The organism is Pseudothermotoga sp. (assembly GCA_025060105.1).
Lineage (GTDB): Bacteria > Thermotogota > Thermotogae > Thermotogales > DSM-5069 > Pseudothermotoga_A.
Window position 1 is genome coordinate 1 of sequence record JANXCS010000009.1, and the last position, 57,671, is coordinate 57,671.

The 57,671-nt window shown below is 45.5% G+C and carries 54 protein-coding genes and 1 CRISPR repeat array (1 of these 55 running past the window's edge); of the genes, 39 read left to right on the plus strand and 15 right to left on the minus strand.

Annotated features, from left to right (window positions below):
* Positions 1-17 precede the first annotated feature (17 nt).
* Positions 18-439: a CRISPR direct-repeat array (repeat unit 36 nt; unit sequence GTCCGAAAAGAGATACTCTCTGAAAGAGATGGCAAT).
* A 129-nt stretch (positions 440-568) separates the two neighbouring features.
* The 8 genes from NZ875_08360 to NZ875_08395 all read left to right on the plus strand — a co-directional run bounded on the left by NZ875_08360 (position 569) and on the right by NZ875_08395 (position 7,714).
* On the plus strand, positions 569-1,231 hold the full coding sequence (locus tag NZ875_08360; GenBank protein ID MCS7175745.1) for a hypothetical protein: 663 nt from the start codon (positions 569-571) through the stop codon (positions 1,229-1,231).
* Between the two features lie 643 nt (positions 1,232-1,874).
* On the plus strand, positions 1,875-2,111 hold the full coding sequence (locus tag NZ875_08365; protein ID MCS7175746.1) for a hypothetical protein: 237 nt from the start codon (positions 1,875-1,877) through the stop codon (positions 2,109-2,111).
* Positions 2,112-2,285: 174 nt separating this feature from the next.
* Positions 2,286-2,951: a putative N-acetylmannosamine-6-phosphate 2-epimerase gene (locus tag NZ875_08370; protein ID MCS7175747.1), complete on the plus strand. Its 666-nt coding sequence runs from the start codon at positions 2,286-2,288 to the stop codon at positions 2,949-2,951.
* A gap of 16 nt (positions 2,952-2,967) precedes the next feature.
* Positions 2,968-4,266: an extracellular solute-binding protein gene (locus NZ875_08375; GenBank protein MCS7175748.1), complete on the plus strand. Its 1,299-nt coding sequence runs from the start codon at positions 2,968-2,970 to the stop codon at positions 4,264-4,266.
* 121 nt (positions 4,267-4,387) lie between these two features.
* Positions 4,388-5,194, plus strand: coding sequence for a sugar ABC transporter permease (locus NZ875_08380; GenBank protein ID MCS7175749.1), 807 nt, complete (start codon positions 4,388-4,390; stop codon positions 5,192-5,194).
* Between the two features lie 209 nt (positions 5,195-5,403).
* Positions 5,404-6,015, plus strand: a complete 612-nt coding sequence (locus NZ875_08385; protein MCS7175750.1) for a carbohydrate ABC transporter permease — start codon at positions 5,404-5,406, stop codon at positions 6,013-6,015.
* Positions 6,012-6,881, plus strand: a complete 870-nt coding sequence (locus tag NZ875_08390; protein MCS7175751.1) for an ROK family protein — start codon at positions 6,012-6,014, stop codon at positions 6,879-6,881. The genes NZ875_08385 and NZ875_08390 overlap by 4 nt, the downstream gene beginning before the upstream one ends.
* Before the next feature lie 2 nt (positions 6,882-6,883).
* A complete protein-coding gene (locus tag NZ875_08395) occupies positions 6,884-7,714 on the plus strand; it encodes a MurR/RpiR family transcriptional regulator (protein MCS7175752.1) in 831 nt (276 codons plus the stop codon).
* Here the strand turns inward: NZ875_08395 and NZ875_08400 are convergent.
* Positions 7,708-8,556, minus strand: coding sequence for a creatininase family protein (locus NZ875_08400; protein ID MCS7175753.1), 849 nt, complete (start codon positions 8,554-8,556; stop codon positions 7,708-7,710). The two genes, NZ875_08395 and NZ875_08400, sit on opposite strands and share 7 nt — an antisense overlap.
* A gap of 11 nt (positions 8,557-8,567) precedes the next feature.
* Positions 8,568-10,265, minus strand: a complete 1,698-nt coding sequence (locus NZ875_08405) for a S8 family peptidase (protein MCS7175754.1) — start codon at positions 10,263-10,265, stop codon at positions 8,568-8,570.
* A gap of 133 nt (positions 10,266-10,398) precedes the next feature.
* On the opposite strand from NZ875_08405, the gene NZ875_08410 reads away from it, so the two are divergent.
* The 4 genes from NZ875_08410 (at position 10,399) to NZ875_08425 (ending at position 16,789) form a co-directional block, all read left to right on the plus strand.
* A complete protein-coding gene (locus NZ875_08410) occupies positions 10,399-12,225 on the plus strand; it encodes a family 20 glycosylhydrolase (protein MCS7175755.1) in 1,827 nt (608 codons plus the stop codon).
* Between the two features lie 67 nt (positions 12,226-12,292).
* Positions 12,293-14,821 (plus strand): type I pullulanase, encoded by a 2,529-nt coding sequence (gene pulA / locus NZ875_08415; GenBank protein MCS7175756.1) that lies wholly within the window; start codon positions 12,293-12,295, stop codon positions 14,819-14,821.
* Positions 14,822-14,831: 10 nt separating this feature from the next.
* On the plus strand, positions 14,832-15,572 hold the full coding sequence (locus NZ875_08420; GenBank protein MCS7175757.1) for an ABC transporter ATP-binding protein: 741 nt from the start codon (positions 14,832-14,834) through the stop codon (positions 15,570-15,572).
* Positions 15,554-16,789 carry an ABC transporter permease gene (locus NZ875_08425; GenBank protein ID MCS7175758.1) on the plus strand — a complete coding sequence of 412 codons (1,236 nt, stop codon included), beginning with the start codon at positions 15,554-15,556 and terminating at the stop codon, positions 16,787-16,789. Before NZ875_08420 ends, NZ875_08425 begins: the two co-directional genes overlap by 19 nt.
* Positions 16,790-16,797: 8 nt before the next feature.
* On the opposite strand, the gene NZ875_08430 is transcribed toward NZ875_08425, so the two are convergent.
* The 4 genes from NZ875_08430 to malE are packed head-to-tail and all read right to left on the minus strand — an operon-like array spanning position 16,798 to position 23,992.
* Positions 16,798-18,597 carry a glycosyl hydrolase 53 family protein gene (locus NZ875_08430; GenBank protein ID MCS7175759.1) on the minus strand — a complete coding sequence of 600 codons (1,800 nt, stop codon included), beginning with the start codon at positions 18,595-18,597 and terminating at the stop codon, positions 16,798-16,800.
* A complete protein-coding gene (locus NZ875_08435) occupies positions 18,594-21,059 on the minus strand; it encodes an ABC transporter permease subunit (protein ID MCS7175760.1) in 2,466 nt (821 codons plus the stop codon). The genes NZ875_08430 and NZ875_08435 overlap by 4 nt, the downstream gene beginning before the upstream one ends.
* Positions 21,056-22,771 (minus strand): ABC transporter permease subunit, encoded by a 1,716-nt coding sequence (locus NZ875_08440; protein MCS7175761.1) that lies wholly within the window; start codon positions 22,769-22,771, stop codon positions 21,056-21,058. The genes NZ875_08435 and NZ875_08440 overlap by 4 nt, the downstream gene beginning before the upstream one ends.
* A gap of 45 nt (positions 22,772-22,816) precedes the next feature.
* Positions 22,817-23,992: a maltose/maltodextrin ABC transporter substrate-binding protein MalE gene (gene malE, locus NZ875_08445; GenBank protein ID MCS7175762.1), complete on the minus strand. Its 1,176-nt coding sequence runs from the start codon at positions 23,990-23,992 to the stop codon at positions 22,817-22,819.
* A 278-nt stretch (positions 23,993-24,270) separates the two neighbouring features.
* On the opposite strand from malE, the gene NZ875_08450 reads away from it, so the two are divergent.
* Positions 24,271-25,521 carry a Glu/Leu/Phe/Val dehydrogenase gene (locus tag NZ875_08450; GenBank protein ID MCS7175763.1) on the plus strand — a complete coding sequence of 417 codons (1,251 nt, stop codon included), beginning with the start codon at positions 24,271-24,273 and terminating at the stop codon, positions 25,519-25,521.
* A gap of 26 nt (positions 25,522-25,547) precedes the next feature.
* Here the strand turns inward: NZ875_08450 and NZ875_08455 are convergent, their stop codons facing one another.
* From NZ875_08455 to NZ875_08475, 5 genes are read right to left on the minus strand one after another with little or no spacing between them, the layout of a single operon-like run.
* Complete coding sequence (locus tag NZ875_08455) at positions 25,548-25,862, minus strand: RNA-binding protein (protein MCS7175764.1); 315 nt, start codon at positions 25,860-25,862, stop codon at positions 25,548-25,550.
* Complete coding sequence (gene folK / locus NZ875_08460; protein ID MCS7175765.1) at positions 25,826-26,641, minus strand: 2-amino-4-hydroxy-6-hydroxymethyldihydropteridine diphosphokinase; 816 nt, start codon at positions 26,639-26,641, stop codon at positions 25,826-25,828. Before folK ends, NZ875_08455 begins: the two co-directional genes overlap by 37 nt.
* Positions 26,638-28,020 carry a pyruvate carboxylase subunit B gene (locus tag NZ875_08465; protein ID MCS7175766.1) on the minus strand — a complete coding sequence of 461 codons (1,383 nt, stop codon included), beginning with the start codon at positions 28,018-28,020 and terminating at the stop codon, positions 26,638-26,640. The genes folK and NZ875_08465 overlap by 4 nt, the downstream gene beginning before the upstream one ends.
* Positions 28,021-28,024: 4 nt before the next feature.
* Positions 28,025-29,104, minus strand: coding sequence for a M20 family metallopeptidase (locus NZ875_08470; GenBank protein ID MCS7175767.1), 1,080 nt, complete (start codon positions 29,102-29,104; stop codon positions 28,025-28,027).
* A 9-nt stretch (positions 29,105-29,113) separates the two neighbouring features.
* Positions 29,114-29,746, minus strand: a complete 633-nt coding sequence (locus NZ875_08475; protein MCS7175768.1) for a lactate utilization protein — start codon at positions 29,744-29,746, stop codon at positions 29,114-29,116.
* Positions 29,747-29,938: 192 nt separating this feature from the next.
* Between NZ875_08475 and NZ875_08480 the strand changes: the two genes are divergently transcribed.
* The 14 genes from NZ875_08480 (at position 29,939) to NZ875_08545 (ending at position 44,090) form a co-directional block, all read left to right on the plus strand.
* Positions 29,939-30,610, plus strand: coding sequence for a helix-turn-helix transcriptional regulator (locus tag NZ875_08480; protein MCS7175769.1), 672 nt, complete (start codon positions 29,939-29,941; stop codon positions 30,608-30,610).
* 13 nt (positions 30,611-30,623) lie between these two features.
* Entirely contained in the window at positions 30,624-31,010 is a 387-nt protein-coding gene (locus tag NZ875_08485; protein MCS7175770.1) for a RidA family protein, read from the plus strand.
* The gene (locus NZ875_08490) at positions 31,007-31,444 is read left to right on the plus strand and encodes a hypothetical protein (protein ID MCS7175771.1); all 438 of its coding nucleotides are present in this window, start codon (positions 31,007-31,009) and stop codon (positions 31,442-31,444) included. Before NZ875_08485 ends, NZ875_08490 begins: the two co-directional genes overlap by 4 nt.
* Positions 31,445-31,446: 2 nt before the next feature.
* Positions 31,447-32,901 carry a hypothetical protein gene (locus NZ875_08495; GenBank protein MCS7175772.1) on the plus strand — a complete coding sequence of 485 codons (1,455 nt, stop codon included), beginning with the start codon at positions 31,447-31,449 and terminating at the stop codon, positions 32,899-32,901.
* Positions 32,902-32,917: 16 nt separating this feature from the next.
* Positions 32,918-34,210 (plus strand): FAD-dependent oxidoreductase, encoded by a 1,293-nt coding sequence (locus NZ875_08500; GenBank protein MCS7175773.1) that lies wholly within the window; start codon positions 32,918-32,920, stop codon positions 34,208-34,210.
* Between the two features lie 15 nt (positions 34,211-34,225).
* Positions 34,226-35,599, plus strand: a complete 1,374-nt coding sequence (locus NZ875_08505; GenBank protein MCS7175774.1) for a hypothetical protein — start codon at positions 34,226-34,228, stop codon at positions 35,597-35,599.
* Positions 35,600-35,604: 5 nt separating this feature from the next.
* Complete coding sequence (dapF, locus tag NZ875_08510) at positions 35,605-36,492, plus strand: diaminopimelate epimerase (GenBank protein ID MCS7175775.1); 888 nt, start codon at positions 35,605-35,607, stop codon at positions 36,490-36,492.
* Positions 36,493-36,518: 26 nt separating this feature from the next.
* Positions 36,519-36,746: a hypothetical protein gene (locus tag NZ875_08515; protein ID MCS7175776.1), complete on the plus strand. Its 228-nt coding sequence runs from the start codon at positions 36,519-36,521 to the stop codon at positions 36,744-36,746.
* Positions 36,743-38,521, plus strand: coding sequence for a cobalamin-dependent protein (locus tag NZ875_08520; GenBank protein MCS7175777.1), 1,779 nt, complete (start codon positions 36,743-36,745; stop codon positions 38,519-38,521). The genes NZ875_08515 and NZ875_08520 overlap by 4 nt, the downstream gene beginning before the upstream one ends.
* Positions 38,518-39,429 (plus strand): hypothetical protein, encoded by a 912-nt coding sequence (locus NZ875_08525; protein ID MCS7175778.1) that lies wholly within the window; start codon positions 38,518-38,520, stop codon positions 39,427-39,429. Before NZ875_08520 ends, NZ875_08525 begins: the two co-directional genes overlap by 4 nt.
* On the plus strand, positions 39,426-40,844 hold the full coding sequence (gene aglA / locus NZ875_08530; GenBank protein ID MCS7175779.1) for an alpha-glucosidase AglA: 1,419 nt from the start codon (positions 39,426-39,428) through the stop codon (positions 40,842-40,844). Before NZ875_08525 ends, aglA begins: the two co-directional genes overlap by 4 nt.
* 221 nt (positions 40,845-41,065) lie before the next feature.
* Positions 41,066-42,505, plus strand: a complete 1,440-nt coding sequence (locus tag NZ875_08535) for an NAD(P)/FAD-dependent oxidoreductase (protein MCS7175780.1) — start codon at positions 41,066-41,068, stop codon at positions 42,503-42,505.
* On the plus strand, positions 42,502-43,719 hold the full coding sequence (locus NZ875_08540) for an FAD-dependent oxidoreductase (GenBank protein ID MCS7175781.1): 1,218 nt from the start codon (positions 42,502-42,504) through the stop codon (positions 43,717-43,719). The genes NZ875_08535 and NZ875_08540 overlap by 4 nt, the downstream gene beginning before the upstream one ends.
* A gap of 2 nt (positions 43,720-43,721) precedes the next feature.
* On the plus strand, positions 43,722-44,090 hold the full coding sequence (locus NZ875_08545; GenBank protein MCS7175782.1) for a DUF1667 domain-containing protein: 369 nt from the start codon (positions 43,722-43,724) through the stop codon (positions 44,088-44,090).
* Here the strand turns inward: NZ875_08545 and NZ875_08550 are convergent.
* The 4 genes from NZ875_08550 to NZ875_08565 all read right to left on the minus strand — a co-directional run bounded on the left by NZ875_08550 (position 44,082) and on the right by NZ875_08565 (position 47,549).
* Positions 44,082-44,654, minus strand: a complete 573-nt coding sequence (locus NZ875_08550) for a glycerol-3-phosphate responsive antiterminator (GenBank protein MCS7175783.1) — start codon at positions 44,652-44,654, stop codon at positions 44,082-44,084. The genes NZ875_08545 and NZ875_08550 overlap by 9 nt on opposite strands.
* Positions 44,651-46,144 carry a glycerol kinase GlpK gene (glpK, locus tag NZ875_08555; GenBank protein MCS7175784.1) on the minus strand — a complete coding sequence of 498 codons (1,494 nt, stop codon included), beginning with the start codon at positions 46,142-46,144 and terminating at the stop codon, positions 44,651-44,653. The genes NZ875_08550 and glpK overlap by 4 nt, the downstream gene beginning before the upstream one ends.
* Positions 46,145-46,251: 107 nt before the next feature.
* Positions 46,252-46,797 carry an isoprenylcysteine carboxylmethyltransferase family protein gene (locus NZ875_08560; GenBank protein MCS7175785.1) on the minus strand — a complete coding sequence of 182 codons (546 nt, stop codon included), beginning with the start codon at positions 46,795-46,797 and terminating at the stop codon, positions 46,252-46,254.
* Positions 46,798-46,808: 11 nt separating this feature from the next.
* Positions 46,809-47,549, minus strand: coding sequence for a hypothetical protein (locus NZ875_08565; protein MCS7175786.1), 741 nt, complete (start codon positions 47,547-47,549; stop codon positions 46,809-46,811).
* Positions 47,550-47,859: 310 nt separating this feature from the next.
* Here NZ875_08565 and NZ875_08570 point away from each other — a divergent pair, with 310 nt between their 5' ends.
* The 12 genes in view from NZ875_08570 to pheS are tightly spaced (at most 18 nt apart) and all read left to right on the plus strand, a layout consistent with a single transcriptional unit that may run on beyond the window.
* Positions 47,860-48,510 carry a TIGR00153 family protein gene (locus NZ875_08570; protein MCS7175787.1) on the plus strand — a complete coding sequence of 217 codons (651 nt, stop codon included), beginning with the start codon at positions 47,860-47,862 and terminating at the stop codon, positions 48,508-48,510.
* Between the two features lies 1 nt (position 48,511).
* The gene (gene mazG, locus NZ875_08575) at positions 48,512-49,282 is read left to right on the plus strand and encodes a nucleoside triphosphate pyrophosphohydrolase (GenBank protein MCS7175788.1); all 771 of its coding nucleotides are present in this window, start codon (positions 48,512-48,514) and stop codon (positions 49,280-49,282) included.
* A gap of 1 nt (position 49,283) precedes the next feature.
* Complete coding sequence (locus NZ875_08580) at positions 49,284-50,312, plus strand: peptidyl-prolyl cis-trans isomerase (GenBank protein MCS7175789.1); 1,029 nt, start codon at positions 49,284-49,286, stop codon at positions 50,310-50,312.
* The gene (gene mtnA, locus NZ875_08585) at positions 50,309-51,352 is read left to right on the plus strand and encodes an S-methyl-5-thioribose-1-phosphate isomerase (GenBank protein ID MCS7175790.1); all 1,044 of its coding nucleotides are present in this window, start codon (positions 50,309-50,311) and stop codon (positions 51,350-51,352) included. Before NZ875_08580 ends, mtnA begins: the two co-directional genes overlap by 4 nt.
* Complete coding sequence (locus NZ875_08590; GenBank protein MCS7175791.1) at positions 51,349-51,795, plus strand: YaaR family protein; 447 nt, start codon at positions 51,349-51,351, stop codon at positions 51,793-51,795. The genes mtnA and NZ875_08590 overlap by 4 nt, the downstream gene beginning before the upstream one ends.
* Positions 51,741-52,673, plus strand: a complete 933-nt coding sequence (locus NZ875_08595) for a hypothetical protein (protein MCS7175792.1) — start codon at positions 51,741-51,743, stop codon at positions 52,671-52,673. The genes NZ875_08590 and NZ875_08595 overlap by 55 nt, the downstream gene beginning before the upstream one ends.
* Before the next feature lie 12 nt (positions 52,674-52,685).
* Positions 52,686-53,510, plus strand: a complete 825-nt coding sequence (locus tag NZ875_08600) for a stage 0 sporulation family protein (GenBank protein ID MCS7175793.1) — start codon at positions 52,686-52,688, stop codon at positions 53,508-53,510.
* The gene (locus NZ875_08605) at positions 53,494-53,715 is read left to right on the plus strand and encodes a DUF2905 domain-containing protein (protein MCS7175794.1); all 222 of its coding nucleotides are present in this window, start codon (positions 53,494-53,496) and stop codon (positions 53,713-53,715) included. The genes NZ875_08600 and NZ875_08605 overlap by 17 nt, the downstream gene beginning before the upstream one ends.
* Positions 53,716-53,733: 18 nt before the next feature.
* Positions 53,734-55,623, plus strand: coding sequence for a transketolase (locus NZ875_08610; protein ID MCS7175795.1), 1,890 nt, complete (start codon positions 53,734-53,736; stop codon positions 55,621-55,623).
* Positions 55,620-56,342: a ribonuclease III gene (gene rnc, locus NZ875_08615; GenBank protein ID MCS7175796.1), complete on the plus strand. Its 723-nt coding sequence runs from the start codon at positions 55,620-55,622 to the stop codon at positions 56,340-56,342. Before NZ875_08610 ends, rnc begins: the two co-directional genes overlap by 4 nt.
* A complete protein-coding gene (locus NZ875_08620; GenBank protein MCS7175797.1) occupies positions 56,339-57,328 on the plus strand; it encodes a radical SAM protein in 990 nt (329 codons plus the stop codon). The genes rnc and NZ875_08620 overlap by 4 nt, the downstream gene beginning before the upstream one ends.
* Positions 57,313-57,671 carry the 5' portion of a phenylalanine--tRNA ligase subunit alpha gene (gene pheS, locus NZ875_08625; GenBank protein ID MCS7175798.1) on the plus strand. It continues 646 nt past the right edge of the window, so 359 of the gene's 1,005 nt are visible here — the first part of the coding sequence; the start codon lies at positions 57,313-57,315; its stop codon lies beyond the right edge, outside the window. Before NZ875_08620 ends, pheS begins: the two co-directional genes overlap by 16 nt.

Below are 57,671 nucleotides of genomic sequence, written 5' to 3' on the forward strand. Positions count from 1 at the left end.
TCTTTCCTTCAACTAAAGTCCGAAAAGAGATACTCTCTGAAAGAGATGGCAATCTTTGGCCAGACCCGGGCCAAAGCTCCAATTAATTCTCCCAAACGTCCGAAAAGAGATACTCTCTGAAAGAGATGGCAATCAAGTTTCTTGGTCTGGCCGCTTCCGCCTCGGCCAGACCCGGTCCGAAAAGAGATACTCTCTGAAAGAGATGGCAATCCGGAGTCCTCTATATCCATTCCTTTCTATGAATTCGATGGTCCGAAAAGAGATACTCTCTGAAAGAGATGGCAACTATAATCGCCATATTTAAACGTGGCCGTCCTGTCGTATTCGAGTCCGAAAAGAGATAATCTCTGAAAGAGATGGCAATAAAAAATATGCCACCCCCCAGACTCCTGCTGCGTATATTGTCCGAAAAGAGATACTCTCTGAAAGAAACACCAATTTGCCTTTGTAAATCTCAATTTGAGAAACAGTGTCAGAAAGTTTGGAGTAAGATACTCTTTAAAGAAACGGGAGCTTCTCTGGGAGAAAAATGCAGTATTCAAAGACTGAAAAAAATACAAGTGAGGTGATGAAATTGTATCCGGAAGCAGTGAGGATGTTTCCAGATGTGTCGAATTTTAAAGCGCTGTACGAATTGACTGCAGACGAGCTTGAACGGCTCTTGACAATCAACCCGGCGCTGATGTTTGGAAGTTACGATGAACAACCTGAGAAATTTGCGAACAATGCGATAGGCTGTACTGTGAGTCCGAAGTTGGTGCGTATCGAAGAGGATTGCGTAAAATTCACAGCCGACGTGACGGTTGTCGGGGAAGGAAACCGAGCAGTTGGTATGCACGTGTACGGTATAATGAAACCGAACTCGGTGATGTATTTCAGTCCGCTCCCGCCTGATGCGATCAGTATCATGCTCAATCTCATCCGCGAAAACAACGTCGTGTACGTAACGACAGTGAACTCCATGACAGAACCTTGTGGAGGTGTTCATCCTATGTTGGCATTTTTCAAGAATCTGAGTGCTTATGTGGATGCTTTGCATGGTGCGATTGGATTGTTGGAGAGTAATATCAATCAGTTGAGACAGATGGCGGAGCAGACAGATGATGAGAACTTGAAGGCAACTGTTGAAGCACTTGAAAATGAAGCGATTGATGCAATTCGCAGAATCAACAGCCTGCTTCCAAAGATCACTGAGACCTACGCAGCGATTTCCAAGCGTGCAAGCAATTGACAAAGTGGGCGGCCATGCGGCCGCCTTTTCTGTTAAATTCACTCGCAATACACTTCGGCGGTACTCGTACAATCCTTCAAATTGAACACAAGGTTTTGAATCTGATTAGGTTCCAACTTTGACGATGTGGGCAAAAATTTAAGCGTTAGTGATTGGCGTAAAAACGTTGAATCGTGATCGTTGTAAGGGATCGAGTTAAAAATCAAATTCCACTGAGATGAAGGTGAAATGATGGTAAACAGCTTGAACTGCGCTTTGGTCAAACGCGTGATCGAAATGGGAAAGCTTTGCTTATGCGAAGCTATAGAACAATTAAAACGGAGGTTTGTGGAACTTGTCGGTGAATGACCACCATCAGAACAAATATCTGCATGGTGTGGAAGTTTGAAACACACTCAAAATTTACTTCAACAACTCAATGAAGGTCTCTGGGGGGCTTTTGAATATCGCTTACCGATGAGTCACCAAAGAATTGACATGTTGCTGTTCGGTCACGACAAGGTTGGTCTTCTGCTTCTGAAAAGGTATCGTGGAAACTGGTGGAAAGTGCCTTCAACATTCTGACATTCAGACTACCGACTATGTAAACAAGCTACGATTTTCACATTCTGAAGCCCATAAGTATTGTCTTGAGGGCAATGATTTGGCCAATTACTTGAAGAATTTGACACCGACAAGTTCGGCGTGGGATGAAGTGGAAGCGTTCTTTCAAGGCACTTACGTTCAAACGGCACACCTTCTGAATGCTGTTGAAAAGCACAAAGGTGAACTTCTTTGCGGGGCCATTGAAACGCTCAGTATGAAAGGCTTTGCACCATCGGAGAAGCAACGAGAAATCATTGCTCAGGCATTTGAAGTGTTCAAAATAACGAGTCTGTAACTTTCTTGGCTAGGGAGAAAACGCGTTCAGAGAAGTGAATGAAATTTTCATACCACCGAGGTTGAGTAATCTTTTGAAATTTTTCAGCACAATTCACTTTCAAAATGGATCACTTGACTGAGATTATCTCCAAATATATAATTAGTTGTGGAAATAATTTCCAGGAGGTATTGTATGAGATATTTACCTAGAGGCATCATCATCAGTTGTCAGCTCGAACCTGGTGACCCTATAGAGGATGTTTCTTTCGTTGTAAATATGGCAAGGGCGGCGGTTCACGCAGGAGCTATTGCTATAAGAACGAACGGACCCATTCATGTAGAAGAAATAAGGAAATCTGTATCGGTTCCCATCATCGGTTTAGTCAAAGACAGAAACTATGAAGCTTTCATTACACCGACTTTCGATCATGCTAGAAGTGTGATTGAAGCCGGTGCCAGTTTTGTTGCTATAGATTGTACGAGAAGGCAGCGCCCTGTTCCGTTGAACATTCTTTTCGAATCCATCCGAAGAAATTTCCCCGAAGTTGGAATCATTGCAGATATCGCTGATGAAATCGATGCACGCAATATCTTGCCATTGGGACCCGATTATCTCGCGACAACTCTGTATGGTTATACCCCATACACAAACGACGATAATCTACCCAACATTGCGCTCGTGGGAAAAATCGCTGCGAAGTTCGATGTACCTGTTATCGCTGAGGGTGGTTACACGACCCCACAGCAAGTTGAGCTAGCCTTTCAGGTTGGTGCACACGCAGTGGTCATAGGCACAGCGATAACTAGGCCTTGGTTGACTATTAAGAAGTTCGTTGAACGTGTAAAACCCTATCTATAAAGGGGAGGGATGAAGGATGAGGAAGATTCTGACTCTGCTAGTGATCTGTCTGGTCTTGACAAGTTTTGCCGCAACGAAGGTTTCCATGGTCTACTGGCCCGGCCCAGAAAGTGAAGCGATGCAAAAAGTTGTGGATCACTGGAATGCGACGTACGGAAAGAAGTTAGGTATCGAAGTTGAAATCATCAACTTCAGCAGAGAAGGTTTTTGGGAAAAGCAGGAAACATTACTCAATGCCAGATCTTCGGCAGTGGACATCATCTTCGTTGCCACCTACATCATTGGTCGACTTGCCCCACATTTGGTACCTCTGGAAGGTTTCGATTTGAATCCAGAAGTTTTCATAGCGTCTGCTTTAGAAAGTATGTCCTTCGAAGGTTTTCTCTATGGTCTTCCACTCGATGTCAGTAACCATTTCCTCTATTACAGAAAAGATTTAATGCTGAAACTGCTGACAGATGCGACGTGGAAATCTAAATATGAAGATTTAAGCCAAAAGTACTTGGGTATCAAACTCTCCCCGAAAAAACCAGAAGAATGGAACTGGGAGGATTACAAAGCAACGGCTATTTTCTTCACGAAAAAATACAACCCCGATTCTCCCGTCGATTATGGAAACGTCCTTCAAATGAAAAATCTGGTTTATAACATCATGATTTGGAACAACGTACTTTGGTCTTTGGGTGGTACTTGGTTTGACCAGAGTGGTAACTTTAGGATCAACACAGAACCAGCGAAAAAAGCTGCGGCTTTGTTTAAAGAACTCTATGACCTAGGTACTGTTCCACCAGGCGTTATGACTTACGAGTTTGGAGAGGCGAATGAAGCATTTAAAACAGGAAAAGCGTTCATGATGATTCAATGGTCTGCTGCATATCACATATTGACCGATAAGAAAGAATCTCCTCTGGTGTTCGATAAGGTCGCTTTGGCACCAATACCAGGTCCAAAACCGTCTACTCATGTTCATTGCCTCGGTGTCGCGCTGAGCAAATACAGCAAGAAAAAAGATGCGGCTCTAAAGTTTCTATCTTTTCTTGCTAGCGAAGAAGCTATGAAGATGTATGCAGAAAACGGTGGTATTCCTCCCGTAGAACCAATTCTCACGGCGCTCGGTTCAAAAAGACCTGAATTTCCAGCCATAGCAGAACATGTGAAGAAATATGGGTATGTAGAAAGCACACTTGGAGAAACTATGGCCATTCTTGAGGTATTATCGAACAAACTGACAGCTTATTGGGCTGGACAGATGAAATTGGAAGATGCACTTGATCAAGCTCAACGCGAATGTGAGGCTATTCTCAAAAGAAAGTAATAAAAAAGCGAGCCCCGCGGTGCGGGGCTCATTTCCTTCACTCGAGAGGTGAACAAACATTAGGCTATCAAGTCATAGATTGATTATTGGATATCTGTTCCTTGTTCCACTTTTGATAACAGTGGTCGGTTTGTTGATCTACTTGTTGTTATCTTCTGTAAATATAAGCTTAAGGAATGTCTATTTTGGTTTCGTGGAAGGCTCAGAATTTACTGGATTCAGTAACTATTACAAGATTCTGAAAACTCCAAGATTCTGGGGTGCCATGAGATTCAGTTTGATATTCGGTTGTGTCACGACTTTACTCGAACTTGTCACAGGATTCGCTCTGGCATACTTTTATTATTCCAAGTTTAAAGGTAACAAGTTGGTTTTCACTTTGCTCATAACTCCTATGCTCATGGCACCTTCTTTGTTTGGACTGATGAACAGGATACTGTTCAACAATTTTATTGGGTTAATCCCTGGATATTTGAGATTTCTGTTTGGAATAGACATCGACTTTTTTTCACCGAGAAATATCGTTCTGACTTTGATATCGATAGATGTCTTACAATGGACGCCTTTTACTTTCTTGGTATTTTATGCTGCTCTTCTGTCAATACCACCACAGTTGATAGAAGCGGCAAGCATAGATGGAGCGAAACGTTCCCACGTCTTGTGGTATGTGGTTTTACCTTATGTAACACCAGCCTTGGTAACCGGTGGATTCCTCAGATTTTTGGAGTCCTTCAGGGTTTTCGATACAATCTATGTCTTAACCGGGGGAGGACCAGGTTACTTAACTACTAGCATCAGTATTTTCATATATAGAACTGGTTTCACAATGGGCGATCAAAGTTCGTCCAGCGCGGCTGGTATGATACTGTTCGCTTTCATGATGATTCCAGCAATAATCTTCGCCAAGATGATGAAAAGGCGGTGGTGAACATCACCGGAAAAAGGAATTTTCTCGACTGGTTTGTATTGATAATTCTTGTTTTAACACTCAATCTACCATTCATCAATGTTGCTATGACTTCTCTGAAGACGAACGCTACTATTTCGCAATCTCCACCACCATTGTTGTTCAAACCAACTTTGGTTCATTACCGTGATATATTCACGAATCCCACCTTTATGTTTACAAGATTCTTGATGAACAGTCTCGTAATAGCTTTTAGTTCTTCTCTGATCACCGTGTTGATCTGCTTACCCGCAGCCTATGCCATTGTGAAAATCGGTATAGGATACAAATTTCTATTCCCATTTGTGACCAACTTGCGAGCAATCCCTCTGATAATATTTGCACCGTCTGTATACATATTGTTTAAAAGATTGAACCTCATTGACCATCAATTCGCTATAATCATAATTCACATTCTAGTAAATGTTCCTATCGCGTTAGGACTCCTCTGCAGTTTCATGCAAGATGTGCCACACGAGATAGAAGAATCGGCTCGGCTCGATGGAGCAACTGAACTACAGGTTCTTTCCAAGATCGTGGTACCTATGATTTCACCGTCTATAGCCGCCGTCTTTGTCTTGGGATTCATATACTCATGGAATGAATTTTTATTTGCCTTGATATTGAGTGTAAAAAGGGCAACGACATTAACGGTTGGAGCGAGTCTATTCATCACCGCTTGGGGCGTTCAGTGGGGCAGAATCGCTGCAGCGACAACTTTGGCTGTGATACCACCTTTCCTATTTTCCTTTTATGTACAGAGATATCTGGTGCAAGTCTTCACTGGGGGTCTGAAGGAATGATAATCGCACTCGATATAGGTGGTACGGCAATAAAAGGAGGGTTAGTGTCCAAAGAAGGATTTCTTAAAAATAAATTTGTCTTGACCAATTACTCTACACCCATGATGGCTATCTTCGAACTGATCGAAGAGTTCTTAAGTATTGAGACTCGTATTGAAGCTATCGCTGTAGCAACAGCGGGTAGGGTCAATATCGAAACAGGTGTAGTTTTGTACGCTTCACCTAACATTCCAAACTGGACTGGTACCCCCATCGCCAAGAATCTGTCTGAGCGGTACAAATTACCCTGCTTCGTCTTGAACGACGCACAAGCTGCGGCTTTTGGTGAGGCAAAAGTCAGGAACATTGAAAGTTTAGTCATGTTAACCATTGGTACGGGGTTGGGTGGTGGTATCGTATTGAATGGAAAACTCATACATGGATACAATCACGAAGCGGGAGAGATTGGTCATACGATTTTGAAACCAAGAGGCAAGTTGTGTAACTGTGGAAAGAGAGGATGCGCCGAACGATACATATCGATGCAAGTACTTCACAGATACTGTAGAATTGAGAACAGAGAGGAACTGATCAAAAAGTTTCAGAAAAAAGAAGCAGCGGTGATCGAAGGTCTAGAAAGAATGTGTGAGGATCTAGCGGTATTGATTGATAAAGTCTTTCTCATGATCGACCCACAAGTTGTCGTCATAGGAGGAGGATTTTCAGAATTGGGACCAGTAGTACTGGAAGTACTCAGGAAAAAGATTGAGCCTCACTCGACGAAGTCTCTTTATAAACCGAGTCAAATTGAGCTTTCACTACTCAAAAACGATGCTGGCATCATAGGAGCGGCACTTTACGCTGAAGAAAACCTTTTGAGGTGTTGATCGTGTCTGAGGACATTGTGACCCTAATAAAGACTAATGAAAAAATTTTCACCAACAGAGAAGCTGAATTAGCTCATTTTGTATTGGAAAATGCTGAGAGAGTCATATACATGACCATCACAGAACTTGCGGATGAATTGAAAATCGGTCAAGGAACTATCGTGAGATTCTGTCAGAAGCTCGGTTTTTCGGGTTTTCATCCATTCAAAATAGCCTTGGCGAAAAGCCTAGGACAGAGTTCAGAGGAAAACCACGAGATCGAGAGTTTGATCGACGTGGTTCGACGAAATCACATAGAAGCAATAGAAGAAACATCCAAACTTTTAAGCGTGAACGAAAAAATCGTTCGCGAGTGTGCTACTAGGATTGCGACCTGCAGGAGGCTTTATCTACTCGGTGTAGGAGCATCTGGCGTAACCGCTATGGATGCCTTTTATAAGTTCATGAGGATAGGTATAGACGCTAGATACAATCAAGATCCACATCTCCTAGCGATGTGGCTCTCTGAATGCAACGAACAAGACTGTGTTCTAGCTTTCTCTCAGAGTGGTTCCACAGCGATCGTGGTAGACATGGCAAATTTGGCCAAGCACAATGGATCTTGTATCATAGCGGTCACAGCCTATGCACGATCCCCACTAGCTGAGCATGCGAATTTCGTCCTACTCACTTCGATCAGGGAAAGCCCATTCCAAAGTGGGGCGATAAGATCAAAAATAGCACAGTTACATGTTCTTGAAGTGCTGTTTGAGCAAACGAAATTCTTGCTTTCAGATAAAGCTATTGAAGCAACGAAGAGGACTGCAATGGCTGTGGAAAAATGGATCTATTGAACCAATTTCAAAAGTAACTTCACCGTACGGTTGAACAGCTTCGGTGGAGTGTAATTTCCCCGTTTTGCTACTTCGAACAACTCGAGTGTTCTTTTCACATGGTATTCAACCATCTTCCTTCCGCGTTCTGCATCAGAAAGTGAAGGATCACCGAGATAATATGGATTTTCAGAATCATTTATCCAATCCACCGTGACGGCTAAGCTTTCAGTTTTGAGAAATCTCAAAAGGTTACCAAGGACAGTTCTTTTGGTCGGAAAGTATCGAGGAAGATTTTTTGTCCTCACCATTTCAGGCCTTACGTACATCATCAAGGAAGTTTCGTTGGTACCGGCATGTAGGTCTCTCACATCGCCGTTCATCCCCGCAGGTATACCAATTTCGGGTGAATCGTTCAACATTTCTTGGAAGATATGAAGAAAAGGGACGATGAGATTGAAGCCGAACTTTTTCTTCAATTTCGTCGAAACTTCGGCGAGGGCGAGTTGGTGTCTTGGCCCACCGTGATTGTCGAACACGATCCAATATTTGAAACCCATCTTTGCAAGAGAGTAACCAACTTCCAGAACAAGATTTTTGAAAGTTCTATATTTCAACCAAATCGAGCCGAACACCGGTTGAGCATCACTACCGAGTGGAATCTCAAAGAGTTTCACAACTTCGTGGTCTTTCTCAAGATACTTACAAGTTTCCTCCATCACCCTCTGCGCGATGAATACGTCTGTGCCGAATGGAAGGTGTTTACCGTGTGTTTCTATTGGGGAAATCACAGAAACGAGCACCGTCTTTTCTCTATCGAGCTTTTGAACTTCCTCACAAGTGAGCGCAAGATAATCTTTCATACTTCCGTACCTCAACGATCATCTCTCAATTTTTTGTAATGCTCATTCATGATCTGGTTTTTGAAATTCACAAGCTTTTCAAGATCTTGAACTGAAAGACTTAGTGTAAAGCTTGCTTCGACGATCGGAGCTATGTTGAGATCGATCAACTTCACTTCGTTCATCGACAAAACCAAAGTCTGAGCCAAATCATCTCTAGGTTTTCCACCAGCATAACCGTAATATCCAAGCAGATCACCGTAGCTCGGTTTGGCATCTCCATCAAAATCTAGCCAGGCATAGATCTTCACCCTAGGTTTATTAACCTTAAGCTCAAAACGCCCCAGCGCGTCGGCAAAAGTTACACTGTCAGGATTTCCACTCTCATCGACGCTATACACAACAAGCGGTTGCCAACCACCTTGCCAAGTCACAGCCGCATAAGCATTGATGAGCCCAGCACCGTAGTAAATGTCGTATCCACTTGATCCAAGATCTATAGCTGTTCTTCGAAGAACGGTTCTGATGTTTTCTACACCGACTATTCCTTGAGAGATCATCAAAGCAACCAAACCCGTCACGTGCGGTGCCGCCATCGACGTTCCAGCCATTCCAATGTATTTTACATAAGGATATAGATAGCTTGGATAAGTACTCAAAATCCCTCCTTGTTCATCACCGCCTGGTGCGACGACGTCCAATTCAGGTCCATAGTTTGAATAAGAAGCCCTCATAACACTCTGTGTCACAGCACCAACAGCTATGGTTTCAGGATAAGCGGCGGGATAACCTACAGGTCCATCATCGTTACCTGCAGCGCAGACCATGACAACATCGTTTTGATAAGCGTACCTGACCACGTCTTGGGACAAGTTGGATGGTCTAGAAGTTCCAAGCGAAACATTTATGATCTTTGCTCCATGATTGACTGCGTACACAACAGCTTTCGCAAAATCAAAAACTGTTCCATTGCCACTGCTTCCGACGATTTTCAACGGCATGATTTTCACTGCTTGACCCCACGTCACACCTGCAACACCTCTATAATTGTTCGTCAAAGCTGCGATGATACCTGCAACGTGTGTTCCATGTCCATTTTCATCTTGTGGATAATTGTCGTTTTCGACAAAATCGTATCCTTCTACAAAGATTCCAGAGAGATCTTCGTGTGAGAAATCGACGCCCGAGTCGATAACCGCTATCGTGACAATGTCCGTACCTATCGTGTACGACCATGCATATGGAAGATTCACCATCGTCAAGTTCCATTGCCAATTGTAGTATGTATCATTCGGAACTATTCGAGAATGCAAACTTACAGTACAATTTGGCTCGATATTCAAAAAGCCAGGGATCAACGATAAAATTTCTTTCAGCCTTGGGATGTTCAATTCAGTTCTGAGAAGATAAAAAACTTCTTTCTCAAAACGCAGTTCATCCAACACCACCCCAAGTTTTTGAAGCTCTTCTTTCACGTTGAGCGGAACTTTCTCGGCGTCGAAATGAACCACGTATTGATCTTCAATGCGATCTGCCGTGTTCAAGTTTTCTGATGGGACAAATCGAACAGCGTCAAAAGATCTCGTCACATCACCAACGTAAGCAGACACTTTCCCCACTATCTTCGCTGAAAAGCTAGTTGGTGGTTGCGGTATCAATGTCGGTGCACCACAGTTTGTTAAAAGAAAGACCATCAGCACGGTGAAGAATAAAAAGAAATACTTTCTCAACAACATCATCCTCCAACGATTCTCACTGAAACCATGTTAGCACACAATTTAAACATCTGATATCATTCGTTGGATGAAGGTTCGATGAAAAAGCGAACTTGAAGCGTTGGGAAAGAATGAGAGGGGGTATTCCATGATTCCTCCAGTGAAGAAGTTTGAGGCTATTTCTGGCAAATTCAAGTTGGCTTTTGGGAAAATCTTTACACACAGAGGCTCTTTTAAAATTGCAAAGTTGCTGTGCGAAGAACTTTCAAAATTTGGCTTAGATTTTTCCATCGTTGCTCATTCCAACAGCGGTTCAAAGATCGAGTTGTTAGAAGACAGAAACGTAGTTCACCATGAACAAGGCTATAGAATCATCGTGCGAACTGAACGCGTCAGTATAGTCGCTGGCTCTGATCGAGGCTTGTTCTATGCAATACAGACTTTCAAACAACTTTTGAGGGAACATGGATTCGAAATTCCCTGTTTATTCATTGAAGATGAGCCAGATTTTGAAAACAGGGGGTTCATGCTCGATATCAGCCGAGACAGGGTACCGAAACTGGAGACTTTGAAAAAACTCGTGGACTTACTCTGTGAATTGAAGTTCAATCAGCTTCAGCTCTATATGGAACACACTTTTGCTTACGAAAAACATGAAAAAGTCTGGAAAGATTATTCACCTCTGACGCATGGGGAAGTGATGGAACTCGATGAATACTGTAGAGAAAGGTTCATAGAACTCGTTCCAAATCAGAATTGCTTCGGACATCTGGAAAAATGGCTTGCTCATGAAGATTACAAACACCTCGCTGAATGTCCAGATGGTTTTATTTTTCCTTGGGGAACTGCGTCTGGACCTTTTTCGTTGTCACCAGCTGTGCCGGATTCTTTGAAATTCGTTGAAGAACTTTTGGATGAACTTCTACCCCATTTCTCGAGTTCCAAAGTGAACGTCGGTGCGGATGAAACCTTCGATCTTGGCCTTGGTCGTTCTAAGGAGCTCTGTGAGAAGTTTGGAAAAGGTAGAGTATACTTGAATTTCCTTCTGAGTTTGTACAAAATAGCTAGAAAACACGGTAGAACGATGATGTTCTGGGGTGACATCATAAAGAACCACCCAGAGCTTGTGGCGGAGCTACCGAAAGACATCGTCGCACTGATATGGGGTTATGAAGAAGCTCATCCTTACTGGGAAGAGTGTGCGTTGTTTGCTGGTAGCGGTGTGCCGTTCTACGTTTGCCCGGGCACATCGAGTTGGAATTCGTTCGTCGGTAGAATCGATAACGCGTTGAAGAACATCGAAAACGCCATTCAAAATGGTAAGAAACATGGTGCCATTGGATTCTTGCTCACCGACTGGGGGGATAATGGCCATCCACAACATCTTCCTATTTCAATTGTTCCGATTGCACACGCAGCCTCTCTCGGTTGGAACGGCTCAGTAGAATTGTCCCCGGAAAAACTTTTGGAACAAACAGATGTGCATATTTTTAAGTCGAACGTGGCTTTATCAAGAAAACTGTATGTTCTTGGAAATCTCTACAAAAAAGTGAGCGTTCAAATTCCCAACGCTTCGATGTATTTTTTGACGATGATGCTTCCTGAAAGGTTTCTTGAGTCGATCAAAGCGATGAGCGAGGAGGACATCAAAAAGATGAGAGAGAATATCGAACAAGTCGAAGTTATGATTCAACAGCTTCGATCCATCCGTGATAAGACTGACCTTGAATCATGGATCGATCAGATCATCAACAATGCCGAAATGTTGAGACTATCGATGGAGTGGATAGTGTTGATGAACGAACACAAAGATATTGAAAAGATCCCACGTGAACGTTGGGGATCGTTCGAGGAAGAGTTCGAACACATGTTGAAAGACTATGAAAAACTGTGGCTCGAGTTGAACAAACCAGGTGGATTGAAACAGAGTGCAGAAAAGTTGGCACGTGTACTCAATTTGAGAACTCGAAACTGAAGATGTGTGTTTCGTTGGATTTTGAGAACACAATCATCTTGTTTCAACTTTCGCTGGAGGTGAACTTATGAAACGATTCTTTCTAATGTCGCTGATGATTTTGAGCTTTGTCGTTTTTTCATCGACGAAAATCGTGGTTCACTATCATCGGTTCGATGGCAATTATGATGGTTGGAACCTTTGGATATGGCCCGTCGAACCTATATCTCGGGAAGGATCCGCTTATGAATTTGACGAGACGGATGATTTTGGCATGAAGGTAACGATAACTCTTCCTTGGGATTTAAACAAGGTCGGTATAATCGTTAGGTTGAGACAATGGGAAGAAAAAGATGTGGCCAAAGATAGGTTCATAGATATAGAAAACGGTTTTGCGGAGGTGTGGATATTGCAAGGTGTCGAAGAAATATTCAGAACGAAACCAGATACGAGTCCGAGGATAATGTTCGCTCGATTGATCGACTTTTCCACGATCGAAGCTTACGCAACGAATCCTTTCGATACATCGGGTAAGACTGACAGAGTGAGGGTTGAAATCGATGGCAAAGCTGTGGATGTAGCGAAAGTTGAGAAGTCTGATCCTACGGATATTTCTCGTACAAGACATTTCAAAGTGATACTGTCAAAACCACTCGATGAGGAAGACCTTCACAGAGACATTTTTTTGTACGTTGAAGGCTTTAAAGAATCTCGAGTTTTTCCCGTTGAAGTTCTCGATCAACTTTATTACGACGGTCCTCTAGGTTTCTTTTACACACCCAACCATACAGAATTTTATGTTTGGTCACCGGTGAGTCGCTCTGTCGAACTGCTCCTTTACAGTGACGCCAAACAGAATGAACCGACACGTACTCTGCGCATGGAAAGAAAAGAAAAAGGTGTCTGGTATGTGAAAGTTGATGGAGATTTGCAGGGTTGGTTCTACAAGTATCGTTACCACAGTTATGGTCAGATCAGAGAAGCCGTCGATCCATACGCGAAGGCCCTTTCTTTGAAGGGTAAACTCGGTGCGATCGTGGATATGAAACGGTTGAATCCCGAAGGATGGGAGAAAGACAGTTTTGTTCGACTCGATTCTTACGTGGATGCTATCATCTACGAGATCCATATCGCCGATATGACCGGTTCTGTGAACAGTGGGGTGAAGAACCGTTGTTCGTACATTGGTATGAGCGAGGAGGGTACAAAAGGTCCAAGCGGTGTTACGACCGGTTTGGATCACATAAAGGAACTGGGTGTGACACACGTCCACATACTTCCCATACTCGATTTCCACACAGGTGATGAACAAGACAGAGATTTCGAGAAACATTACAATTGGGGATACGACCCTTACCACTACATGGTGCCAGAAGGTTGTTACAGTCTGAACCCAAAAGATCCAACGGCGAGGATATACGAAGTGAAAAAGATGATCCAAACCTTCCACAAAAACAACATAGGTGTTATACTGGACGTAGTTTTTCCACACACTTACGGCGTGGGGGCGCTCTCTGTTCTCGATCAAGCGGTACCTTATTACTATTACAGGATCACTAAGACGGGTCAGTACATAGATGAAACTGGTTGTGGTAACACCACGAACAGTGAAAGGCTCATGATGAGGAGATACATCATCGATACACTAGTTCACTGGGTGGAAGAATACCACGTGGACGGCTTCAGATTCGATCAGATGGGATTGATAGACAGAGAAACGATGATTTTGGTCGAAAGAACCTTGAGGAAGATCAATCCGAGCGTGATCATATATGGAGAACCTTGGGGAGGATGGGGTGCAAAAGTGAGGTTCGCCAAATCGCAGTTGCTCGATCTTAGGGTAGCTGTTTTCAACGATAGTTTCAGAGATGCGCTCAGAGGATCCGTGTTCGATGCGAAAGCGAAAGGCTTTCTGATGGGAGCTTTGGCCAAGGAAAATTTGGTCAAAAGGGGGATTGTGGGCAGTATCAATTACGATAACAGATTGATCGTCGACTTCGCAACGAGCCCAGAACAGACGATAAACTACGTTGAGTGCCACGATAATCACACGCTGTGGGACAAGAACGTGCTCGCTGCGAAAGCCGACAAGCGCGAGTGGAGCGAAGATGAGCTCAAATCTGCTCAAAAACTGGCTGCGGCCATCCTTTTGACATCACAAGGTGTTCCTTTTTTACACGCCGGTCAAGATTTCTGCAGAAGTAAAAACTTCAACGACAATTCTTACAATGCACCGCTTTCATTGAATGCGTTAGACTACGAGAGAAAAGCTCAGTTCCTCGATGTTTTCGAGTACCACAAAGGCTTGATCAAGCTCAGAAAGTTTCATCCTGCATTCAGAATGAGATCGGCTCAGGAGATTAAGAAACATCTGCATTTCCTTGACTCACCGAGGAGAACTGTAGCCTTTTTGATCAAAGACCATGCCAACAATGATTCTTGGAGAGAAATTCTGGTGATTTACAACGGTGATTTGACCCAGAAGGAATTCACACTGCCTGAAGGAGAATGGAACGTCGTCGTCGATAAAGACAGAGCAGGAACCGATGTTCTTTACACACTGAGCGGCACGATCAAGGTTTCTCCAATCTGTGCCATGGTGATGTACAGAAACTGAGGAACGGGGGATGATCAACGTGGTCGTTGAGGTCGTTGATCTGAGGAAAAAATTTGGTTCCATAGAGGCACTCAAAGGTATAAGTTTTGAAATCGAAAAAGGTGAAATCTTTGGTCTCATAGGACCGAACGGAGCTGGGAAAACGACCACACTCAGGATCATTTCGACCCTGCTCAAACCTGACAGTGGAACTGTGAGAGTCTTCGGATACGATGTCGAGAAAGAACCTCAAGAGGTCAGAAAACTCATAAGTTATCTTCCAGAGGAAGCTGGCGCTTACAGAGAATTGACCGGGCTTGGATATCTAAAATTTGTGGCCAGATTCTTCGCGAAGAACAACGCCGAGTTTGATGAGATGATCGAGGATGGAATTCAAATAGCTAACCTCAAAGATAGATTACGTTCGAAGGTGGCCACTTACAGCAAAGGTATGACTAGAAGACTCCTCATCGCTAGAACCTTGATGGTTAAACCAAAGCTCGCCATACTCGATGAACCCACCTCAGGTCTCGATGTTCTCAACGCACGAGAAGTGAGATCGATCATAAAGCACTTCGTGGAGGATGGAGGAACGGTTCTTCTATCTTCGCACAACATGCTTGAAGTGGAGTTCCTCTGCGACAGAATCGCGTTGATAAGTAATGGTGAGATAGTTGAAATGGGTAAACCCGAGGAGTTGAAAAAGAAATATTCAGCTTCGAACATAGAGGAGGTCTTTGCGGAGGTGGTTCAATGTTCTGGAACTTGCTGAAAAAAGAACTGAGAGAGATCCTCACCGTTTCGAGTTTAATATCAATCGTGGCTGTTTCCGCAATTTATGCCTTCATAGGTAAAGGTATCGGCAGTGTCACCGAGGAAGCGTTGAAGAAACCTGTGGTGGCCGTAGTGAACATGGACAAAGGCGATTTTGGAAAGGCGCTCGAAGATGCCATAGATAAATTCGCGCAGGTGGTTTACAAAGGTTCGAGTGTTGAAGAAGCTGTTGAGCGATTGCGGAAAGAGGCTGGCTCTGCCTTACTCATCGTTCAAGAAGATTTCAGCCAAAAATTGGCCTCGAGACAACAAGCGAAGATCAAAGTGATTTCGTTTCTGAAAGGCCTAGGTATCATGGATGTCGTTCCTTCGGAAAGTTTCAACAAATTCTTGGACACGTTGGAACATCAAATGACCGTGGCCTTGTTGACGCAGTACGGCGTTGATAATCCCAGCTTCGTGCTCGACCCTTTGGGTAAAGAAGAAGCGACGATGTATCTTGGAAAGATTTTGGAGGGTCTATCCCCTTCGCAACTTTTGAGTTATTTCTCCAACAGGTGGCTCATCGTCTCCGTTGTTATAATGATGCTCATATTGATGTCTGGTAGCACCGTGATCGCGTCGATGGGGCTCGAGAAGGAAAATAAAACTCTCGAAACACTGCTCACCATGCCTGTCAGACGAAGCTACATCATACTTTCGAAGATATTGGCTGCGGCGACCTCTGGTCTCATCATGGCGGTCATCTACATGGTTGGTTTCAGTTTCTACATGAAGTCATTCGAGGTTCCAGCACCGATTCAATCGAACTTTAAAATCAGCTTACCAGATTATAGCTTGATCGGTCTTTCGATGTTCTCCGCCCTTCTCTGCGGTATAAGTCTGGCAATGCTTTTGGGACTGATCTCTAGAGATTTCAAGAGCGCTCAAACTATGACCTTCCCCTTAGTAGCCTTGACACTTTTCAGCATGATGTTGACCATGTTCAAGGATTTCACCACAATGCCTGGAATTTTGAAAATCGTAGCCTTCGCGATTCCTTTCACACACGCTATGACTTCCGTGAGAAATATCTTCCTCAACAACTATCTTTTGGTGATATATGGTAGTTTGTACAATTTCGTACTCGCAGCGGTTCTACTGGGGATCATCGTGAAAATTTTCAACAGCGATAGCTTAATAACAGGAGTGCGATTCTTCAAACCGAAAAAATGAGTGAAAATTCATTTGATCCTGATCAATTGAAACTCATCTAACCAGCCCCAATTGCCAGCTTTTCCTTTCACACGCAGTTTGACTTTGACCTTACCAGTCGTTACGTAAAATTCCATCGTCGGATGGTTCCACTGGAGCCAGCCTCTGTTGGTCACTTTGAGAGATTTGAATTCTCCACCATGTTCACTGACACTCAATTCTACGTCGTCCCCACCGCTACCTTGAATCCACATCGACAGTTTGTACGTTCCCTCAGCAAGTCCATATACAGTTTGGTACATCTCAAACTCGAAAGGTTTGTCGAGCCAATAGTTGACGGCGTAGACACCATGACGCGCGTTCTGCGGGGGATTGGCGCGCACCACCTTCACAGCTTGCCGATCACCCTCAACGATCCACGGATCGAAAGATCCCGTTTCGAAGCTCGCATTCACCATATAGTTGTATGGCTCTCGTACGATCAACTTTGCTTGAACGACTTTATCATAATCAACGATTTTTCCAGCTATTACGTACTCTCCAGCCTCTTTCAATTTCTCGAGTTCCACTTGCCAAGTTACAGGAACCAACCTCACAGAATCGTCGGAGAACAGCGCTTTGATCTTCTCAGGCAAATCGATTTTTTGTCCAACGATCGTTTCAATCAATATCGGAAAAAGCTCAGCTATCTCGACTTTTTCTTCGTGTTCTTCGAACACGTTCAAGCTTTCCAGAGCACGACCATGAAAATCGAAAAGTGCTTGATTTTCCCAAGGATTTCCTTCACCAGTTTTCCATCCAACACCTCTGACTGGTATCCAAGCACCTTCCCAGTAGAAAAAGCCAAGGCCTCTGTTGTTCGGAACCTGTTTCAAGACTTTCACAAGGTCTCTCAGAAAACTCTTTTGCCCTTTGACGGTGGCTTTATAGCCCGCCAACCATTGTAATTTTTCATCACCGAAGATGTTGGGATGACCGTCTGCTTCTTCCAAGGTCCAAGCGTAAGCAGTTTCCACAATTAGAACATCTTTGTCGTACCGCGCAGCGATATCGTTCAAATTGAAGGCCAGTTCCAAGAGCGTTCCGTGCCAATAAGGATAGAAGGAAACGCCTATGATGTCGAAATCAACGTTGCGTTTTAAAAGCTCATCGAAAAACCATCTGTACAAAGAATTGTTTCCTCCATCGGCAAGGTGCACCACCACGCGAATGTTTGGATCGAAATCTCTAACAGCTTTCACTGCAGATTTCAAAAGCTCGGCAAATTCATTGAATCCTCCCGCACCAGGACCCGATATCTGCCCATCGGGCCATAGAAAACCGTTGTTCAGTTCGTTTCCAACCTGCACCATATCCACATGCACACCTTTGCTTTTCATGTAATCGAGCACGAATTTTGTATACTTGTACACGGCTTCTTTCAGCTCTTCACCGTGAAGGTTTCGCCACGCCTTCGGTTTGTTCTGTTTCCCAGGATCTGCCCACCAGTCGCTGTAATGAAAATCGATCAAAACTTTCATTCCAAGATTCTTCGCTCTCTTCGCTATCTCAACCATGTTCACATGGGAGCAATTTCCACCACCCAGGGGTGTTCCATTCTCATCCGTCGGGTCGTTCCAAATCCTGAGCCTTATCCAATTGACACCACGACTTTTTAGAATCTCAAGACAATCTCTAGCTGCGTCTCCATCGTAGAAAATTCCACCGGATTTTTCGATCTCGTGTAGCATGGACACGTCGACACCGAAAATGAACTCTCTTTCAGAGGCGATCGCCGAACTGACGAGTAAGATCACCATCAAAGCACCCACTTTCCACACCTTTCTCATTCCTTCACAGCTCCTCTCGTTAAGCCACTGACGAGATATCGCTGCATGGACAAGAACAGTATGACCATCGGTAACATTCCAAGTAGAGCGGCCGCGGTGAACAATCCCCACTCAGTTTCATAAGGTCCAACAGCGAAAGATTGCAGCCCCAGAGCGTAAGTATAATTTCTAACGTTTTGTAGCACGATCCTTGCAACGACGTACTCATTGAAGGTACCGATGAAAACTAGCAAGAAGACCACAACGAGGATCGGTCTAGCGAGTGGCAACACTATCATGTAGAAACTTTGAAATTTTGTCGCCCCATCAACTATGGCAGCCTCTTCGAGTGAAGCAGGTATGAGATCGTAGAAACCTTTTATGAGATAAACGTTGTACGCGATGTTCGTAAGGTAAGCCAAAGCGAGTCCTCCTATGGTGTCGATACCAAGGAGGGGTATGTACTTTCCAAGGAAATTGAGCAAGTTGTATATCGCGATCATGAAGATCACGCCAGGAAACATCTGAATGAGCAGAAAGCTGAGTATGCCGTACCTTCTGCCTACGAACCTCATCCTGCTGAATGGATAAGCTGCCGTGGCGCAGACGAAGGTAGTTATGAGAGCAACGATCACCGAAACGATTATGGAGTTCAGCACCCATCGTCCAAAGTAGTGTTTCATTTTCTCTTTCCATATTTGATCTATCCTGAACAAACGCTTGTCTATATCACGATAAAACTTTTCCATCTCCGAAAAAGGACAAATCTTTATTAAAGTTCCTACCCTTCTGGAAACGACTGAAAGGTCCGCTCGAACCTTGTTGACGAAATCCAGTTTCACCAGATCGAGCAACCTTGTGAGATGCTCTGAATTAACAAAAACACCACTCTGAGATAAGACTAAGAGCTTATCGTAAATTTTTTCAAAGTCATTCAACGTTCGATCGAACTCTTTCAACGTTTGATCGTAATTTCTAGAGTAATTCTCGAAACGCAAGACGAACGTTCTGTACTCCTCGATCCATCTCAGATCATCAATGGCCTTCCGCACACTTTGCTTGACTCTGTCATCAGGTTCATAAGAATTGGCGAAATTTCTGAGCCAAGTCAGAACGGCCGAATACCTTTGAAGATCGACTCTCGATAGAGATTTGATCGCTTCGACGGTGGAAATCCTCACCCTCAAGTCATTGCGAAAGAGATAAAGTTGTAACCATGTTCGCTCTTCCTTCAACTTCGTCTCGAGAGAGGCTTTCTCTTGCTGCAATTCATTCAACCGTTGATTCAGCTGCGCTAGTTCGGTTTTCTTCTCGTTCAACGTTCTGTTCAGCTCGGCCAATTTCGAGATGTCGTCTTGATAACGTTCGAAGAGTGATTGAAGATCATCGCATATTCGTTCAAGTTTTGGCTTGATCTCTAAATAAGTTTTCACCATATCACTGTAAGCTTTCAAGGCTCTGTATTGCTCGTCAACCTCTGCAAGATGGGTAAGCTTTGTGGCCAAATCCACAACGATACTCCGAAGCTCTGAAAGATCTTCAAAATTTTCCATCGATGACGCCATATCCTTCAACCTGAGACTTAGAGTTTCTGCACTCTGCAGAAAAATAGCATCATCAATGGGAAGAACACTCACCATTGAGGTTTGAACTAAGGAATCCTTCATCTTGACTAATGCAGACACTGCATCAGTTACAGAACGTACCTCACTGAGAACATCTTTTTTCAACAAAAGTTGTGTTTCGATGACGGACCTTTCCAAAGGTTGTGAAATTTTCATAATATTTCCTATTTCACCATTGAGCGAGGAAATCTGCGAAGAGATTGTTTTCAACTCTTCCAACGAAATTCCACCCAATTTTTCATAGGTCGATCTCAACTGCTCGAGTGCGAGCAAATAAGATTCTTCACTCAGAACATCGAAATTCATCATCTCTTTTACCACTGGGCGGAGAGATTTTTCCAATTCTGAATTGAACCTTTCTTTGGCTAACGCTTCATAGAGTACGAAAGCCATCTCGTTTTGATCGATCTTCAGCTCGTTCAAAACTCGTTCAACATCCATTTCAACTTGGCGCAGATCATTCGAAACACTCGTCTTCACTGAATCTGATTTTGCACCAAGGAGCTTCACTATCTCATCATAAGAAGCCCTCGCAGATTCGTTCAACCTGTTCGATTCGTTTATGTATCTTCTCAACTTTTTCAGCAGTTCATTCGCTTTTTTCTGAACCTGCTCAAAGCTCATTCTGTCGTAAGGTTTCACCCGAGCAACGAGATTTTGGAGTTCTTTGATGAGTATTGGCACATTCTGCTCCGGCAATAAGAGGTCTATGTAATTTTGAAATGTGAGTCTGCTGGAGAAGAGATCCGTCGAGAACGCGGCTTCATCTCTTCTCAGAGAAGTCATCACTACCCAAACGGTTGGAAAGAGGATGACTACGATCAAGAAAATCAATATCAGATGTACGTGAAATCTCATTTTCCCACCTCTTCGAAGACACCAGAGAATCTGAAATTGAAATAGCTGATGCCACCCACAAGGAAGAAAATCAAAATCGATATGGCTGCTGCTAGACCGAAGTCCTGCCCTGTACCAGCTTGGAAGGCAAGCTTGTACACATAAGAGATGAGGATGTCTGTGTATCCTGTGGGTGTGGTGGATCCGGGTATGGGAGGTCCTCCCCCCGTGATGAGGTAAATGATCGTGAAGTTGTTGAAACTGAAAGCAAAGCTACTCACGAGCAAGGGAGCGATCACCGTCATGAGTAACGGGAAAGTGATGTTCCAAAAACGCTTAAATTTGCCAGCCCCATCGATCATTGCAGCTTCATACAGTTCGTAGGGTATACCCTGAAGTGCTCCGAGCGATATAGTCATCATGTAAGGATAGGTGAGCCAGACATTCACCAGAATGACCCCGACCCTCGCCCAGAAGGGATCGTTCATCCATCTGAGTGCCGGTAAACCCAAAGCGGGTAGCAAAAATTTGTTTATGACCCCATAGCTTTCGTTCAAAAGGCCGTTCCTCCACACGAGCGCCGATATGAACACAGGGATCGCCCATGGAACGATGAGTAAAGTTCTGTAAATGTTCCTCCCCTTCAACTTCGGATCGTTCAAAACGAGTGCGAACGGTAAACCAACCGCGAGAGACACAATTACGCTCAACACCGCCCAGACAAATGTCCAAGCGAAGATCTTCAAGAAAGGCCCAGCTATCCTTGGATCTTTCAAAACCCTTGAAAAGTTTTTCCATCCCACGAAATCTATGTAACCTATGAGGTAAACTTCTTCACCATTCTCGTTCACATCGTAGAAAGAACCTTCCTTTTCGATCAACGGCCTGTTCGTTCTGTTGTTAACAACAACTACCTTCGTCTTTGGCTTTCCATCTTCAGCTGTTTGAAGCAGATCGAGTCTGTACAACCTTTCGATTCTAACGAAACTCCATTCGCCTGTTCGATCCATCCTCAACGCGTATTTGTTTCCACTCGGATGAACATAATCGGATCTGTGAAGATGGATCTGCCCAATACGACTTTTGAAAGTCGGTTCGTTGACCTTCAAGAATTCTTCGCGCGGTGAATAGAAAGCTTTGTAAGTCTTTTCTCCCAGAAGAATCATTCTGATCTGTGCCAACTCGTTGGACTGCGGAACCAGTTGATAAGCCGAACCTTTGACCAGTGTGAGCTGAGCTTCACTCAGCAGAACATCCTTTCCTTTCCTCTTAACGGGCGAAGGTTTTTCTCCCACGAACAATTCACCGTCGATTTTAAAAAGGATCAAAAAGTCATCGTGAGATGCGGTGAACCCATCGTAAGCAACAAAAACTTTGTACTCAACCGAGTCATTTTCAACCTGGTAAGTGTACACCGGATCGTAAAGGAGTCTCTCTATCGCTTCTTCTTTGGACATGTAATGTCCTGTCCCATAGTTAGTGAAGGCTGTCTTGATCGTGAAATAGATTGGATAGATCACGAGTACGGTTAGCAGAACCAGTGCGGGAGCGACGTATCTGTAAGGATAACCTCTTGGATTGAAAATGAAAAAATCTATCAGCATCACCAAGACTATGAACAGTGTGCCGAGAGCATAGTAAGCGTTACCGAAAAGGAAGAATGCGATCCAGAAAAAGAAAACATTCAACAGTCCAACAAAAAACAAGCCCAAAAGTTTTCCAAAACCGTGCACTCATTTCACCTCGAAAAACCCGGGGCGCTCTGCCCCGGGTCGAGTTCACTGAATCTGGGCTTTGATTCTTTCTACAGCGTTCTTCATCGCTTCTTCCGGTGTGGCTTTCCCGTTGACGATCAAATTCAGAGCGTCATCCATCGCGCCCCACACAAAACCCATTTGAGGCACATTGGGCATGGGTATACCGTTACCAGCACTCAGAGTGAACGCGACGACATCGGGATTATCTTTCACTAGTTCCAGCACGTCCTTTCTAGCAGGCAACCTTGGGTCAGCCAGATACAGTCTGTACATGGTGTCTCTCTTGGCGATGAAGTTGGTCAGGAACTCTAGAGCGAGCAATTTGTTCGGTGACTTGGAATTGACCATGAATCCTTGCACACCGACGAACGGCTTAGCGACCAAACCAGGTTCCATGTCGGGGATCAGAGCAACACCATAGTCTATTCCAGCGTCTCTATAGTCTTTTATAGCCCAAGGACCGTTGATGATCATGGCTGCTTTACCTTCTTTGAACATCGAATCCATGATTTGATAGTTGTCAGCCGGATCAACGATCTTTTCATCCACAAAACGTTTTATGAGCCTGGCACCTTTGATGGCACCCTCGTTGGCAAGACCGATATCTTTGACGTTGAGCCCCGTCGGTGTGTCTTTGAAGACGTATCCACCATAACCGAAGATGAACGGAACCGCATAATAGAACGTCGTCACTGGGAAGACTAGTCCCCTGACACCCCGACCGAATTCGACATCGATCTGCCTAGCGATCTTGATCATTTCTTCCACCGTTTTGGGAGGTTTTGACACGTAGTCTTTGTTATAGATGAGCGCTATGGCTTCCAGTGCGTAAGGAAGTCCATAGAGTCTACCCCCATAAGAGAAGGCACTCAAACCACTGTCGAAGAATTGGTTTCGTTCGGCAAAACTTGGGATCGGTTCAAGTAAGCCGTTCGCAACAAGCTCTCCAACCCAGTCGTGTGCACCGACGATGATGTCCGCACCTTGTCCCTCTGGTGCCGCCGTTAGGAATTTTGGTTTGATGTCTGGAAAGTTCACGTACTGAACTTCGACCATCACGCCGTACCTCGCCTTGAACTCTTCACCGAGCCTTTGAAGTATGTCCACTTGCTTTTCTGAACACCAAATCACCAGTTTTGGTTGTGCGAAAGCTAGGAATGTGATCAAGATCATGCTCAAAACTAAAAATTTCCTCACAACATCACCCCCGTCAAATTAGCTTAGCACTTTGGACGTGACATAGTCAAGTTTGGCAAAGACTATTTAACAGAAGGAGCATACCTGCGCATACTTAAGAGCGAGTGCGAATGGAATAAGAGTAACGAGTTTTTTGATGAAAAAAACTCGAATGGTGGCGAAAACGGCGTTTCATTGGATTTTCATGATTCAGTAAGGTGATGGTAGAATGAAGTTGTGAACTAATTCACGAATCGAACCGAGCGACCCATTCACCCTACGTGAGAGGAGGTTTTAAAATGGAAAAATCACTTTATGAACAGGCGCTCGAGGTCTTCAGACAAGCAGCCGGTGTCATGAAACTCGATCCCAACATTCAAAGGTTCCTCGAAAGGCCTCAGCGCACAATAATCGTTGAATTCCCAGTACTGATGGACGATGGTAGAGTGGAAATGTTCGTTGGCTATCGTTGCCAGCATAACACGGCGCTTGGACCAGCCAAGGGTGGCATAAGGTATCACCCAAACGTGACCCTTGACGAAGTCCAAACGCTCGCGTTCTGGATGACTTGGAAATGCTCTCTGCTGAATCTACCCTATGGGGGTGGAAAAGGCGGAGTCAAGGTCGATCCGAGTAAACTTTCCAGAAACGAACTTGAGAGGCTCTCCAGAAGATTCTTCTTCGAGATATCACAGTTCGTCGGTCCACACAAGGATATTCCTGCACCCGATGTGAACACCAACCCCCAGGTCATGGCATGGTATCTGGATACCTACAGCATGCACGTTGGTTACACCGCACTCGGTGTCGTGACGGGTAAACCTGTGGAACTCGGGGGATCAGTGGGTAGGAACGAAGCGACGGGTAGAGGAGTTGCTGTGGTGACGGCTGAAGCATGCAAACTCTTGGGTAAAGACATTTCCAAAGCGAAGGTGGCAGTACAAGGTTTTGGAAACGTCGGATCGTTCTCTGCAAAGATACTGCACGAAGATTTTGGCGCAAAAATCGTAGCCGTCAGCGATGTTTCTGCAGCTTATTACGATCCAAACGGGCTGGACATCAACGATTTGATCGCTTACAGAGACAGCAACAAAGGCCTCATCGATGGTTATCCGAAGGCTCAGAAAATCAAACACGAAGAACTGTTCGAGTTAGATGTGGACATACTCATTCCGGCAGCCCTAGAGAATGCGATCACCGAGGAAAACGTCGACAAGATCAAAGCTAAGCTCATCGTCGAAGGTGCAAACGGACCTATCACTCCGACTGCCGACAAGATTCTTCGCTCCAAGGGAGTAACTGTCATACCTGATATTCTAGCCAATGCAGGTGGTGTAACTGTATCTTACTTCGAATGGGTGCAAGATCTACAATCCTTCTTCTGGGACATCGACGACGTCAGAACGAAACTCGCAAAAATGATGAAAGCCGCTTTCGCAGAAGTTGCGAAGACTAAAGAAAAATACAACACAGATTTCAGAACGGCAGCCTACATCGTAGCGATCGATCGGGTGGCGAAAGCAGTCAAACTGAGAGGTATCTATCCATGAACGAAAGCGGGGCTTATGCCCCGCTTTCACTTTCTTTCATCGAAATTGGATTGCCGTTGATTGGTGGAGTAACTTTTTAAGGCTTGCTGTGACGTTCGAATCTGTAAGGCTTGATTTTTGAATTTTTCGAGCAATGCGTTCATCTTTTCAAGCCTCGTTTTATCAGCTTGAATTATTGATTCTGCAAGTTCTTCAGGAACAGTTGAAAGAGATTTCAGTAGAAATTCTCTCTGCTCCAAAAGTAAGTTCATACGTTCGAAGTCCTCTTGCTCTAAGGCTCTGTCGAGTTCTATTTCAATTTGCATCAATTCTTGTACCAGTTCCTCGTCACTAGTTGGCATTCTTCACCTTCTTTCAAAAATTTTTTCAGCTCACCTTCCGTTGGATGTCTGAGTTCAGCTAAATCCAAGAGCGGTCTCAAGACAAACTGTCTATTGATCAAATCGTAGTGGGGTATCGTCAGCGTTTCTGTTTTCAAAACCAGATTTCCAAACAGCACGATGTCTAGATCTATGGTTCTCGGTCCCCACCTTTGCTTTCTAGTCCTTCCAAGCTGTTTTTCTACCTCTAAAAGCACTTCAAGTAGTCGAAACGGCGTCAAATCGGTTTTTACCTCGACCACACAGTTGAGAAAATCTGTTTGTTCCAAAAAACCGTACGGTTTCGTCAGATAAATCGGTGAGGTTTTGATTATCTCAATGCCAAATTCTTCCATCAAGCGACACGCGTTTTGGATGTTCCTCAACCTATCACCAACGTTGGAACCAAGTGCGATATAGATGTGACCCTCGCTCCTTTCAAGTACGACCATGGCTATGGTGAAGACATCGTGCGATAAACTCACGTGTGCAAAGTTAAAATGGACATCCCTGTGGAAAATAAGAACGGGTTTTCCCAGATCATCGTGCACGAGCTCTACCTCTTTGAAAGAAAAATCTCTCAAACCTGTACCTAAAGCTTTGAAGAAAGCTTCCTTCACGGCAAAGTGAGAGGCTAAAAATTGCTTTTTGTCACTCGCACGATGGTACTCTTCGAATTCTTTTTCGCCCAAAATTCTAACAGCGATCTTTTCGTCCAATCTGTTTGTTTCAACAACGTCGACACCGATACCAAGGATCATACCGGATGAACGGGAGCTTCTAACTCTTTGACGAGCTCCAGATCGACTTTCAACTGATCGAAATATCGCTTCTGTAAGAATTTTTTGCCGACTTCGCCCAAGATGATGTATATCAAAAGATCCTCATCGTTCCTCGCGAGTAAGCCGATTTGTTTTCTTGCTTTTTCCACCTCTGGTTCAATGAGTTCTCCCGGCCTAACGTCTATGGGTTTCTCGTCCTTCAAGATCTTTTTCACCAGTTCTGGATCGATCGGTGCAGGAGGTCTTCCGTACAATCCTTTCACGTAGTCTTTCACTTCACGGGTAACCTTTGCATATCTTTCACCGGTCATCACGTTGAGCACAGCCTGCACACCAACGATCTGACTGGTAGGTGTGACGAGAGGAGGATATCCCAAGTCTTTCTGAACCTTTGGTATTTCTTCGAGGACCTCGTGGAGTTTGTGGAGCATCTTTTGTTCTTGCAACTGTTTCAGCATGTTCGAGTACATACCACCAGGAACTTGTGCGTATAGCACCCTGGCATCCACAGTCAACATCTTCACATCGTAGTCTGCGTATTTCTGTCTGACCTTCGAGAAATGTTCGTTCAAGAAAGAGAGTAGTTCCCATTTCGGCGGTGGGACTAAACCTTCTTTGCTGAGCGAATAGTAAATCGGCTCGAATGGGGGTTGAGAAGTTCCAAGCGCGAAAGGAGAAAGTGCCGTATCTATGATGTCAGCCCCAGCATCAATGGCGGATTGGTATGTGAGGGGAGCCAATCCGCAAGTACAATGAGAATGCACATCCACAATTATTGCAAAGCGTTCTTTGAGAGCTTTAACGAGCTTGTATGCATCTTGAGGTGTGAGTAAACCTGCCATGTCCTTTATACATATGGAATCGACGCCCATTTCAACGAGCTTTTCTGCGTAATTCAAATAGTACTCAAGTGTATGCACAGGGCTCACAGTGTAGGAAATCGCTCCCTGCACATGCATACCACACTTTTTTGCTTCTTCCACGGCGATGACGAGGTTACGTTCGTCGTTCAGAGCGTCGAAGACCCTGACTATGTCCATCCCGTTTTCCGCCATCTTTCTAACGAAGAGTCTGACGGTGTCATCCGCGTAGTGTCTATACCCAACCAGATTTTGTCCCCTTAAAAGCATTTGTAACTTGGCATTTTTGATCTTTTCTCTTATCTTTCTCAACCTTTCCCAAGGATCTTCGTTGAGAAACCTCACAGCCACATCGAACGTGGCTCCGCCCCACATTTCGAGTGAATAGAAACCAACCTCGTCCATGGCCTCGAGTGCGGGCAACATATCGTTGATGGACATGCGTGTCGCGATGAGCGATTGATGTCCATCCCTCAGAGTCGTATCGACGAACTTCATAGCGTCACCTCCTTTCGTCGAAATATCTCAGCAGTTCCAAAGATAGCTTCACGCGTTCATCGAAACTTTGAATGAACGCGAACTCTTCTTCTGAATGAAACCTTCCACCGCACAAACCGAGACCATCCAGCGTTGGCACGCCCAGCGCCGTGAAGAAAGCCCCGTCCGCTCCTCCGCTTGAATGCTCAAATTCATAGCGTTTACCCAGTCTCTGGAAAACTTCTTCGAGGGCTTGCTTCATTTCTTCCATGAAACTCATAGCGGGTCTTCTTTCATTGAGATTGTACTCACACGTGGTGCGTTCTACGAAACTCGTTCGGGTTATTTCAGCGAGTTTCTTCTCAAACTCTTTCAGTTCTTGTTTGCTCGAAAATCTCACATCACAGTAAACTTTACATAGATCCGGTGTTATGTTCGACTTTTCTCCACCGTTGATGATCGTCGGATTGACACTCAAACTTCCCACAATTCCGTTCATGGAATAGATTTGACAGATTTTGTGCGAGGCTTCAACGATAGCATTGGCACCTTCTTCCAATCTCGAGGCGTGCCCTTTAACTCCCTTAACAACGATATCGAGAGAAGCTATACCCTTTCTTGAAGTGACGATCTCTCCGTTGATGCCTCCAGGTTCGAACGAAAGACAACATACGCTCTTTCTGGCATAATTTTCAAACGTGTTTCTACTTTCCTTCGAACCGAGTTCTTCATCAACGTTGAGAACGACGCACAAACCATCCAAATTCTCTTTCAAAGCCTCCTCAACCGTCGCCAATAAAACGATCACGCCACCCTTCATATCAGCGACACCCGGGCCTTTTGCCACACCGTTTTCTACCTTGAACGGCCTTCTGATGGCTTCACCCTCTTTGAAAACCGTATCGAGGTGACCTATCAGCGTCAAATAGGGCGGCTGGCCTTTCTCAGCAACGTGTGCTGCCTTCTCCTCGTGTACTTCAAAGCCAAGTTTTTTCAAAGAATCCATCACGAACCGAGTTCTAGAGAGCTTCGTTTCCACATCCAAATCGAAGCCAGTATCGATGTTAACGAGTCTTTCAAACAAATCGAGCCATCTTTTCTCCATTTCAACCACTCACAATCCAAATTCCTTCAAAGAGAGGATGATCTTGATCCTTCCAGGTTGATTCCTCGAGTCGAATACCACATGATAATGCCTGCAGATTCTTCTAGGTGAATCACAATCTTGACAAATTCCCGTCACAGCGCACGGTGTCGTGAGAGACAATCTTTTCGCGTTCATAGGTGCTATGTATCTGATTCGCTCTCGTGCGGCATCGAGATCTTTCACGATCTTGTTCGCACTCGTAACGATGATCACGTTCTTCGGACCATACGTCACCGCCGCAACCCTGTTTCCACCACCGTCCATGAAAACCAGCTCGCCGTTCATCGTTATAGCATTGACACTACAAAGATAATAATCGCATTTAAAAGCTTCCAGTTCGACAGCCCTCCTATCGGGTGCATTGTATCTATCCAAAAAGCTGTATTTTCCAGACCTCAAAAGATCTATCACACCAGTTTCAGAAAGAGTGACCGAACCACCTGAACTCACAGTTGAACCTGCTGGTATGAGTTTTTCAATGATCTGTAGTATCTGTTTCTCATCCTCAGCGATGTAAACCTCAAATCCCTTCTTTTCGAGGATCGGTTTGACCATGTTGCAGAGCGATTCGTATTTGAATCTGTAAAGTTCTGTCCTCATCGACAACACCTCCTATGAAGGATTATCTCACAGGTAAGTTCCGACGATTTTTCCGTGATTTCTTCCAAAATATCGACTTTTGTGTTTGAATATCATGAAAGATCTCGCTGTACCTTAAAATAATTTGTTGTATCATCTACAACAAAAATTTGTATGAGATATCAATAAGTTGTATAATGGGGAGGGATCATGGTGAAGAAACTGCATCCAATTCTCAAGGCATTCGTACCATTGGTGAAAGCTTTGGCGGAGACGTTGGGGCCAGATTGTGAAGTGGTCTTACACGATGTTTCCGATCCAGAACATTCCGTGGTGGCCATAGAAAATGGACACATCACGGGTAGAAACGTTGGTTCACCCCTAACTGATTTTGGATTGTACCTGCTCAGATCACCGAGGTTCAGAGATGTGGATTATGTGGCTAACTATCTCACTAGGACGAACGATGGCAGGAAACTTCGCTCCACCACAGTTTTCATCAGAGATGAATTCAACACGACGATAGGTTTTTTGTGCATCAACTACGATACGACCAAAGCAACCGCAGTGAAAGAATTCATAGAACAATTTTTGAAGCTTCAGAATCTAGAAGAGATAGCTGGGACGAAAGAAGAAAAGTTTGCAAGTAAAGTCGACGAACTCTTGGCAGAGGCCATGCAGGAAATCAAGAGTTTGACAGGAAAACCCCTGAGGTTTGCGAGCAGGGAAGAGAAACTAGCTGTCATCAAAAAACTCGACGAGAAAGGTTTTTTCTTGCTGAAAGGCGCCGTCGAGATGCTCGCACGAGAACTTGGAAATTCGAAATTCACAGTGTATGCGTACCTGAGGGAAGCAAGAAGAAAAAATGATTCGATAATGATCTGAGGAGGTGTACACGATGAGGATCGTTCAGACAGATGCAGCTCCTAAGGCTATAGGACCGTATTCTCAAGCGATTGAAGCAAACGGTTTCGTCTTCGTTTCAGGTCAGATACCGCTCGACCCACAAACTGGTCAGCTGGTCGATGGGGATATAAAAAAACAGACTAAAAGAGTTTTTGAAAATATCAAAGCTATTTTGGCCGCAGCCGGATGTCAACTGAGTGACGTTGTGAAGGTCACTGTGTTCACCAAAGATATCTCCAATTTTTCAGCGATCAATGAAGTTTACAGTGAATATTTTCAGAACCACAAACCTGCGAGGTCTTTCGTCGAAGTTTCAGCTCTACCAAGGGATGCACAAGTTGAAATTGAAGTGATCGCTATCAAGGAGGTAAAGGCATGAAAGAACCATACTCTGCTGGCATGTTGAAATTCGATCCCTACGCAAAAAAACAACCAGTCGTTGGAAAAGTTGTGGCGGTTCTGAGGGGAAAACTCGAAAACAGAGGTCTCAATCTGATAGATCCTCGTTCGAGAGCCTTGAGAATTGGAGAAATCCACGAGTTGCTCGTCACCGATGAAGAGGAGGCCGCACCTGGCAGAACTGTGAATCGGGTTGCCTACATCGCTTTCATAGAGATTGTCCAGCCTGGAGTGATCGTTTTCCAAGATGTGATCAAGCTCAGTAGTGGCGAGAAAATCGGCACCCTGGTAGGTTTTGACGAAACACACATGCCCAACCACGAAAACATCGTCATACGTTCTGAGAAATTGGTGAGCGGCGAAGAACTCGGTTTGGAACTTCAAGACGTGATCGTCTTTGAGAGGGAGGGATGAGTATGTTCAAGTACAGATACCATCTGTACAGACATTTGAAGCAATCTTTGCCAAAGATCTTGGAAGATGCAAGAAAAGCTGCTGATGAGATCGGGATCCCACAAGAATGGAGAGGGAAGTTCGGTCTAACAGGTGCGATATCTGGTTGTCATGGTCTCATCACCAAAGAAGTGGACGAGGCTATCAGTGCGGTGGCCCGTGAGGTGATACCGAACAAGGTCTTCGCTGATGAGATCAGAGATATAGTCAAAGATCACTATGGCGATGATTACGATGCACTCTTAGTGAATACATGCGAAGCGGCACTCTGGTTGAGCTTCGATGTGTTGGTTTCACCACCTTTCACTGGTAGGGGTGATAAGTACAGAACTAGATACATCATCCCCTACGAGAGGCACCTCCACCATCACGGCGGATATGGTAGACCTTTTCCACCTCACTACAAGGACGTTTTTGCAGACAGAGGTTGCACCGCCGGAGAACTGGGATTCTATGGAAAGAGACTTGAGAACGTCGATGTGATCGTAGTCCCGATGGTCGGAGCTCGTTACACGGTCCACGGGATAAAGTATCATCCTGCTGTCCTCTTGAGTGGTGTCAAGGCCGAAGAGACCTTCAAGAAAATTGAACAAATCGCAGAACGACACATCGATACACTGGCAGGTTTTTCCTCACTCGGTTACGATACCGTTGGCTACGGTTACGGTGAGAAAGACAAAGATGGTGTGCCGATACTCCAGAAAAAGCTCGGAGAACTTGCGAGTGAATTGAACGTGCCATACATAGTGGACAACGCGTGGGGTGTACCGTTCATCGGAACGGATCCAAGAAAGATAGGAGCTTGGGTGATGACCTACAGTATGGACAAAGCTGCAGGTGCACCGACGTGCGGTTTGATCATTGGAAAAGAAGACGTGATGGTCTCCCTCAGGAGAGCCATGGGCACTCACGGTGACAGGTATGGAACTTGGTCCAGCTATGGGAAAGCAGCCTACGTGACGTTCGATCCAGGTAAAGAAGCACTCGCAGGTGCCATCGCCGCACTGAAAGCTTTGAAGAACAAAGCTGATAAGTTCAAAAAGAACGTGGACAAACTCTATGAAATCACGTTGGAAGAATTCTCCAAAATGGATTCACGCATCAAGCATATTTTCAAGATCTCCAAGAGTTACAACTCCGGTGCTGTGGAGATCAATTACGATGATTGCTGGGAGAAAGGTGTACCGTTCCCGATATTCACCATCGAAGATATGTACGCGGGTACCAACATACTCCAGATCGGAACCGACGCGATGGGTATTGTACAAACAATTGCATATGATGGAAACATATTTGTTTCACTAGGTCTCGGCACAACTGATGAAAATGGAGATATCATTGAAGACAAAGTGAGACTCGCTGTTAGAGGGTTAGTTAGGTTGATAGAAATCGTAGCAAAATATACAAATGTTCTCTGACGAGAGGGTGGGGGTCATGGTGCGGGCACCGAAGGTTGTCGTCGTCGGAGGAGGATGGGGTGGTTGTGCGGCCGCAGCGGCCGCACGTAAGGCTGGCGCCGAGGTTATTCTGCTCGAAAGGGCAGACATGCTTTTAGGAACAGGGCTCGTTGGTGGTATATTCAGAAACAACGGTAGATTCACCGCGGCAGAGGAAATGCTCGAGATGGGTGCGGATATTTTTTCAGTGATGGACAAATGCACCACGCACACCAACATTGAATTTCCCGGCCACAAACATGTAAGTTTGTACAACGTTTACAGAATGGAACCAGCCATTCGAGAATATCTCTCCAACCTTGGCGTTCGAATATTGACTAACGCACGTGTCATAGACGTGGCAAGAGAAGGCAAAAAAATCAGCTGTGTCGTTGTCGAGGATCATGAACCGATACATGGAGACGTGTTCATCGATGCGACAGGTACTTCCGCTGTTCCTGCCAACTGCACAAAATACGGTAACGGTTGCGCTATGTGTATACTCAGATGCCACAGCTTTGGTCCTAGGGTGAGCATTACAACTAAAGTTGGGGTCGAAGAGTGGGTCGGCAAAAAATCCGACGGCACTGTTGGAGCCATGAGTGGATCATGCAAGTTGTGTAAAGATTCTATAGCCCCAGACATAGTGAAAGAACTCGAAGAAAAAGGTTGTGTACTCATACCAGTACCACCAGAAGCCAGAGAAGAAGAAAAATTGCTCAGTATGAAGGCTTGTCAGCAATACGCTTCAGAAGAGTTCCTTGAGAATTTGGTTCTGCTCGACACCGGTCCTGTGAAACTGATGACCCCATTCTTTCCACTCGAACGACTCAGGAAAGTGCCTGGCATGGAGAGGGCTCGATACGAAGATCCGATCGCTGGTGGAAAGGGCAATTCAATGAGATATTTTGGATTTGCCAACTGCACGCCCGAACTTCAAGCGATAGGTCCTGTGGACAACCTGTTTTGTGCTGGTGAAAAAGCTGGAGCCATGGTGGGTCACACGGAAGCGATCGTCACTGGAACCTTGGCTGGTCACAACGCCGTGAGGAAGGCGCTGGGAGAAAAACTTTTGAGATACCCCGATGGACTCGCCGTCGGTGACTTTGTGAACCACGTGATCGCAGAAATGAAGAGAGAGGAGGGCCGTCAGTACAAATACACCTTCTCAGGTTCCATCTATTTCAAAAGGATGGTTCAGAAGGGACTCTATACTACGAACGTCGAAGAGATCAGAAAAAGGGTTAACAATGCTGGTTTGAAGAACATCTTCAACACCAAACTAGTTTGAGGGGGTGCTCCGTCCGTGGTGGAGTTGACGTTGGCTCACTGGTTGTACCTCATCTTCATGGTCGCGGTCGTCGTCACCATGTTCCTGCGAAAAGACACACCACTGATCTGTCTGCTCGGCTCGTTGCTCATCGGCTGGGCTGTGACAAAATCTTTCATTGGCGCCATTCAGTCCGTGTTCAACGCCATCGTCGTGGCCGGTGTCGAGCTACTCGGTATCGTCGTGGTCATCTCACTCATGGTGGCTTTGTCCAAGCAGATGGAAAAGAGTGGAGCTGCAGCAGTGCTCATAAGAACTTTGGGTAAACCTATCAAGGGTCCGAAGTCTGCTTTCTGGTTTGTCGGCATCATCACAGCTATCCTTGCACTCTTCATCTGGCCAACACCGTCTGTTGCGCTCATCGGTAGCTTGCTCGTCCCTGTTGCTGTCAGTGCTGGTCTTTCTCCGGTCGGAGCTGGTGTGGCGATCGCTATGTTCGCCTACGGTGTGGCCCTCACCACCGACTTCGTCATCCAAGGTGCACCGACTCTGACGGCGAAAGCGGCTGGCATAGGTGTGGGTGAAGTCATGGTCGCGATGGTGCCCCTCATCATAGCTTGGGCAGTCGTTGCGATTCCATTGAGTTATTTTTGGACGATGAGAGCTAACAGAAACTACGATCCCCGCAGAGACATCGAACTGTTCGGTGAGAGCGTCATGAAGAGTAAAAGAGAGGAATTCAGCACATTCGCAAAAGCTGAGGCTGCAATAGTCGCACTCGCTTTCCTGATCGATATAGTCCTGATGCTCGCTTTGAAATTGCGTGGAGGAGATGCCACAGCATTGCTCGGTGGAACTGCAGCAATGCTTTTGTTCGTGTTCACTCTCGCTCAGTACAAGAAAGAAGGATTCGAAATCGGAGCTGACTTCCTTAGGGAGGGCTTCATGTTCGGAGTGAAGATTTTCGCGCCAGTTTTCGTTATCGCGGCTATGTTCTATATGGGTAGCGGTGCAGCCAAACAGATATTCGGTGATGCTGGAAGACCTCTGTTGTTCGATCTTGCGAACGCACTCGCTCAGAGAGTGCCTTTGAACAAGTTCGCAGTTGGCCCGATGCAAGCAGTCATTGGTGCTATCACAGGTTTGGATGGATCGGGCTTTTCCGGTTTACCGCTGATGGGAACACTCGCGGGTGGTTTGGCGCCAGTCGCCAAGGTGAAGACATCCGTCATGGCCGCTCTCGGTCAGCTCACCGCAGTGAACTGTGGAGGGGGAACGATCGTTCCATGGGCACTCATCGCTGTCGCTGCTGTGTGCAAGACTAAGCCGGAGGAGATCGCCAGAAAGAACTTCATGCCGGTCATCCTTGGCTACGTTGCCGCTACGATCGTTGCGATCATCCTCATGTGAACGATGTGGGGCGCGTCAAGCGCCCCTTTTCATCCTCTCCGAAGGGGTGTGGCCAATTGAAAATAAAATTTTTCAAAATGAACGGTGCGGGAAACGATTTCATAGTCATCGACAACAGAGAGAACATCCTTGCAGATTTTGATATCAATCACTTCGTTAAGATGGTTTGCCGTAGAGGCAAATCCATAGGTGCAGATGGACTCATGCTACTTGAAAATTCGAACACAGTCGATTTCAAAATGAGGTACTTCAACTCTGATGGTTCTGAAGGAGAGATGTGTGGAAACGGTGCGCGCTGCATAGCGCGGTTCGCGAACATGATTGGTGTGGCAGGTAAGGCGATGAAGTTTGAAACGATCTCTGGAGTGCACGAGGCACTCTTAGTGGATGATGAGGTGCGCATCATGTTTCCAGATCTGAGTTTGGACAACTTCAAACTGTTTCAAAAACACGATTTTGGTTTCGGACCAGTTGAGTATCATTTCGCCACAGTTGGAGTGCCACACACGATGATCTTCAGAGAGGACGTCGAATCGATGGACTATGGCACATTACTTGAATGGGGAAGAAAGATCAGATACACTTTGAACGTTTTCCCAAAAGGTACGAACGTGAATTTCATCAAAATCGTTGATGGGTCGAACATAACAGTCAGAACGTATGAGCGTGGTGTGGAAAACGAAACACTCGCTTGTGGTACTGGTTCGGTCGCGTCTTCGATCGTTTGCTTTCTGATCGGTCGTGTCGAACCGCCTGTGCAGGTGAAAGTGAGGGGTGGAAGACTGAAAGTCGGTTTCGAATTGATCGATGAACGGTTCGTCAATGTCTATCTTCAAGGCGATGCCCGTACTGTGGCCGAAGGCTACATCCTTCCAGATGCTTGGAAAGAATGAGCCTACTGAAAAGTGAGGTGGGTTTGATGATAGACAAAATCATCGACGCACTCGACGTTGAAACAACACTGCTCGCCAAGAGTGAAGAGGAAGCGAAGAGTGTGGCTATACAGTACTTCAAATCTCTGGGCTTCAACGATGTCGATGTGGTGTTCATCGAGCATAACGGCTTTGCGGCGCGAGTTCGATTGCGCGCTTACATCTTCAGACCTGGCGACAAATATGTGTGGGTCTTTGGAGGCGATGGGAAATGAAATTTGTACTTTTTCCCCTCGACCCTGTCCACGACGTGGCTTTGAAGATGTTGAATAGAGAACTTGTGAAGAGAAAACACCAAGTGATTTTACTACCCCCGGATACCAAAATGGAAGAAGTGATCGAGTTATGCCAAAGGGAGATGCCAGATTTCATCATGGTGAGTCGAACGGTTGGTTATGGCGCTGCAGAACTGCTTGCAAGGTTCATAGATATGTTGGATGCGGCAGGTCTGAGAGATAAATGCAAAGTGGTGGTGGGGGGCAAAGCGATCACGAAGGAGTTGGCGGCGGAATTGGGTTACGATGCTGGATTTGGTGAAAGAACGAGCTGGGAAGAAGTAATCGCTTATGTCGAAGGAAGGCAAATGGAGAAAGAAAAACTCAAAGTCAAAAAGAATAAGCGCGACATCACTCAAGGTTACACCTATCGTGTGCACGAACCAACCTTCAAACAACTGCTCGATAAAATCACAGACCAAATTTTGGATTGGGTTAAAGACAAGACTAGTCCAGCTATCGAAAGGGTGAAGATCAGAGAAAGAATGCTCGAAGGTGAGGATTTGATCGAAGAATACCTCAAGTTTTGTGATGAAACGGTTGTCTCTTACTTCAAAAAGAACCTTTTACCAAAGAAAGTGAGGTTCATAACCCGAGAAGAGAGTAAAAAATTCGATCAGTTGATAAAAAGCCTGAAGTTAGACGACAGAATCCTCCGCCACACGCTCGACAAACCTCTCGTGTTCGTTCAGTACGGAACAGGTTGTCCTTTCATGGATGCGATGCACATCAAAGTGAGTGAAGCTTGGGGGGCCGATGGTGTATTGCATTTTGATCCTTCTTGGGGTGCGAGGTGTGAAGGATTACTCGAAGGTTTACTGGCGCACGAAGAGGATGGTTCGATAATAACTTTAGAGAATTTGAAGCTCATCAAATCGTCTCTCGATGTTTCAACTCTCTGGTGCGTCAGGGCGCACAGAGGATTGAACACGCCGGAAACGATCTTGCTCGCAGCTCGTGCCGGAGCAGACCTGACGAAGATAAACATGGTCTATGGTTCGCTCAACGGCGGTACCGATCCAGAAAGACTCACTGTGGATGGTGTGTACGCTCTAAAGCTTGCAGCGAAATACAATTTGCCATTCGATATCCCCACCAATGAAGAACTCGGTGGAGTTCCTGCACCCAAAGCTTTCGCTGGTATGCTCGTGGTTGCACACCTTGGGGTGAAGCTGAACGCTAAACCTATCTTGAAGCCACTGTTTTGCTATTCACCTGATGTGATGATCAACGATTACATGAAAGACAATTACATCGATTACAACGTAGCAAAGGTGATCGCACTGCGGCAGATCATGGACGCTCCAATATGGCCTGGTGAACCCATTGGATTCATGACTCACACAGAAGACAGGATCCAATCGGCTATGACGACGGCTCTTCACGCCGCACTCGCAAGTTCTCTGAGACTCGACGCGATAACCATCGCTTCTACGGATGAGGCTTATGCTCGTGGTGCCATCACCGTGAGTGCTCGTATCGATACACTCAGAGCCATAGCAGAAGCCTTCAGGTTCTTTGGACAAGCGAAGATCGAACCGACGAAAAGGGCCGAAGAATATGCTCAGATGATAGTGAATGGTATCTACGAAACTCTCGAGAAAGTTGCGAAAAGGGAAGATTTCGTGGCTTCTCTCTATGAAGGTCTGTTTGGAACGAGAGAGGAAGGTGCGAATCCAGGCAGGGCAGGTAGAGGAACGGTGAGAAAGTGTTGATCCTCGGAGTACTCGGTACAGCAAAAAATACAGGTAAGACCACGACTACCAACGCTCTTTTGAAATGTCTGAGTGACAAACCTTTGGCCATAACGAGCATAGGTTTCGATGGAGAGGATCTCGACCACATCACTGGTCTTCCAAAGCCGAAAGTTTTTGTGGAAGAAAGTACCGTTGTAGCCACCAGCGAAATGGCCGCGAAACATTCGACCGCCAAATTGCAATTACTCAAAAAACTAGAAATAACGACCGCTTTGGGCCCAGTTGGCATTTACAGAGTAAAACAACCTGGAACGGTCGTGCTCGTCGGACCACACAGCAGCAACGGGCTCCTCACCCTTGCAGAAACGCTGAGGAGTGAAAATATCGAAATCTTCTTGGTGGACGGTGCTATAAACAGGATCGTGCCGTTTCAACATGCGGACTTCGTGATACTTGCAGTGGGTGCTTCAAGGTCAACGAACATAGACTTTCTATTCCTAGAAACGAAAGTGATCATCAGAACCTTCGAATTACCGCTGGGAAGAGGGACTCGAAAGGTCCTAAAAGGTTTGATCAGCACCGAAAAACTCTCGATGTTTCGTGGTGAATCCATCTCAGTCGAATCTCCCATGCACCTTTTGCTCACCGAAGATTTTGCGAAACTTGAAAAACTTTTGCAAGAAATCGACATTGCTGTGATGAGAAAACCAAAATTGCTGTGTGTGACCATCAATCCATGCTACGCTGAAAGAAGAGCGGAAGGTTTCACACTCGCCCAGATTGATTTGAGTGAGCTTTCGAAGATGATCGAGCGTGAACTGAACATACCTTGTCTCGATGTCGTGAAGGAAGAAGAAAGACTGTGCCGAATCGTTGAAGAAGAGATCGGTAAAATGGGTACCTTGGAAGGAGGAATTTCTCCATGAAAGTATCCATCATCGGCGCAGGAAGTGTGAGATTTTCATTACAACTCATAGGGGATATCGCTCAGACAGAAGAACTATCGCGGGACGTTCACATCTACATGATGGACATCAACGAAAGAAGGCTCCACGCTTCGTACATCCTTGCAAAAAAGTACGTAGAGGAGCTCGACTCGCCCGTGAGGATAACGAAAACATTGTCTCTGGACGAGGCGATAGAGGGTGCGGACTTCATCATCAACACTGCCTATCCTTACGATCCTCGCTTCCACGAAGATGGAGCCAAAAGATGGGATATCGTCACCAAGATAGGTGAAAAGCACGGTTATTACAGGGGGATAGATTCTCAAGAGTTCAACATGGTATCCACTTACACCTACGTTCTGGCTTCTTACCCGGACGTGAAACTTGCTCTGGACATCGCACAGAAAATGGAGAAATCAGCCCCGAAAGCTTATTTGATGCAAACTGCGAATCCCGTTTTCGAGATCACTCAAATTGTGAGAAGGTTGACCAACGCCAAGATAATAGGTTTTTGCCATGGTGTTGCCGGTGTTTACGAAGTTTTCGAGAGATTAGGTTTGGATCCAAAGGAAGTTGATTGGCAAGTTGCTGGGGTGAACCACGGTATCTGGTTGAACAGGTTCAGATACAAAGGCCAAAACGCCTATCCACTCTTGGACGAATGGATAGAGAAAGAATCTATCAAATGGAAGCCAAGGAATCCTTGGGATATACAGATGTCTCCAGCAGCGATAGACATGTACAAGTTCTACGGGATGCTTCCGATCGGTGACACGGTTAGAAACGGTACATGGAAGTATCATTGGAATCTGGAAACAAAGAAAAAGTGGTTTGGAGAATACGGTGGCATCGACAACGAGGTTGAAAGAACCAAATTCCACCAACAGCTGAGAAAAGCAAGGGAAAATTTGGTCAAATTGGCAGAAGAAGTTCAAACTGATCCCAGGGTAAAACTCACAGAGCGCTTACCACAAATCTTCGCGAAGGATAGATTGAGTGGCGAACAGCATATTCCATTCATCAATGCGATAGTGAATGGAAAAAGAGTGAGGCTGTTCCTGAACGTGGAAAATCAAGGTGCGGTCGAAGGTTTTCCGAAAGATTTGGTGATGGAACTCCCAGTTTGGGTGGATAAAAATGGAATTCAAAGAGAGAAAATAGAACCGGATTTAACAGACAGGATCAAAAAATTCTATCTGTGGCCAAGAATATTGAGAATGGAATGGAACTTGGAAGCGTTCATCAGCAGAGATATTAAAGTTTTGGAAGAAATCTTGATCAGAGACCACAGAACAAGATCCTACGAACAAGTCCTGAATGTTTTAGAAGAAATTCTGAATCTACCTTTCAATGAGGAGCTGAGAGAGCATTTCAAAGTATCCGAAAGAATATAGCCAGATAGAACACGAACGAGTGAGAGTTTTTTCACTTCGTATTCCATCGAGTTTTCTTTTGATCATTTCCTAAGAACTAGATGTGCGTTGATCTCTTTGAGAATCATAAAGGTACGCTTGAATGTTCACATGCCGTGTGCTAAAATAAAATTGGTGTGGTAGAGAATTGGAGAAAGCCACATCCCTCATGGGGTGTGGCTTTTTCTTTTGGAGGGATGGATTTGAAAATCGCAGTGATCGGAGCCGGAGTGGTTGGTTCACTGATCGCTCGAGAACTGTGTAAGTACGATGCAGAAGTGTTACTCATAGAGAAAAATATGGATGTTGGCTGGGGTGTGACGAAAGCGAACTCCGCCATTCTCCACGCTGGATATGACGATCCAGTCGGTAGTGTGAGATCGAAATTCTGTAGCCTTGGTAATGCGATGTACACAGAGCTCGCCAAAGAGTTGGATTTCGAGATCAAAAGGACCGGTTCATACGTTCTTGCCTTCAACGACGAGGAAATCAGTGTGCTTCACAAGCTTTTGAAACAGGGTGAAGTCAACAAAGTTCCCGGTCTCGAACTTCACGATCGTGATGAGATTCTCTCGAGGGAACCGAGGGTCAATCCAAAAGTGAAGATGGGACTTTGGGCACCAACAGCTGGTATAACGGAACCATGGATGATTGCAATCGCCGCCGTGGAAAACGCACTCGAGAATGGGTTGAAGCTGTTTTTGAATGAAGAAGTCATCGGTTTTGAAAAGTCCAACGGCAAGATCAAAAAGATCATCACCAATAAGCAGGAGCATTCTGTAGACATAGTCATAAACGTGGCTGGTTTGTTCGCCGATGAAATTTCGAAGTTGGCTGGCGCAGAATATGTGCCACTACATCCAAGGAAAGGTCAATACATTCTACTCGATAAGAAACTCGGTAAAATCGTCAATTCAGTCATCTTTCCAACCCCGACGGAAAAATCCAAAGGTATCTTGGTGTTACCAACGATAGATGGTGGTCTACTTCTAGGACCAACAGCCGAAGACTTGCCGAGTGATAGGAAACACGATTTAACCACGACGAGTGAAGGGTTACAGCAGATCAAAGACTTTGTCCTCAAGCTCGTTCCAGATATAGACTTTTCCCTAGTCGTTAAGACCTTCGCCGGCCTGAGGCCAGAAAGTCCACAGAAAGATTTCTTCATCTCAGCCAGTCGAACCGTTCAAAATTTCATCAATGTCATGGCGATGAGATCACCAGGTCTCACGGCAGCTCCAGCGATAGCAAAGTACGTGGTCGAAGATCTCATACAAGATCAACTGAAACTAACGCTGAAAAGAAAAAGAAATTTCAAGTCGAAGAGAGAGGCTATAAAGAAGTACACGCAACTCAGTCTCGAAGAATGGCAAGAAGTGGTTGCGAGAAAACCGTCTGCGGGAAGAATGGTTTGCTTCTGTAACGAGGTGACCGAGGCCGAGATAGTTGAAGCCATCAGCAGAGGTGCTAGAACTCTAGACGGTGTGAAGTTCAGAACACGCGCCATGTTTGGGCGTTGCCAGGGTGGTTTCTGTATGAGCAAAATTTTAAAGATCCTTGAACGTGAACTTGGAACGGACGCTTCGAACATCACCCTCAAATCACCTGGCAGCTGGATCGTCGATGGGAAGGTGAGAGAATGAAAACCGATGTACTCGTGATAGGTGCGGGAGCCGCTGGCATGGGTGCTGCGATCGCTGCAGCAAAGAGGGGATTGAACGTTGTCATCGCCGAGCGTGACGAGATCACTGGTGGTATTCTCAATCAATGCATTCACAACGGCTTTGGCCTTCATTATTTCAGAGAGGAACTCACGGGACCAGAATACGCAGAACGTTTTCGCGAACAACTCGAAAAACTCAGTGACCGAATCAAAGTGTTCACAGACTGTCACGTGCTGAAATTGGGTGAAGATAGAAAAGCCTTGCTCGTCTCACCGAAAGGCATTTTAGAACTTGAAGCAAAAGCTGTTGTGTACACATCTGGAGCACGTGAAAGACCATTCGGTTCACTCATGATTCCTGGAGACAGGCCCTCTGGCATCTTCACGGCGGGCGTCGCACAACGTCTCATGAACATAGACAACAGAAAAGTGGGACACAGGGCTTTGATCGTTGGATCCGGTGACATTGGGATGATCATGGCACGAAGGTTGACCTTGGAAGGAACCGAAGTGGTGGCGGTCGTGGAGAGGTTGCCCTATCCGGGAGGGCTTTTGAGAAACGTTATACAATGCTTGAAAGATTTCAACATACCGCTGTACCTTTCAAGTACAGTTATAGAAGTCAAAGGAAGGGAGAGACTCGAAGAAGTTGTGATCGCGAACGTGGATGAGCAATTTAAACCCATCCCAGGTACTGAACGGAGCTTCAAGGTGGACACACTGATCCTTTCGGTGGGGTTGATACCACAAGTGGAGATGCTCGATGGTCTAGTTCAAACGGATAGAAGAACCAAAGGTGTGGCATGTTCAAACATTGGTCAGTCCTCCAGAGAATGGATATTCGCAGCTGGCAACTGCACGGCCATTTTTGATCTGGTCGATTACGTTACGAAAGAAGGCGAGCGTGCCGGCGAGTATGCCTCACGTTACGCCATGGGAGAACGCTTTTCACAGAACGTTCCGATCTCACCAGGTGAGAACGTCATGCTGACCTTTCCCAATTTCTACAACGCTGTCGATGATCTCACACTTTATGTCAGATGCAAAAAACCTATGGAAAAAGCCATGTTGAAAGTTGGTAACTTTGAAAAAATCTTTGAAGATCTGATACCCAGTGAGATGATCGTGGCCAAAATCCCGAATCAAAAGCTCTCTGGCTTGGACCGAATCGTCGTCGAACTGAAGGAGGTGTGAAAATGGAAAAGATCGTGTGCGTCCTTTGTCCGATGGGCTGTAAGATAAAGTACAATGCAGTCGATGGAAAGATAATCTCGCTCGAAGGTAATCGTTGCCCCAGGGGAGTTTCTTATCTCGAGGATGAGTTGAGGGAGCCAAAAAGGATCGTTCCAACGAGCGTTAGAGTCATTAACGGTGAGATGCCCTTGGTTTCTGTGAAAACATCCAAGCCCATACCGCGCAGACTCATCTCGCAGTTTATGCAGACGGTGAAGAACGTTAAAGTAGAAGCTCCGGTCAGAGTCGGCGATGTGATAATCAAGAACGTTTTGGAAACCGGTGCAGATGTGATCGCCACCAGGACTGTGAAGAGGGTTAACTCAGCTTAATCTCAAATTCCACAGACTTTCCTCACTCGTTGAAACGGCCACCGCTCCCTTCTTCAGTGCTTCCATCACGTGAGCGACAGTCTTGATCAACCCACCAGTGATCACCGGTATACTCGTTTCCTTGCTGATCTGCTCGATCAAGTCTGGTATCAAACCCGGAAGCACCTCTATGTAGTCCGGACGATGCGTCTTGATCTGCGCTATGCCCGTGAGGAGTGATTGCGAATCGAGAAGAAAGATCCTTTGTATAGGTACCAAACCTATCTTTTTGGCCACATCCACCAAATTTCCCTTCGTCGTTATGATGCCATCCGCCATGACTTCAGCTTTCAAATATTCAACTGCACTCTCATCTTTACCGAGTCCCTTCACCAAGTCTAGGTGCACGAACACACTCTTTCCACATTCATGAAGATATTCAACCAAGCGTTTCAGATCGAGCAGATCTCCGTACAGTAAAAACACCGAGGTAGCCAGACTTTCCGCTGCGCATCGCAACTTTTCCTCGTTCCTGATCGCTGGAACTACTGGATGGGCGAAATATCTACTACCACTGTTTTTCATGCCTCTAACCACCTTCTCGATCTTTCAACGGCCTTTTTCCAACCTTTGTAGAGTCTTTGCCTTTTTTCCTCGTCCATATTTGGAACGAATTTTCTATCCAGCTGCCACTGAGATTCTATCTGATCCAAACTGTCCCAATATCCGACGGCCAAACCTGCCAGGTACGCTGCACCCAACGCGGTCGTCTCGTTGATCTTCGGTCTTTCGACAGGCACGTTCAGTATGTCAGCTTGAAATTGCATCAAAAAATTGTTCTTCGAGGCGCCACCATCTACACGGAGGGATTTCAACTGTTTTTGGCACTCTTTACACATCACCTCTATCACATCCCTGGTTTGATAAGCGATGGACTCGAGCACAGCCCTCACGATGTGTTCCTTCCTTGATCCACGAGTTAAACCAAGGATCGCGCCCCGAGCGTACATATCCCAATAAGGAGCCCCAAGCCCAACGAAAGCAGGAACGATGTAGACACCCGCTGAGTCTGGAACACTGAACGCAATCTGTTCCGTTTCTGCAGCATTTTCGATCATTCTGAGCTCATCTCTCAACCATTGTATAGCCGCACCCGCGATGAAAACACTTCCCTCCAAAGCGTACGAGACTGCATCATTCAGCTTCCAAGCGATGGTGGTGAGCAGGCCAGATTCAGATGGTACCGGTTTTTCACCAACATTCATGAGTATGAAACAACCTGTGCCATAGGTGTTTTTGACCATGCCAGGGTGTACACACATCTGTCCAAACAGAGCAGCTTGCTGATCTCCGACATCCGCAGATATGGCTATTTCAACCCCGAAAATATCTTTTTCGGTGTATCCGTACACGAAGCTTGAGGGCAACACTTCAGGTAAAACCGAGCGAGGCACGCCGAAGATTTCCAAAAGTTCCTCGTCCCACGTGAGTGTGTTTATGTTGAACAGCATCGTTCTGGATGCGTTCGACACGTCCGTTGCATGCACTCTTCCACCCGTGAGGTTCCAGATGAGCCAGCTATCGACTGTACCGAAAGCGATCTCGCCTTTCTTCGCTTTCTCAAAAACACCAGGCACATTTTGAAGGATCCATTGAAGCTTCGTTGCGGAGAAGTATGCATCCACGACTAGTCCCGTTTTACTCTTTATCGTGCTCTCAAGACCCCTCACTTTGAGTTGATCACAGAGCTCTGCAGTCCTTCTGCACTGCCAAACTATGGCGTTGTAAACCGGTTTCCCTGTTCTCTTATCCCACACGATCGTGGTTTCTCTCTGATTCGTGATGCCTATGGCGGCGATCTGGTTCGGTTCAATGTTCGTCATACGCAACAGTTTTCTTGCAACACTCAGTTGAGATTCGAGTATATCGTATGGATCGTGTTCGACCCATCCGGGTTTAGGATAGATCTGGGCGAATTCTTGGTTCACCATACCAACCACGTCACCGTTTGAATCGAAGAGTATCGCACGCGAACTCGTTGTGCCTTGATCGAGCGCCAAAATGTAGCGTTGCATCGTCTACACACCCCCATCGATAAATCAAAAAAGACCACACCCCAAAGGGGCATGGTCTTCTCTCCTCTTCTCCGCCACACCGTTTTTATTTTATAACATGAGCCGTGCTAAATGAACATCCTCGTCCTTCGTCTGTAGTTCAGATACTCTTCACCGAACTCTTCCATGAGTTTTTTCTCTTCAACGAGCGCACGATGAACGAACGCGATCGCAGGAAATACGAATATAAAAATAGAGGAAGGTACATGCTGAAAGACGATAGCTAAGCCGAGGAATGAAATGATCTCACCTGTGTAACTGGGATGTCTGATATATCTGTAGATGCCTTTATAAACGAGCTTTCTCTCTTTCGCAACCACTATATCCGCTGAGAAATTCTTACCGAGTGTGAGGATCGCGATGAACCTGAGAATCACCCCAAAACAAAGCACGATCGTTCCAAGAATTTGGTAAAAGCCAAACTCCCTGCTACGCCACGTGTTTCTGAAACTTTCCGGAGAGATAGCCAAGATGACCCCAAGTGAGATGAGCACAGTCATGATGAATTTACTCTTCTTGTCCAGAACTTTGTGATACTCGTTTCTCTTGAGAACAAGAACATAAAAATCCATGATCCACCAGGCAAAAACTATCAACCAAAACGCCAGTTTCATCCAAACATTCCTCACATTCTTTCAAGATATTCGAGTGCTTCTTTCACATTTTCTTCGTGCGCCTTAATGAACAATTGGTGTGGCTTGGTCGATAAAACTTTCAAAAACATCTTCCTCGCTTCCTCTTTGTGCCCAAACTTCAAATGATAAATGCCCAAATACAAGTACACTCCAGAATAATCTGGGATATACTCGGTAGCCTTCTCAAGATAAAATCTCGCTTTTTTGTGATCGTTGAAAGGCCAAGGTGGGCTCATGTATCTGATCCCAAAACCCATCAGTGCTAGACCCAAATAGAGTGGTTCGTCCAAAAGATCGACGGCTTTCTGCATGTGATGATCGAAATCCTTCAACATAGAAAGCTTTCGAAAAACGTCCACATGTTCCATGAGTCTTGAAATGGCTAAGGCGTACAGATAATGAGCTTTCCCAACGTTGACGTCCATCGATAGGATTTCTTTTATAATTTTCAAAGACGTTTCGAGATGTTTCTTCTTTTCTTTCGCATCGCTCGAGAGCATCGCACGCTCGATCAATGCCTCAGCCAACAGCAATTTGTGTTCGATACCATCTGCTTTTTCTTTCAAGACGACTTCCTGCAGCTCATCTATCAATCGTTCTATCGTTTCGACATCCTGCAGGCTCCTTGCCGTTGAAAAGCGATACCAATATTCTTTTTGGTCTGAAACCTGAGAAAGAACGGTAATGTTCGACACGAGCATCATGAACACAAGAAGAAAGAATTTAAGCATCATGGCACCTCATCCCAATCGAAGCTCCAGTCTATTTGAAATGTTATCATACATTTCTTTATTCCAATCCTATAATTTTTGCATTCTGTACTATGATCGCCGTTGTTAGGTAATGAAACTTTCCTGGAAGATGCCACTACCGGAAGGAAGATGGAAAATTGAAACACGAATTTGGATTTCGAGTCGTTCAGATCAAGTTAGGTTTCATTTCCCTTCGCCAAAAGTAACGAAGTTCGCACCTTTCATCCATGAAGGGTCAGTATAATAGAGTTGGAGTTTTGGAGATCCTCTTTCACAGGGAGTGTTAGAAATGAGTTGGATTGTGGGTAAAAAGGAACAAGAGATCGTCAATCTCGTGCGAGAACATCTCAACAGAATCAGTGAAACGCTGGCCAGTTTGACCGATCTGCTCGAAGCTTACCTTTCTCAACAGTTCGAGCGCATCGGTGAGCTGGCCGAAGAGGTCCGAAGGTTGGAACACGAAGCCGATATCGTTAGGAGACAAGTTGAGAACATCATGTACGGTGGGGCGTTTTTACCAAATTTCAGAGGTGATCTACTCGGAATCATCGAGGCGGCAGACAAGGTGGCGAACAAAGCCGAATACGTTGCTGACGTGCTCGAGATCGAAAGACCTTACATTCCACTATCTCTACACGCCGATATCAGAAGATTGCTTGACATGAGTGTGGAAACATACAACGCTTTGAAAGCATCCATAAATTATCTCTTCGAAGATTTGGATCAAGTCGTTGGTTATGTCAAGAAAACGGAGGAGAGAGAACACGATGTGGATGGTATCGAGAGAAGTTTGTTGAGACAGATTTTTGCAATATCCGACATTTCTCACGGCCAGAAGATGCACTTGAAGGATTTGGTGAGGAGCATCGCGGACATCGCAGACAGGGCCGAAGACTGCTCCGACAGAGTCCAGATCGTGTCGCTCAAGAGGAGGGTATAACTTGGAAAAAATCTGTGAGGAATTTGAAAGACTCGTTCAGATCATGGAGACACTCCGTTCTGAACGTGGATGTGAGTGGGACCGTAGCCAAACCCATGATTCTTTGAAACCCTACATGGTCGAAGAAGCCTACGAACTTCTCGACGCCATCGATGAGAAGAACGACACAAAAATGATGGAAGAACTCGGAGACGTTTTACTGCAAGTGATCTTTCATTCCCAGATAGCTAAAGAACGGAACGCGTTCGATGTGCTAGATGTGCTACGAACTTTGAATGAAAAGCTCATCAGACGTCATCCACACGTTTTTGGTGAAAGTCCAGGTTACTCTTATGAACAATGGGAGAGGATCAAATCTCAAGAAAAAGGTTCAACGAAAACTTCAGCCATCGGCGAGTTGAACAAAGCTTTGCCAGCATTGAGCCTTGCCAGAAGGATACAAGAAAACGCTGCGGCAGTTGGTTTCGATTGGCCCGATGTGTCTGGTGCCTTGGAAAAGGTCAAAGAAGAAGTCAAGGAACTGGAAGAAGCGTTGCAAAACGGTGATTCAAAGTGTGTGGAGGAAGAGCTTGGAGATCTACTGTTCGCGGTGGTAAACATTGCAAGGTTTTCCAACGTTGATCCCGAGGTAGCGTTGCGCAAAGCTACTGAGAAATTCGCCTCTAGGTTTAAAATGGTTGAAAATTTTGCGAAAGAACGCGGGCTCGAGTTGAACAAGATGACTTTGGAACAACTCGACGCTCTGTGGGAAGAAGCGAAGGGAGGAGAGTGAAGTGAGAAAACTGTTCATAGCGGTCATGGTGTTGTTGAGTCTGGTCATCTTCGCCCAAGAGACGTCAAAAACGTTGGTGGCTGAGGTCAACGGTAGACCAGTCACGCAAGAAGAACTCGACAGGGAAGCGAACTTGAACAGATTGCTACTGCAACTACAGTCGATCGATGAGAGATTCTACGAAGTACTCACCACCACACCAGAAGGTCTCGCACTGATACAGCGTTACAAAAGAGAAGTGCTCAACAACTTGATCGATCAAATTCTGATAGTTCAAATCGGTGAGAAGATGAATGTCAGTGTATCTAAAGACACGATAGAGAAAATGGTCTCCGACGAGTTGAACAAGACACTCTCTCAGTACAACATGACTGAGAGCGATCTGGATTGGTATCTCAAAACGGCCAATCTAGGAGACCTCGAGACCTTCAAAAACAGATTGAGATGGATCTTCAAAGTTCAACAAACACTTCAACAGATCCAACAAAAAGTGACCGCCAACGCGACGGTTACGGACGAGGAAGTGAAGAAATTCTACGAAGAGAACAAAGAGTTCTTTGCCGTAGAAGAGTCCGCAAAATTGTTGAGAATCATCGTTGAAACGCAGGAACAAGCGAACAAGGTGCTGGAGAGATTGAGAACTGGGGAAGATTTTTCCAAGATCGCCAGCGAAGTTTCTATCGATCCGTTGACGAAGGGTAAAGCCGGGGACCTTGGATGGGTCGAACGGTACAGCGGTTTACTCGCTCAGGAAGTCGAGGAAAAAATATTCGCGACTCCAACTGGTGCGATACTTGGCCCGATGAAGACGAGTGGCGGTTGGGAGATATACCGCATCCTTGAGAAACGACCCAAAGGTTATAAATCACTCGAAGAAGTTTCCACGGACATAAGGAACTATCTATCACAATCGAAAGCGAACGAACTTTGGCAGAGATGGATTCAAGAAGAATTTTTGAAGTTCAAGCAGACCAGCGATATAAAGATCTATTTGTTGACTGAACAACAAGGGGGAACTCAACAGCGATGACACTCAAGACAATAACGATGCATTGGACTGGAGATTCGCTCATACTGATCGATCAAAGAAAGCTTCCCCACGTCGTTGAAAACGTTGTGTGCAGAACCTTCGAGGAAGTTGCTCAGGCAATCAAAGAGATGGTCGTCCGCGGCGCACCAGCCATAGGCGCCGCGGCGGCTTTCGGTTACGTGCTCGGTGCCAAGCAGTTTTCTCAGCTGAAAGGTGAGAAGCTGTTGCAAGCTATGCGTACGGTTCACGATACCATCGCTGGTACGCGGCCGACAGCCGTGAACCTCTTCTGGGCACTCAAAAGGATGCACGAAAAATTCTTGTCGTATCAAAACGGAGATTTCATAACCGTGCTCGAAAAAGAAGCTTTGAAGATTGCACAAGAAGACATAGAGACTAACAAGGCCATAGGCAGACACGGTCAAACTCTCTTGAAGGATGGCGATAAGGTTTTGACACATTGTAATGCTGGAGCCTTGGCGACCGTCGATTACGGTACAGCACTCGGTATCATACGCTCTGCCGTGGAAAACGGCAAAAAATTGACGGTGTACGTCGATGAAACGAGACCTTACTTGCAAGGAGCGCGCCTCACGGCTTGGGAAATGGTCCAGCTCGGTGTGGAAACGATCCTGATCTGTGACAACATGGCTGGTTGGGTGATGAAACAAGGTAAAATCGATGCGGTCATAGTCGGTGCTGACAGAATCGCTTCTAACGGCGACGTGGCAAACAAGATAGGTACTTACACACTCGCAGTGCTTGCGAACAGACATGGTATACCGTTCTACGTAGCTGCACCAACTTCGACGATAGATCTGAGCATCAAAGATGGTTCGCAGATACCGATTGAAGAACGCTCTCACACGGAAGTGACTCATGTTGCTGGTTTGCGAATAGCCGCTGAAGGTGTGAAAGTGTACAACCCTGCTTTCGATGTGACCGAGCACGAACTAGTCAGTGCAATAATCACCGAAAAAGGTATCGTGCGACCTCCTTACGAAGTGAACTTGAAGAAAATCATGGGGGTTGAAGCTTGAGGATAAATCCATTGGAAGATGGCAACATGAAGAGTCATCATGTAAAAAACAAAAAGATCGTTAAAAGCAAACTCTCCGTTCGGGCGAGCGGTGAGGGTGGTTTTCTCGATGTGCTCGAAGAAATCGAAGAAGAAACCTACAATCAGTTGCTCGAAAAAGCCATAAAAACTGTTGTGGATAGGGGTAACGAGCTGATTCGATCCCCGACTCAAGAAAATTTCAAAAAGTATCGCGAGAGCATCAAGCAGTTCATCCAATTGGTTGAAAAGAAACTCTACAAAATTGAGAAGAACGCGGGAGTGGACCTGCACGTTGTGGCGAATCAAATCGACGAAAAATTGAACGAAATAGCCTTTACCTTGCTTCAAGCCGAGAACGGTGCGATAAAATTGTCGGCAAAGATCGAAGAGATCTATGGTTTGTTGATAAATATCTACAGGTGATGCCAGTGGAGGAAATCTTTGAACGTCTCAAGCTTTTCCTTGAGAAGAACATCGGTAGTTCTGTGTGTGTACGCTCGCACGATGACAGCTTGTTGCGTCGAGTTCGAGATGTCATCGGTCATCTCACTAAAGAATACTTGATCTTCGAAGAACCTTCCATAGATGATGTGCGAGAGGCAGAGCAGTTCCTCTTCACCGCATCCAGCGATGACGTAAAGGCAGCACTGTTCCACAGATTTGAGCGTTCTTCCATCGAAGCGATCAACGCTTTTTTGAAGACACTCGAAGAGCCCCCCGTGTACAGTTTGATCGTCTTGACCTGTGTAAAATTTCGTGACTTGCCTCAAACCGTACGGAGCAGGGTGAAGGTGTTCGACTTGTTCGTACCAGAAGATTTTTATAATGGGTTGAGAGAAAAAATCCCGATCGAACCTGACCTGATACTTTCACTCTGTAAAGCCGATTTCGATGTGGCCGCTCACGTGAAAGAAAAAGGCGTAGTGGCTGAACAAGTTCAGTTTGAACCTTCCTCCTTTTTCTCTATTTTTAAAGTTGAAAGATTTGGACCAGAAGGAAAGATCAAAGCTCTATTGATGCTGAACGATCTTTTCAAACGCTTCGCAAACGGTGAGATCGATGATAAAAAGTTTGCCGAGATCTATACAAATTCTATCGAGCAAACCAAGAAGATCGATCTGAACCAGGCATTAGTTCAAATCTCATCTTTGTGCGAGGTACTGCTCGAATACAACGGTGTAAAAGATCTATCTGTTTACAAGTGGTTCAACTCGGTCCTCAAGAACAAACTCTTGAATTTCAACGGTCAACTGACACTTGCCAATCTGCTGATCAAATTGAGACGATCAGCCAAGAGGTGATGAAGTGTGGATATGACAGCGGTCGTTTATGCGATAGAGCTTCTGCCAAAAGGTAAGCTCACCTACTATGCGGACAACGGTGAAGAGATCAAACCGAACGATCTTGTCATCGTCATGACCGAGTTCGGTCTCGACGTAGGTCGTGTGTTGTTCGGTCCAAGAGAACTGAGCATAGAACAGATCGGGAGTGAATTGAAGCCGATCATCAGAAAACTCACGGAAGAAGATTTAAAACAGCACGAACAGAATTTGAAAGACGCCGCAGAAGCTCACGAAATATGTAAACAAAAGATCAAGGAACATGCCCTACCTATGAAACTACTTCACACTCGCTACATGTTCGATCGATCTAGGCTCGTGTTTTATTTCAGCTCGGAAACACGGGTCGATTTCAGGGAATTGGTGAAAGACCTGGCGCGCATATTCAAAACCCGCATCGAACTCAGGCAAGTTGGTGTGAGAGACGAGCTCAAATTCATGGGAAGCCTCGGTTTGTGCGGACTCAGCGTGTGTTGTAGTGTGTTTCTGAGAGAATTCGACAGTGTCACACTGAAGCATGCGAAAGCACAACAGTTGATGATCAACACCGCCAAGATCTCGGGAGCCTGTAGAAGGCTGCTCTGTTGTTTGACTTACGAGTATGAGTTCTACAAAGAGATGCTCGAAGGTATCCCAGACGAAGGTGAAACCTTCGTCTATGAAGGTAAAAATTGCGTCGTTCAGGCCATAGATGTTTTCAAGCAAAGAGTACTCGCTGTATCGGAGGCCGAAGATGCCATGTTCTATGTACCGTTCTCCTACTTCAGGGGAGGTAGCGAGCATGGTAGTACTGGCTAGGTTCCTCATTTTCATCGGTGTTGTACTCTTGGTGACCGGATTGGTGCTGTACGTCATAGGCAGATTCACACCGCTGGGAAAGCTTCCTGGTGATATCGTGATCAAAAGAGAAAAGTTCGTGTTCTACTTTCCCATCATGACGAGCTTGCTTTTGAGCCTTGTTTTGACGGTTCTGTTTTTCATCATCTCGAGATTTGGAAGATGAACTTCAGGAGGGATACGTGTGAAGAGGTTCGACAAGGAAACGGTGAGAAAACTGAAAGAGTTGGCGCGCATATGTCGTGGCGATGTGCTCAAGATGACCTACATAGCTAATTCGGGACATCCCGGAGGGTCGATGTCTTCAATCGAGATCTTCCTGAGCATCTACAGCTTTGCCAACATCGATCCGAAGAATCCTTTCGATCCACTCCGTGATAGGGTCGTCATCAGCCATGGCCATACCTCACCAGGAGTGTACTCAGTTCTGGCTCGACTCGGATTCGTTGATATAGAAAAAGTTTTAGTTGGCTTCCGACACCACTCTAGTATTTTTGAAGGTCACGTCACCCGCGGAATCCCCGGCGTAGACTGGTCTACTGGGAATTTGGGCCAAGGACTGGCAGCCGGTGTTGGATTCGCTCTGGCCGCCAAAGTGAAGGAACAAGATTACCACGTGTTCGTCGCCATGAGCGATGCTGAACAGGCGAAAGGTCAGGTCGCCGAGGCACGTAGGGTGGCGAAAAAGTACGGTTTGTCCAACGTGACGGTCGTCATAGATTACAACGATGCACAGATCTCTGGTCGAGCACGAGATGTCATGCCGGTGAATATAAAGGAAAATTACCTAGCGGATGGTTGGAGGGTCATCGAAGTCGATGGTCACGACATAGAGCAACTACTCTTCGCATTGAAAGAAGCCGTCGAAGACAAGGTCAATCCCGTCGCCATCGTGGCACACACACTCATGGGAAAAGGCGTTTCTTTCATGGAAAACGATGTTTCTTATCACGGTAAACCCCTCACGAAGGAGCAGCTCGAAAAAGCGCTCGCCGAACTTGGCATAGAGAACGATGTTGAAAAATACATTCAGCTCAGAAAACAACTGCCTTTAGTCAAACACGATCCGTTGAAAATCGAATACAAAATCAAAATCAGCGTGCCTGCACCGAAGACCTACACGGAGAAGACTGACAATCGCAGCGCGTTCGGAAAAGCTCTCCTGGACATTGTGAAAGCCAACGTGAACAGTGAAACACCGGTTGTAGTTGTGGACTGCGACCTTGCAGCTTCTACCAGAACTGATGAAGTCATGAAAAATGTCCCAGACAAGTTCATTCAGATAGGTGTGCAGGAGCACACGGCAGCCACCGTTTCGGGAGCCATGTCTGCTGACGGTGTCGTGACGTTCTTCGCTGATTTTGGTGTTTTCGGTGTGAGTGAAACTTACAACCAACACAGGTTGAACGCTATAAACCATACGAACCTGAAGCTCGTCGTCACACATTGCGGTTTGAACGTTGGGGAAGACGGTAAGACGCACCACGGCTTGGACTATATCTCTGCCCCCGCGAACTGGCTCGGTTACAAAATCATCGTCCCAGCCGATCCCAACCAAACTGATAGGGTCGTTCGCTACGTCGCATCGATTTACGGAAATTTTGTGATCGCCATGGGTAGAGCAAAGCAGTCGATCATCAAGCGCGAAGATGGGAGACCTTTCTTCGCCGATGACTACACTTTTGAATATGGGAAAATAGATGTGATCAGAGAAGGGTCCGAAGTGACGCTCATAGGGTGTGGGGCGATCGTGGAAAACTTGGTCGCTGCCGCCGACAATTTCAAAGGTAAAGTTTCGGTCTTGAACGTTTCCTGTCCACTCGAACTCGACGAGCAGGTTTTGAGAAAGTACTGTGATGGTAAAAAAGTTCTCGTCGTCGAAGATCATGCCGCACCGCTTGGCCTCGCGGCATTGCTCGCCAAATACATGATGAGTAAGAAGATCTTTCCGAATCAATTTGAACAAATTGCAGTCGAAGAGCATGCCGTTTCTGGACCTTACGAAGCACTGTACGAACTCTACGGTTTGAGCAGCGTTAAGATCACCGAAAGGGTGGCAAAACTTTTATCATGAAGGAGGAAGAAATAAAGCGAATAATTGAACTGATGGATAAAATTGAATATCGTTTCTACGATCCATCCTTGTTGTTCACAGCACTATGTCATTCTTCTTACGCGCACGAGGAAAAGCAGCGGGGAAGGAAGGATATCGAATCCAACGAGAGGCTCGAATTCTTAGGCGATGCCGTGTTAAATCTGTTGATGGCGGAACATCTTTACAAGAACTATCCGGAAGCACCTGAGGGAACCATGGCGAAGGTGAAAGCAGCCGCGGCGAGTGAAGAAGTTTTAGCACAGGTTGCTAGAGATATAGAATTGAACCGTTACATCTTCTTGGGTCACGGTGAAGAACTGAACGCGGGTCGAGAGAGGGATTCGATCCTTTCAGGATCACTCGAGGCGCTGGCGGCAGCCCTGTATTTAGACGGTGGTTTCAAAGTGGTGGATAGGATTCTGATTCCCCACATTTCTCGTTACGTTTCTCAAATCATCGAAGGTAAAGTCATCTTCGACTATAAAACTGCCTTGCAAGAACTCGCTCAAGAAAAATACAAAGCTTTGCCAAAATACGTGCTCGTTCGTCAAGAAGGACCACCACACATGAAGAAATTCTTCGTTGAGGTGAAATTGAAGGGTCGATCCCTCGCAATTGGAGAGGGACCTTCGATAAAGGACGCTGAAAAGAACGCAGCAAAGTTGGCAATGGAAAAATTGAAGGAGATGGGACTTTGAAGATCCTAGCCGTGTTCTTACCCAACAGGGGTTGTAAGAACAAATGTGTTTTCTGTTCTCAAAAAGCCATCGTCGGTTCCGATGAACCGATGAATCTTGAAGAACTCGATGAATTAGTGGGACACTATCTCACCACCACGGACAAATTCGAAATAGCCTTCTATGGTGGAACATTCACAGCTTTGAGCAGAGAAGAGCAAACGTACTATCTTGACTGGGCTGAAAAGTATATTCGCTTTGGTGTTTGCTCTGGGATCAGATTGTCCACAAGACCCGATGAGATAGATGAGGAAAAAGCAAAATTTTTGAAAACCCGTGGAGTGAGTTTCATTGAACTCGGTGTGCAATCTTTCGACGACGAAGTTTTGAAAGCGAGCGGACGAGGTTACACACACGACGATGTGGTGAGGGCATGTCAAACCCTTAAGCGTTGTGGTATAGATTTTGGAATCCATCTCATGATCGGTTTGATCGGTGATGATACAACCAAAGATATCTCGAGCGCTTGGGAAACGGTCAAGTTAGGTGCTAAAACTTGCAGAATCCATCCAACGCTCGTTTTAAAAGATTCTCCACTCGAATCCATCTATGAACGTGGTGAATACACACCCATGAATCTCCAGGAAGCTATAGAAATTTGTAGCGACATGCTCGCCGTGCTTGAAAGTCACGACGTGCGAGTGATCAGGCTGGGTCTCTACGTGCCCACAGAGCTACGTAAAAACATCGTTGCGGGACCGTACCATCCAAGGTTCGGTGAACTTGTCAGAATCAGATTGATCGAGAAAGTGGCTGAGTTTTTGAAACCAGACATCGTCCTTCACACTCAGAAAGAATCGAGCTGGGTTATAAAACTTCCTCTGCTGAAAGTGGAAAGTGATCGCTTTGGCTTTGTGGTGCACGATGACTTCATCACATGGAAAGATGCGCTGAAATGTTACGCTGACAAACTTCTGCAAGAGGTGATCGCATGTTCGACGAGCTGAAAGAAAAAGCTCTCAAAGAAATCGAGTTGGCTCAAGACTTAACTCAACTTGAAAGAATAAGGGTCACATACCTTGGAAAAAAGGGCCTCATAACTGAACAGATGAGGTCCATCGGTAAGCTACCTTTAGAAGAAAGACCCAGAGCGGGGCAAGTTTTGAACGAATTGAGAGACAGTTTAGAAAGAGCACTGGAGGAGAAGAGAAAATTTTTAGAAGCCAAAGAAGCAGAGAAAAGCTTACAAAAACTTTGGATCGACGTGACGCTACCTGGTGCGATCCGCAGGGTGGGTCATCCTCATCCCATTTCGAAGGTTCTGGAAGAGATAGAGACCATTTTCGTTTC

Coding starts and splice junctions, on each gene's coding strand:
- NZ875_08475 (MCS7175768.1), bottom strand. CDS start 29,746: ATGAGGACAGAACTTTACAGATTCAAATACGAATCGCTCTGCAACATG.
- NZ875_08520 (MCS7175777.1), top strand. CDS start 36,743: ATGAAATTTGTACTTTTTCCCCTCGACCCTGTCCACGACGTGGCTTTG.
- NZ875_08385 (MCS7175750.1), top strand. CDS start 5,404: ATGAACAGTCTCGTAATAGCTTTTAGTTCTTCTCTGATCACCGTGTTG.
- NZ875_08400 (MCS7175753.1), bottom strand. CDS start 8,556: ATGAAAGATTATCTTGCGCTCACTTGTGAGGAAGTTCAAAAGCTCGAT.
- NZ875_08435 (MCS7175760.1), bottom strand. CDS start 21,059: ATGAGATTTCACGTACATCTGATATTGATTTTCTTGATCGTAGTCATC.
- NZ875_08420 (MCS7175757.1), top strand. CDS start 14,832: ATGATCAACGTGGTCGTTGAGGTCGTTGATCTGAGGAAAAAATTTGGT.
- NZ875_08465 (MCS7175766.1), bottom strand. CDS start 28,020: ATGAAGTTCGTCGATACGACTCTGAGGGATGGACATCAATCGCTCATC.
- NZ875_08490 (MCS7175771.1), top strand. CDS start 31,007: ATGAAAGAACCATACTCTGCTGGCATGTTGAAATTCGATCCCTACGCA.
- rnc (MCS7175796.1), top strand. CDS start 55,620: ATGAAGGAGGAAGAAATAAAGCGAATAATTGAACTGATGGATAAAATT.
- NZ875_08515 (MCS7175776.1), top strand. CDS start 36,519: ATGATAGACAAAATCATCGACGCACTCGACGTTGAAACAACACTGCTC.
- folK (MCS7175765.1), bottom strand. CDS start 26,641: ATGATCCTTGGTATCGGTGTCGACGTTGTTGAAACAAACAGATTGGAC.
- NZ875_08390 (MCS7175751.1), top strand. CDS start 6,012: ATGATAATCGCACTCGATATAGGTGGTACGGCAATAAAAGGAGGGTTA.
- NZ875_08500 (MCS7175773.1), top strand. CDS start 32,918: ATGGTGCGGGCACCGAAGGTTGTCGTCGTCGGAGGAGGATGGGGTGGT.
- pulA (MCS7175756.1), top strand. CDS start 12,293: ATGAAACGATTCTTTCTAATGTCGCTGATGATTTTGAGCTTTGTCGTT.
- NZ875_08550 (MCS7175783.1), bottom strand. CDS start 44,654: ATGAAAAACAGTGGTAGTAGATATTTCGCCCATCCAGTAGTTCCAGCG.
- NZ875_08495 (MCS7175772.1), top strand. CDS start 31,447: ATGTTCAAGTACAGATACCATCTGTACAGACATTTGAAGCAATCTTTG.
- NZ875_08470 (MCS7175767.1), bottom strand. CDS start 29,104: ATGGAGAAAAGATGGCTCGATTTGTTTGAAAGACTCGTTAACATCGAT.
- NZ875_08375 (MCS7175748.1), top strand. CDS start 2,968: ATGAGGAAGATTCTGACTCTGCTAGTGATCTGTCTGGTCTTGACAAGT.
- mtnA (MCS7175790.1), top strand. CDS start 50,309: ATGACACTCAAGACAATAACGATGCATTGGACTGGAGATTCGCTCATA.
- NZ875_08540 (MCS7175781.1), top strand. CDS start 42,502: ATGAAAACCGATGTACTCGTGATAGGTGCGGGAGCCGCTGGCATGGGT.
- NZ875_08605 (MCS7175794.1), top strand. CDS start 53,494: ATGGTAGTACTGGCTAGGTTCCTCATTTTCATCGGTGTTGTACTCTTG.
- NZ875_08360 (MCS7175745.1), top strand. CDS start 569: ATGAAATTGTATCCGGAAGCAGTGAGGATGTTTCCAGATGTGTCGAAT.
- NZ875_08600 (MCS7175793.1), top strand. CDS start 52,686: ATGACAGCGGTCGTTTATGCGATAGAGCTTCTGCCAAAAGGTAAGCTC.
- NZ875_08430 (MCS7175759.1), bottom strand. CDS start 18,597: ATGAGAAAGGTGTGGAAAGTGGGTGCTTTGATGGTGATCTTACTCGTC.
- NZ875_08565 (MCS7175786.1), bottom strand. CDS start 47,549: ATGCTTAAATTCTTTCTTCTTGTGTTCATGATGCTCGTGTCGAACATT.
- aglA (MCS7175779.1), top strand. CDS start 39,426: ATGAAAGTATCCATCATCGGCGCAGGAAGTGTGAGATTTTCATTACAA.
- NZ875_08455 (MCS7175764.1), bottom strand. CDS start 25,862: ATGCCAACTAGTGACGAGGAACTGGTACAAGAATTGATGCAAATTGAA.
- NZ875_08570 (MCS7175787.1), top strand. CDS start 47,860: ATGAGTTGGATTGTGGGTAAAAAGGAACAAGAGATCGTCAATCTCGTG.
- NZ875_08545 (MCS7175782.1), top strand. CDS start 43,722: ATGGAAAAGATCGTGTGCGTCCTTTGTCCGATGGGCTGTAAGATAAAG.
- NZ875_08425 (MCS7175758.1), top strand. CDS start 15,554: ATGTTCTGGAACTTGCTGAAAAAAGAACTGAGAGAGATCCTCACCGTT.
- NZ875_08450 (MCS7175763.1), top strand. CDS start 24,271: ATGGAAAAATCACTTTATGAACAGGCGCTCGAGGTCTTCAGACAAGCA.
- NZ875_08370 (MCS7175747.1), top strand. CDS start 2,286: ATGAGATATTTACCTAGAGGCATCATCATCAGTTGTCAGCTCGAACCT.
- glpK (MCS7175784.1), bottom strand. CDS start 46,144: ATGCAACGCTACATTTTGGCGCTCGATCAAGGCACAACGAGTTCGCGT.
- NZ875_08560 (MCS7175785.1), bottom strand. CDS start 46,797: ATGAAACTGGCGTTTTGGTTGATAGTTTTTGCCTGGTGGATCATGGAT.
- NZ875_08485 (MCS7175770.1), top strand. CDS start 30,624: ATGAGGATCGTTCAGACAGATGCAGCTCCTAAGGCTATAGGACCGTAT.
- NZ875_08410 (MCS7175755.1), top strand. CDS start 10,399: ATGATTCCTCCAGTGAAGAAGTTTGAGGCTATTTCTGGCAAATTCAAG.